Source organism: Sphingobacterium sp. IITKGP-BTPF85, assembly GCF_001006065.1.
Lineage (GTDB): Bacteria > Bacteroidota > Bacteroidia > Sphingobacteriales > Sphingobacteriaceae > Sphingobacterium > Sphingobacterium anhuiense.
Genome location: NZ_ASZT02000019.1, coordinates 1 through 57,671 on the forward strand (window position 1 = coordinate 1; position 57,671 = coordinate 57,671).

Genomic DNA, 57,671 nt, shown 5'->3' on the forward strand with positions numbered 1-57,671 from the left:
TCTTATAATTTGAACGAAGCAGTTATTCAGAAAGAAGACGATTTTGTAGTTGACTGGCAGAAATTTATGATTGCCAAAGGAAGCCCGAATCCCATCACTTCCTATACAATGGATTTCGATCAAGAAAATCAAGTGATTCGGGTTACTTGGGAATATGATGTTTATCTGGAGAAGAAGTTTAACACCAGGTCTTACGATTCCTTTTTAATCCTGTATGATGCAGAAGATAATGGGGGGGAATATCCACTTTTGATGAACGACTCGAAAGACAGCTTAATATCTGGCAAACAAAATGTTAAAATTCCGAAACATAAAAAGGAAGTGACGTATGAAGTGTTTATCTTTTTTGTAGAGAGCTATGGTGGTAATAATACAGACAGTATGCATTTGGGTAAGATAAAGGTTTGAGCGGTATCAGGTGTCATTATTCCAGGGTGAATGTATACTGGAGGTACGACCTTTGAAACAGATTTAATAAATTAAAGAAACCCGTTGTGCATTATGATTTAGGGCTATAAAGAAGTTATTCATTACTCTGATAATCAGTAAATTGCTTTTACGACAAAACGATTTAGAATGAACAACCTATTCGCAAATTACGAAAGAATATTGGGAGTTTTAAGAGTAATATCAATAATTTAAAAATTAGCACTATTTAAAATGCAGAACGGGTTATCTCTAATAATATTTCATTAGGATAATCTAGACCTAAGTCTTGTTGTGGAGCTCATGCTATTTTTATGATTTTTTCCGGGGAATTGTCATTTCAAATTCAATTGTAATAAAATTTGTTACAATATAAAAAATATTCCTAACTTTGTTGATGATATGAATAATACAAGATTTTCAACAGCTATACATATATTAACATTGCTGGCTGATAGTGGAGAAAATTGGGTGAACTCGGATTGGATTGCAGGTAGTATTAACACGAATGCTGCGATGGTGCGGAAAGAACTAAGTGCATTGCAAGATGCAGGGTTTGTCATAGGACGTAAGGGCAAAGAGGGAGGTTCTCGATTAAATAAGCCAAGTAGTCAAATTTCATTGGCAGATATCTATGTGGCAGTGAAGAATACTGAAGTGCTAGGTAAAAAGAATTTAAATACGAATCCGCAATGTCCAGTCGGTAAACAGATTAATAAGGAGTTAGATCAGCTTTATTCTGATACCGATCAATTGGTGATTAATTCGTTAAAAGGGCTGACATTGGAAAATTTCGCGAAGAAATTTCGTTAGTTTTTTTTGCTTTTAAATGTAACAAAATTTATTACAATATAGGATTTATGAAAATAGGAATTACAGGTGCTACTGGACATCTAGGACGTCTGGTAGTGGGAAAATTAAAAGAAAAGACTGCAAGCAACAATTTAGTTGCATTAGCGCGTGACACTCAAAAAGCTGGTGACTTAGGTGTCGAAGCACGCTTATTTGATTATAATAAACCGGATACTTTGGTCGAGTCATTGAAAGGAATTAATCATTTATTATTGATATCAGGAAATGAAATTGGACAACGTCAGGCGCAACATGAAAACGTTATCAAGGCGGCCAAAGAGACGGGAGTAGAATGGATTGTATATACGAGCCTGTTACATGCTGATAAATCTTCATTGGTGTTGGCAAATGAACATCTACTAACTGAGGAAATCCTAAAATCATCGGGTGTGCCTTTTACTATTTTGCGCAATGGTTGGTATACTGAAAATTATACCGCTTCTGTTCCTACAGCCTTACAAATGGTGCATTATTTGGTAGTGCAGGAGAGGGGAAAATATCATCTGCAACGAGAGCTGATTATGCTGAAGCGGCAGCGGTTATTTTAACCAGTGCAGATCAACAAAATAAGATATACGAGTTAGCAGGTGACTATGCTTACACCTTAGCGGAGTTAGCTGAAGAGATTTCAAGTCAAACAGGAAAAGTTATTCCATATAAAAATTTAAGTGAGTCCGATTATGCGAAAGCTTTAATAGAAGCAGGTTTACCTGAAGAATTAGCAACTGCTATCGCAAGTTTTGATAAAGGAGCTGCAAATGGTGATTTGTATGATGATGAAAAACAGTTATCTACTTTGATCGGTCGTCCAACAACTTCGCTGACTACTGCTGTCAAAGCAGCTTTAGCAGGATAAAATTTAACATATTTCTTTAAAAGGAGTATCATTATTGATACTCCTTTTTTTGAGAACTACTTCCTATATCATATTCATATCGTACCCTATTTGAGAATATTTTATAAATTGCATAAAAAGATTCTAGAATGAGTACAAAACAAGATCAGATTAAGCATTGGTCCCGTGTTGAATATTTGCACGAAACTCATACCAATCCCAATATTCATATTAAGGGCAACACAAGTTATTACAGTAACGCCTGGACTGGAAATTTTGAAGAATGTGTAGTTCGTTATTTGTATGGAGATGTGTACAGTCTAAATCAATGGGAACCTGCCTGGGTAATAGATCAGTTATATATTGGTTCGTATGTGTGTATTGCAGCTGAAGCTGTAATATTGATGGGGGGAAATAATACGCATCGTTCTGATTGGTTTAGTTTATATCCTTTTGTTGAATCTATCGTAGAATCGTATCAAAGTAAAGGAGATACTGTAATTGGTGATGGTGTTTGGATAGGGATGCGTGCTATGATTCTTCCGGGTATTCAGATTGGAGAGGGTGCTATTATTGCTTCAGGAGCTGTTGTTACAAAAGATGTTGCGCCCTATAGTGTGGTTGCTGGAAATCCGGCAAAGCATATTAAGTTTAGGTTTCAATCGGATACGATTATTGCATTGCGTGATTTAAAAATTTATGATTGGGATGAGGTGAAATTTAAACATTTACAGTCATTTATATGTGGAAACGATATAGAACGATTGATAGAGGAAGCATGCAAATATGAAGCCTCCCTATAATATTTAGTTTGAAATTGTTGAAGTTATTCTCTTGTAGCGTTAACATAATTTGTAAAAATTCATTTTTCTTAAAAAAATGATTCTCTTCCAACAAGTGGTTATAGTTGGTGATAGCATTAAATAAAACTTCTGGGTTCTCATCTTGATATTGCTCAAAATTGAAGTATAGAACTTATTGGATATATTTTAAGAATGGAAAAATGTTTATAATTACGAATATGAGCTAGCAGTATGCAACTTGCAATAAATTACGGAGATCAATCTGAGTAAAGAAATAGTACGAAACATATTATTGGACCTATTTTTTTGTATATTTATTCTAATAAAATGAGCGATAATTTCTAGCATTTTATCACTAATTGAAATCCTAAATATGAAAAAAGTAACTGGGCTTGGAGGTGTGTTTTTTAAATGCAAGGATCCTCAAAAGATGAACGACTGGTATGCCAAAAATCTAGGTTTGGAAGCTGGTGAATATGGAGCAACTTTTAAATGGCGCGACCTTGATGATCCATCGGTTAAGGGGTCAACAGCATGGTGTACATTTCCTCATGAATCTGAATATTTTAATCCTTCTGTAAAGCCCTTTATGATCAATTACCGTGTCGAAAACCTTGTTGCGCTGGTTGAGGAATTAAAAAAAGATAATGTCACTATCGTAGATGAAATTTCGGAGTATGATTATGGAAAATTTATTCATGTATTGGATCCTGAAGGTAATATCATTGAACTCTGGGAACCAATTGGGGATCTGGAATAGCATCGTCAAATAAAATAATAGTATGAAAAGTACCGCTGGACATGATGAACGAATAGCAAAAATGATATTTGCATCGGTTTATCCTCATTATCTCGAAAAAGTTGAAAAGAAAGGCAGGACAAAAGAGGAGCTGCATCAGGTTATAAAATGGTTAACCGGTTTTGATGAACAACAATTGCAGGATCAAATTGATCAGAAAGTAAATTTTGAAACATTCTTTGAAAATGCACATCTTAACGTTAATGCCAGTCTTATTACTGGTGTAATCTGTGGTTATCGTGTAGAGGAAATTATAAATCCTCTAACACAGAAAGCTAGATATCTCGATAAGATCATAGATGAATTAGCAAAAGGAAAAAAAATGGAGAAAATTTTGCGATGAGTTTGTTAATTATTTGTATATTAGATTGTTGTAAATGATGATTGTTTCTTTATTTTATTGAAGCTAACTCAATATATAATAAGTAAAGCCGTTTGCATTCGTGTAGACGGCTTATTTTTAATAACCTGACTTGATGTTAACAGTGATTAATAAAAAATAATTTTAACTTTACAGTTGGTCGACGACTGTGATTGCTTGCTATTATCAATAGTAAGCAATCAAAATGAATGAGGATATATAGATAGGTTAACTGTTATCTATTCTTCCTAAAATATCAGAACATAAATGATTTAAATCTCATGGGAAAACTCTTACAAATTGCATTCTTTTCATTACTATTTACTATAACTGCCCATGCACAAAGTATAGAGGGGTTAAGAAAAAATATTCAGCAGATCATGCAGAACAAAGATGCTGTTGTTGGTGTAGCAATAAACGGCATTAATCATAGTGATACATTAGGTGTAAATGCCGATAGACGACTTCCTATGCAAAGTGTTTTTAAATTTCCATTGGCGATTGTCATGTTAACAGAAATCGATAAGGGTAATTTTAAACTTGATCAAAAGATAGAAATTACAAAGCGTGATCTTACACCAGAAATTTGGAGTCCAATTCGGGAAAAATATCCTACCGGAACAACGCTTACGATAAAGGAAATTCTGGAATATACAATCACTTTAAGTGACAATGTAGGGTGTGATGTTCTTTTAAAACTTCTCGGCGGACCTCAGGTTGTAGAAAGCTATTTCGCAAAAAAAGGATTTAAGGATATATCGATTAAAATTAATGAAAAGACGATGCAAAGTAATTGGGATAAACAGTTTTTGAACTGGTCAACACCCAAAGAAATGAATCGAATTTTACAGACCTATTATGTGAATAAGAATAATTTGCTTTCGATGCCGATGTATGATTTTTTGTGGACAACTATGAAGTCTACTAATACAGGTCTTAAACAATTGAAAGGACAACTTCCTGATCAAACAGTTGTAGCACACAAGACTGGCTCATCTGGAACTAATAAGAAAACTGGAATAACGGCTGCACTCAATGATGTTGGAGTTGTTTTACTTCCAAACGGTGAGTACTTTGTGATCAGTGTCTTTGTAACCCATTCGAAAGAAAATCAGGAAACGAACGAACGTATTATTTCAGATATAGCTAAAGCGGCTTGGGATTTTTTTACAGGAGCTAATCAATTATAGTAATACTTCTGGATCAGTTGTTCCTTTTTTTATCAAATCATCAATACTTTTCAGTGTTCTTTGAGATATTTGTTCTAATGCTTCCTCTGTGAAAAAAGCCTGATGGGCAGTAACCAAAACATTAGGGAAGCTCAACAATAACTGAATGGTGTCATCGTCAATAATTGTTGCCGATAAATCTTTAAAGAAAAGTTTCTCTTCCTGCTCATATACATCAATACCAAGAAGGCCTATCTTTTTAGTTTTTAATGCTTGTATTGCATCATTGGTATTAATCAGATTACCTCTGCTAGTATTGATTATTGTGACACCATATTTCATTTTATCAATAGATTCTTTGTTAATTAGATAATGGTTGTCTGCTGTAAGAGGGCAGTGCAGCGATATGATATCAGATTCCATAAAGAGTGTTTCCAATGCGACATATTTTACACCTAGGTTAATCAACGTTTCATCAGGGTATAAATCATACGCAATAACCTCTGCTCCGAATCCCAGCGCTATTTTAACAAATGCTTTTCCTATTTTACCGGTTCCAACCACACCAATTTTCTTTTGGTAGAGATTGAATCCCAATAAACCGTTTAATGCAAAGTTTTGTTCACGCACACGATTATAAGCCTTATGAGTTTTTCTGTTTAAGGTCAATAGCATAGCCATTGCGTGTTCTGCTACAGCTTCTGGTGAATAAGCAGGGACACGGCAAACTTGAATATCAAAATCTTTAGCAGCTTGTAAATCAACATTATTGAATCCCGCGCATCTCAAAGCAATGTACTTAACTCCTTTTTTTGCAAGAGTTTCAATGACATTTCTATTTAGTTTGTCATTTACAAAAACGCATACTGCATCTTCATTTTCAATTGCATTTACGATATGAGGTCCTAGATGTGTTTCAAAAAAATGAAGTTCAAAACCATATTTTTCATTTTCTTTTTCGAAGAATTCTCGATCGTATGGCTTGGTTGAAAAGAAGGCTATTTTCATAACATATATTTTATATAAACTTAAGTAAATTTGCCAGTATCTACAATGATTTCATTAAGTTAAATGTCACTACTACCATCAATTTCCTTTTCAATCGATACTTTTTAAAAATTCGTAAGTATATGTTTACGTTTCTTTGTTATTGAAAATGTAATTTGAATATTTTTTTCTATGGATACATATATATTCAATTATTGATCTTTATTTTATTCTAAAAGGCGATTAAATTGATTCATTTAGATGTTTTATGGTTTTAAATTCTTTAAATAATGGTTTAAATAAAATTTACTATCCCTTATAACTCTGTTTAGTGTTTGATTTTATTTGTTTTTAATCAATTGTAACATAATTATGAATAATTGGTATTAATAGCTATCTTAGTTTCGGCACTAACCTAAGATATGTCTAACCAAACCTTGATCTCTACCGCAGAATTTGAGCATATTTATGAAAAATGGAACCGAAAAGTCTATCAATATGCTTTAAGCAAGACTTCTTCCACTTATATTGCCGAAGAAACTGTACAACGTGTATTTATCAAGCTTTGGAATAATATTTTTCAAAAGAAAGTGCATGTAGAAATAGAAGCTCAACTATTTTGCATCGCTCGTACCACACTTTTGGATATTGTGAAAGAAGAAAGGAAGAGGCAAGATCTATTGCATATAAAAGTTGAAACTGATCAAGTTCCCACACCGTCAGAGTTATATCGCTTAAAGGAACTGAATGAACGGTATGAGGACATCGTGTCAAGAATGCCAGAATCTAGAAGAAAGGTGTTCATGATGAGCAGGTTCGAAAATTTGACTTATAAAGAGATCGCAGAAAGATTGTCGATTACACCCAAAACCGTTGAAAATCATATCGCTTTGGCATTAAAAGTTTTGAAAAAGATGTTTGTGTTTATCGTTCATCTATTTTTTTAAAAATCGGCTTGGGGGTAAGTGACGTTTCTACCGTATTCTTATTATATGAAGATTACGAGAGAACTTATCAATCGATACCTAAAGAATCAATGTTCGGCTGAAGAGGCTGCTTATCTGGAAGATTACATAGCACATTGGGAGAATCTCTTGATCAGCTATTGTCTAAAGAAGAATGGGATCTTACCGACGAAAATTTAGATTATCCCAATCAGCAGGAAATCAAAGATAAAATATTCGCTTTTGCTAAAAAGCAAAATGTTTTAAAATATAACAGGAAATTAGTTCGCATTGTATCTGCTGCGGCTGCTGTAATTGTTTTTATTCTTGGGTTTTATATGAGCTTAAATCCATTTTTAAATCAACCTGCGCCAGAGGTTAGGAAAATAGCTGCTATTAAGGATCAGACTGAAGAGATAAGTAATCTATATTACATAAATTCAGGCAATGACAATATGTTATTAACGGCTAGTGACGGATCTGTTATTACACTTTATCCGCAGTCTGAAATCAAATATGCTGAAGATTTTAGTACCCAGCAGGAGAGAGTGCTGTACCTGAAGGGGAAAGCAAAATTTGAGGTTGCCAAAGATAAATCCAAGCCATTTCGTGTACATTCCAACGGTGTAGTCACTACAGCTTTAGGAACGGTTTTTAGTGTTGATGAATTGCGATCTACTCAAACGCAGATCAAATTGATGGAAGGTAAAATAGAGGTGAAAGCTGTGGATCATCAGAGAGGGAAAGAATTAGTGCGGACCTTTTTGCCACACGAAGAGATTACCTTGGATCATCGTGAATTAAAGGTTGTCGAAGAGATAAAGACTCATACAATAGGAACAGATCGAGGTGGTCATTTTCTTCAAAATAACCAGATCATCCAGTTTAAAAATATAGCCCTAGAGGATGTTTTGACAATTCTGATGCAAAACTATGACATCAAGTTGCAATACGATAAATCATTGATCAGTAATAAATTTTACAGCGGAACTTTTACGAATAAAACGAATGTCTTTGAAGAAATTATCAGAGAAATTAACTACTTACATCATGCCGGTATAAACTACAACAATCCACAATAATAAACAATTAAACCAAACAAATTATGAGCAACTTTTTATCTAAAAAGCATCAGTTTCAAACTGTGCTGCTACTTCGATTTAAAAGTCCACGTACTAACTGGCCCCTTCGACTCGGAATGTTGGGATTACTGAGTATGGGATTTCATGTGGGGTACGGGCAGTCAACAGCTTCTGTAAGTGGAGTTGTCAGGGATGGAAGTAATAATCCCATCAGTGGCGCTACTGTAAGTATTGAAAATCTGTCTACGAAGTATAAACAGATGAATACGACGAATGCAGCAGGAACTTTTTCGTTTGACCGTATTCCAGAGGGGCAGGGATACGAAATTAAAATCAGTTTTGTAGGTTTCAAGACCAAAGTACTTAGTAACTATAATATTGATTCAAAAGATAAAGTTGCTATTACTGTTGCTCTAGAGCAAGAACAGGAAAGTTTAGAAGAGGTTGTAGTAGTTGGTTATGGAAAGCAAAAAAAAGCAAATATTACAGGTTCAGTGGCTTCGGTCAATGCCGAACAATTAAAGAATATTTCGCCTTCTAACCTTTCTAATGCCTTAGCTGGACGTGCCGCAGGTATAAATGTTACGAATACTTCGGGTATGGCGGGAGCTTCCTCAAGTCTACGCATTCGTGGTAGTTTTGCCGAACCTTTGTATGTGATTGACGGAATTGTACGGGATAAAGCGGCATTCGATGCTTTGGAAGCCAATGAAGTGGATCAGATGAGTTTTTTGAAAGATGCCGCAACAGCTGCGGTCTACGGGACAAGAGCGGGTAACGGTGTTGTGGTTGTCACAACTAAAAAGGGATCAGCTCAGGAGCCTGTATTTAATGTGCAAAGTAATTATAGTTTTGGTGCTCCTACTCAAACGCTTTTAGCAGATATTACGACTGCGGCTGATGAACTGACTTATCAAAATCGGGTATCTCAATTTCTTTGGGAAAATGGCTCTAGAACAGAACCATGGGTAGCACCTAATGGACAGGCTGAGTTTGATTATTTCAAGGATAAGGACTATAGTGTTAATGATAATATCTGGAGAAACCCTTTTAGTCACCGACAATCGATCTCAGTGTCGGGTGGTGGAGACCGAATTACCTATTATAATTTAGTCAGTTATCGTAAAGAAAATGGATCTTACAAATCATTGGATCATGAAAAATTCAATTTAAGGAGTAATGTCAGTGCCAAGATTACGGATGATTTTACGATTGATGTTAATATCTCGGCCAATCAAATCAATTCCAAACGTTTTTATTGGCCATTTAGTACTTCCGCTAATGATGATGATTTTGATGTGTCAGATTTTTATCGCGTAACATTCAATTGGCCTAAAATGTATCCGTTTTATTTAAACGCAGATGGATCTCCAAGTAATTCTCCAACAGCATATCCTGTTCAGACACCCATGGGGAGCTGGCAAGCCTGGAATGTGATTGACCAAGTAGTTGGGAATCGATATATCGATCGTAAGTTCGTCAGGTAAACCCAATCATGACGTTGAATTATAAGTTGGATAAACTCATAGAGGGCTTGTCTACAAAGTTGTAGGTAGCTATCTCGCTGAAGATTATATGCGTAAAAGATTTATGACCTTCCAAAAGAACTATACATTTACTTCTCTGAATCCGGATGGAAATAGGTTTATACCTGCACCACCTTCCGAAGACAAAGTGAATATTTTTACTTTTAGTCAGGCACAGCCTTTTATGGATTATTCTCCTCAGCGGGATTGGGAATATCAGGTCAACTGGTTTTTGAATTATAACCGTAAATTTAATAAACATGCCATTGATGCGTTGTTGGTCTATGAACAATTTAAAGCTGGTGGAACCTATGTAACATCCCGTGCTGAAAATCCAATTGTTAGTATTGATCAAATGTTTATTTACCCGACAGATCGTAATTTTAGAGCTACTGATGCGTATGAAACTATTAATTCTAGAAGGGGATTTATCGGACGTGCAAATTATAACTACGCAGATAAATATATCGCTGAATTTTCATTTAGATATGATGGTTCGCCCTTATTCCCCGGCGATAAACGGTGGGGATTTTTTCCATCCATGTCAGCTGCTTGGCGTGTGTCGGAAGAACAGTTTTTCTTAGATATTAAAAATACGGTGAGTGATCTAAAGTTAAGAGCTTCATATGGAACAACAGGGAATGATCTTGATGTTAATGCGCAAAGGATCGGGCAATTTTTGTATCAGGAAAAATATAGGCCTGCGGGTGGCTACATGTTTGGTGATCGTTACTATAATGGTATTGCCTATGGTGATACACCTACACAGAACCTGACTTGGACGACATCCAAAAGTGTTAATATCGGTTTGGATTTTGGTTTTGTAAATAATAAACTAAGTGGCTCAATAGATGTGTTTAATCGTAAGGAAACAGATATTTTAGGACGGCGTACTTTGAAAATTCCTGATAATTATGGACGGTCATTGGCTCCGGAAAACTATGCTGCTCGAAGTTATAAAGGTGGAGAGGTATCTGTTAATTGGAATGATCGTGTGGGTGAAGTAGGTTATGGAATCACAGCTAATATGGGGTATGCAAAAGATCGTTGGGATGTCTATGATGAAGAGCCTGCATTTGCTGTGGGGGGAACGCGCAATTTCGAATCTCGAATAGGAAGACCTGAAAATCGAATCATCGGCTTTGAAGCTGTGGATCTTGTTAGAACACAGGAGCAATTAGATGCACTGAAGAGCAGTGGGTTTAAAACATATGGTCGTGATCCATACTTAGGTATGATTTTGTACAAAGATATTCGTGGAGCTAATTATTCTGAAAGCCCAGATGGTAAGATCGATGATAATGATCTGACGTTGCTTTCCGAAAATAATACTCCACGCATCAATTACGGTTTTGGGCTAAATGCAAACTGGAAAGGTTTTTCTGTTTCAGCTTTATTGCAGGGAGTACTGGCATATGATCGTGTTATAAGTAATTTGGAAGGTGGGGGAATTCGTCAGCATGGCGGTACTTTTCGACCGTATTATCCTATCTGGGCAGGCGATGTTTGGACAGCAGATAATCCACAGGCAGATTATCCGAGAGTAGTAGGTTCCAACTGGCAGGAGTCGGGAACAGGTGCTTCGAGTTTTTGGATTCGTAATGGTGCATATTTGCGCCTAAGAGATTTAAATATATCCTATAGTTTACCGCAGTCAATTACAAAGTCGATGAAAATAAACAGTGTGAATGTATTCTTTAATGGAACAAACTTATTTGTGCTTTCTCCTATGACCGAGTTTCATGATCCGGAACAGAAAATGTATGATTCCTATCCTGTTATGAAAACATTTACCTTGGGTTTGGATGTTAAATTTTAATTGAAAAAACTATGAAAACGATATTTTATACCCTAATAGCACTTTTAGTTACAGTAGCCTCTTGTAAAAATGTGTTAGATATTGAAGATCTTAATTCACTTGACGAAAGCAAGGTATGGAACGATCCGAATCTTGTGAATGCCTATATAACGAATCTTTATCCCATGTTTGGAAATTGGAATGCTTCAGCGGATGCCAATTCAGAGCAGTTAATGGGCATATCTTTTCCTTTGGATGCTATCACTGTTAACAATGCCGCTTATAAATCTTGGGATTATACAACTATCCGTAGAATTAATACTGCAATTCAAAAAGTAACCGAAAGTGCAGGATTAAATGCAGATGTAAAAAATGCTGTTCTTGGGCAAGCTTTATTTATGAGAGCATATATGTATTTTAATATGGTTCGATATCATGGTGGTGTACCCTATATTACTGTACCGCAGGATTTGGAGAAAGATGATTTAGAAACACCTCGTAACACAACGAAGGAATGTTTTGATTTAATGATAAAAGATCTAGATCAGGCAATTGCCTTATTGCCGCCTATGATTGCCAAAAGTTCAGGAGATTATGGTAGAATCGATGGGAATTTTGCACTATCTTTTAAAGCTAAGGTTTTATTGTACAAGGCTTCCCCTCAATTTAATCCAACTAACCCTTATAATAATGTGTATTGGGCAGAAGCGCATGCTGCAAATAAAGCTGCCTATGATAAGTTAAAGGCTGATGGATATAATTTGACTCCAGACTATGCTAACATTGCTTTGCAGGAGAAGGGATCTGAAGTGGTTTTTGCTGTAATCAATTCGTATCCGAATAAAGTGGCGAGTTGGGATAATGGAGTGCGCCCGGGTTCTGAAAGTAGAGGCGCAGCAGGTGCAGTTCCAACATGGGATTTTGTCAAGTCATTTCCCATGAAAGATGGTAAGGTTTTCTCAGATCCGACAGGTAAGTATTTTAAAACGAATGAGCAGTTTTTACAATCTTATTGGGAAAATAGAGATCCTCGGTTCGACAAATCTATTGTATGGAATGGCAAGATTTACGAAGTTTCTGGGAAATCAGGGAAACGTCAATATACCTCTGTGGGTATAGCCGCAGATCTGGATAACTTTGGTATTAATCCTAAGGCTAAAACACCATCAGAAAATCTGAATCGATATAGTGGATTTTTTATACTTAAAAATTCAAAGTTATCGCTGAAGCAAACAGAAGTAGAAACTCAATATGATGTGGATTTTGTACTGATGAGATTTGCGGAGGTTATGATCAACTATGCTGAAACTGCAAACGAAACCGGGGATTTTAATACCGCATTAACAATTCTAAAACAGATCAGGATGCGTGCAGGTATTGAAGCAGGAAGTGACGGAAATTACGGTATTACCGCTATTGACCGTACTCAGATGAGAGATGCAATTTTGGCAGAACGGAATATTGAGTTTTGTTTTGAAGGACATCGTTTCTGGGATCTGAGAAGAACTCGAAAATTGAATATACTTAATAATACGACCAAATATGGTGTAGAGGCTATTGCTATTCTTAGTAATGGAGCTGAAATGGATTTGGATGAGGCCGCAAATCTTGCCAAAACTTATCAGCTTAAGGAAAATCAGTTTAAATACAGTGTTTTACAAGTTCCAAATACGGGAAATAAAGTAAATCTTGTACCCGATACTTATTACTTTTTTCCATTAGCTCAATCTGTGATTGATAAAAATCCTAAAATATCACAGAATAAAGATTGGGGTGGAACTTTTAATCCTACTCTAGAATAATATGAAGTCTTATCATATGCTTGGCGATAGTAAAAATAAATATTCATTATAGTACTTTAAAAAAAGTAATTACTGTCGAGAACTCGAATTTATTAATGTACGATCTCAAAGGTCTTCTGTATAAATACAGAAGACCTTTCGTATTTTTTATTGAATTCATGCTATTTAAGAAATTGTTATAGATATTGAAACATACTTGGAACTCAAAAATACTTATATTTACTTGTTAGGTATTTTTAGATTTTTTTAAAAAACCACAAAACATCTATCTTTTGTAAAAGTGCTTCATGTAATGGTGTTTTTATTGATCAATTATTTGATCATGAAAGATATTAGGGTATGAGAAATTATGGAAAGTCAAACAATTATTACAATTCTGATAACCGGGATTATTGTGAGTAAAATTATTATCGGATTTTTACTCTATGAATTGATTCGGAAAAATCGCATTTTAAAGCGGGAAAAAGTCAAACTTTTAGGTACTAATATAGCACTTGAAGAGCAGGCTGATCAAATTAAAAAGTATAATGAAGAATTGAAGGCTTCCGAACTTTTTAAGATCAAGGTATTGTCAATTGCTTCACACGATTTAAGAACTCCTTTTATTTCAATGAGTATGTTGTTGAATGCCGTTGACTTATCGCTTATGTCAAAACTTGATATGGAACAAGTTTTAATGCAATTAGGATCAGAACTCTCTCATTCACAAAATATGTTGGATGAGGTGCTTTTATGGGCAGAATCTCAGCTCCGTGATAACTTAGAAAACAAGGAAACGTTTAATATTTCTCAACAGATTCAGCATGTCTTGTTGTTATTTCAAAAAGATTTAATGTCAAATAATATTTCTTTAGAAGAGAGTCTTCCTAAAGATGTTTATTTGTATATGAGCAGGGATATATTTTCTTTTGTCATTAGGAACATTGTTAGTAATGCCGTCAAGTTTTGTAAATATGCCGGTAAAATTACTTTAGGGGTTTCGGAGATCAAAGGAGATGAATTGTTGTTATATATAGAAAATGAAGGAATAAATATGCCAGAATCGACTGTTGAAAAGCTTAATAATAGAAACAGTTGGGATCATAGAAAAGCTGTTAATGGTACAGGGGCAGGACTTGGGGTTTCATTATGTAAGGATCTTCTGCAACGGGTAGGAGGTAAAATTTATTTTGAAAACATCAGTAATGTTGGGACGATTGTTTTTATTTCTTTTCCAATACATACGATTACTGCTCTTGATGATGAAATTATAAATAAAGAAAATAGCAACTTTATGAATGGTTTTAAAGAACAAAATTAGGTTTGATTCTTTCCTGTTTTTATTCGTTTAATTTATTTTTTGTGATCCAATAATTATTTTTAGTTCAGAAATAGAGTCATTTATTTTTTGTACTCCAGCAGTAATGTAATTATTCTTGCTGTAGGCTTCATACAAATCTATGCTGTTTAATAAAGAATCTTTGACGAAAATTCGATCACGTTCCTTTGATGGAAATTTTGGTAATAGGCCATTTGCAAATTTAACTTTTGAAAAATTTGAAATTTCATATTTTTCGAAAGTATGATTAGCGTTCTGCTTATCCTCACCTTCATTTTGTTGAGAGAAAATAAATTTTAAACCAAGCTGTTCATTTGTAAAACAAATTTTCTGTTCATAATCGTCATCTTTAGAAAATTCTATACTATCGTATTCACTATAAGAGAATAAAGAATCTCTTTCAAATTCTATGTTTTTGATGATGCAAATACAATAAAATCTTCAATTGTGGATTTCTCAAATTCAAGGTCTAATACAGACCAATCTTTTTTAATGGTTATTATCTTAGATGCGGTAGTTTCCTTTGAACAACTGTATAAAAAAATAGATACTATAAAAAGGATAACTGCTTGTTGCATATTTGCTTTTATTGTTAAAATTGTCTGTTTTATATTTTATAAAGATCGTGCTAATTTATAATTTTCAAAATCCCTGATTTCAGTTATATATGCTATCTATTTCTTAAAGAATTTATAAATAATAGCAAGTAAAATAATGCAATATGAATTTGATCATATCGATCAATTTAAAAAGTTGGGAGAATTATCTTTAATCGGATAATTTTTTAAATTACTATATCGTGTTCTATGGGCTGGGATGTCTGCAAAAGTATATTTGGCACGTTATTAGTCTTTTATAATAAAACGTAATTATTATGAGAAAGATTTGTTTAGTATTGCCCCTTATTTGTATGGTATTTTTGACTTCTTGTTACACGACAAGAACCGCTGGAAATAGCGGTAAAGTACCTCCTGGACAAGCCAAGAAAGCTGTTGGAGCAAAATCTGCGAAACCATTTGCACCTGGTCAAAGAAATAAGTAAATAGGATATAATTAAATAATGGTGTTCAGTACGTTTACAGTGAATAGCAATGACTGTGTTAGTCTAATAGAACAAAAAATGCGCAGTTTTTGGCTGCGCATCTAAGAAATACTGTTAATACTATTAACCTAAATAAGATTTTAAGATCTTGCTACGAGATGTATGACGTAAGCGTTGTAAAGCTTTGTCTTTGATCTGGCGGACACGTTCGCGGGTAAGATTGAATTTTTCACCGATTTCTTCTAAGGATAACTGGTGGTTTGATCCAAGTCCGAAAAATAATACAATTATTTCTCTTTCACGCTCTGTCAGCGTTGACAGTGAACGTCTGATTTCCTCAGATAAAGATTCATCGATAAGGGAACTATCTGTATCTGGATCATGATTCTCTAATACGTCTAATAGGGTATTTTCTTCCCCTTGCACGAATGGTGCGTCCATAGAGACATGTCTTCCAGAGTTACTTAATGTATCCGAAACTTTATCGACTGTTGTTTCAAGGATGTCTGCTAATTCTTCTGGTGAAGGCTCGCGTTCATACTCTTGTTCTAATTTAGAGAATGCTTTACTAATTTTACTTAATGAACCGACCTGGTTCAAAGGTAAACGCACAATACGAGATTGCTCTGCAATAGCTTGAAGGATTGATTGACGAATCCACCATACCGCATACGAGATAAATTTAAAACCTTTTGTTTCGTCAAAACGCTTAGCTGCTTTTATTAAGCCCAAGTTACCTTCGTTGATTAAATCACCTAAGGTTAATCCTTGATTCTGATATTGTTTTGCTACAGATACGACGAAACGCAAGTTGGTTTTAGTCAATTTCTCCAAGGCAACTTGGTCACCTTCGCGAATACGTTGTGCTAATTCAACTTCTTCTTCTGCTGTAATTAAGTCTACTTTACCAATTTCGTGTAAGTACTTGTCTAACGACTGTGACTCACGATTGGTAATCGATTGTGTAATTTTGAGCTGTCTCATTAATTATATTAATACCTTTCTTCTCTGAAATGTTTGCAAAAATACAAAATAAAAACGAATTATTTTAATATTTGTTGTTGATATGTGATTATATCTTGTTGATTATGAGGAATTTTATTTACTTTATAACGCAACAAAAATTATTCCAAAATGACTGAATTCGGTCATAATAGTGTTTGAACTTCTAAATAAATATGTAATCATTTGGTAATGAATGCGCTTTGCTTGTGTAACGGAATTGCGACTAAGAATAGTATTGAAAAACTAAATTTCTAAAAAAAATGATACATTTGATTCTACAAGAAATTAAATTTTCGATGACCAAAACTTTTTTATGAAATACATGTTTTTCAATAAACATATAATTTTGATTATGCCAATTATTATACATTTAGACAAAGTAATGCGCGATCGCAAAATGTCATTGAATGAGCTTAGTGCTAGGGTAGGCATCACACTGTCAAACCTTTCGATTATTAAAAATCAAAAAGCCAAAGCATTGCGTTTGGATACTTTGGCTTCTATCTGTCATGCATTGCATTGCCAGCCAGCAGATATCATGGAATATGTCGCGGATACGGCTGAGGTAACGAAAGAGGAGGAGCAAAGCGACTAAAAGCGGTACCCTCTTAAGAAGTCAATGATTTCCATTTTTTCTTACCTTCAATCTGTAATTGCTTTACGCTGATATAGCCGTTATTGCCTGCAAATTTAAGATAAGTTTTTCCATCCGTTTTATAATCTCCCTGTGCAATATCTGGGGTTGCATATTCTTTGGATACTGCATATAGTTTTAATACTTTATTATCTAGGCTGGTAAAGGCTGCTGGATAGGGGCTTAGGCCACGAATCAAGTTATAAATGCTGTCGACATCTTTTTTCCAGTCAATTTGGCAGTTTTCTTTAAATATTTTAGGCGCATGTTTTAATTCACTTTCCGCTAATAAGTTGCTCTGTGCTTTTGGTGTAAGTGTATTATTTTTTAAACCTGCTATAGTTTTGAGCAGTATTTCAGCTCCTGTATGCATCAGTTTATCATGCAAAATTCCGGCATTGTCATCTGGTGCAATTGTAACTTCTTTAGATAGTAAAATACTTCCTGTATCAATTTCATGTTGCAATAAAAATGTGGATACTCCAGTAACTTCTTCCCCGTTGATGATCGCATGGTTAATTGGTGCCGCGCCACGATACTGAGGTAATAACGATGCATGGACATTGATCGTGCCGTAAGGAGGCATTTTCCAGACAGCTTCTGGTAGCATTCGGAATGCTACGACTACTTGTAAATCTGCTTGGTAAGATCGCAATTCTTCTAGAAAATCAGCATCCTTTAATTTGACAGGTTGTAATACGGGTATATTATGAGCTTCAGCATATACTTTAACTGCAGATTGATGAAGTTTTTGTCCTCGACCTGCTGGTTTGTCAGGTGCTGTTATGACAGCTACAATATTTCATCAGATTGCACAAGTGCATCTAATGAAGCGACGGCAAAGTCCGGGGTTCCCATGAATATGATGCGCATAATAGACTATGTTTTTGTTGTTTTAATACTGAGATGATGGAAACAACAGGAATAAAATAGGCTGCTTCACATTTTTTTTTAACTTTGCGAAGTTACATAAATAATTTAAAAGCTTGAATTTTCCATACTTTTTAGCCAAGAGAATCACTTTTTTAGGAAAAAGAACTTTTTCCAAATTGATTGTGCGCATTACTATAGGAGCAATAGCTCTGGCAATTGCTGCAATTATTCTCTCTGTTGGTGTATTGCGAGGATTCAAATCGGAAATTACAGCTAAACAGCGTGGTTTTTTTGGTGATATCATGGTCTTGCGATACGATCTGAACAATTCCTTTGAAAACTCACCCATTGCTTTAGATTCTATTCAGTGGGATTCGGTTAAAAATCATCCAAATGTAGTTAGTGTAAATTCTTTTGCTACAAAACCTGGGATTATCAATGTTAACGATGAGGTGGAGGGAGTTTTATTAAAGGGTGTTGATATCAGCTATGATCAAAATTATTTAAAAAAGATATTGGTCGAGGGTGATACTTTAAATCTAAAACAAAAAGATGGAGCTGGAGAACAAATTTTGATATCTAAGTATCTTGCCAATAGGTTGATGCTAAAGGTTGGTGATGATTTTATTATGTATTTCGTTCAACAGCCTATTCGTAAGCGAAAATTTGAGATTAAAGGAATTTATAACTCAGGTTCTGAAGAATTGGATAAGGTTTATGTAATAGGGTCTTTAGATTTAATTCGTAAACTTAATAATTTAGATAGTACAGCTGTGGGGGGGTATGAGGTTCGTATTCAAGATTTTTCAAAGCTACAACAAACAACTGATGAGCTTGATGATCTGGTCCCAATGGATATGCATGCTATAAGCATCCGTGAACAGGTGCCAGATATCTTTCAATGGCTAGATCTTCTAGACATGAATACTACTATTATTTTTATATTAGTGACTTTAGTTGCTATCATCAATATGGTCTCGGCTTTGCTGATTACTATTTTAGAGCGTACCTCAATGATCGGTATTTTAAAAGCACTTGGTTTTCATAATAATGGAGTTCGTCGTGTTTTTATGTATAATGCGCTCTATTTAATTGGTTTAGGTTTATTGTTGGGTAACTTTATAGGATTGGGTTTATATTTCTTTCAAGATTATACTCATTTTTTCAAATTAGATGAGCAAACTTATTACATCTCTTATGTAGCTGTCAAGTTGTTTTGGACGGATATCATTTTAATCAATGTTTCGCTACTAATTATTGGAATGTTAGCTTTGTTTATCCCTTCTCTATTGATCACTAAAATCAGCCCAATTCGCGCGATTTCTTTCAAATAAATAAGTGCTTTAATTGTAGTTCCGAAATAAATATTTTACTTTTAGAAGTTTGATAAGGGGATTTCTGCCAGAAATCTTACTCAAATGTATACTAGATTTAGCTTATATATTTATGAATAGAAACGTATTAGATCACTTATCGCATGCTTTCGAAGCACCTTTAAAAAGTCCAGTACTCATTTTCGCGCTCGTCTTATTTATCATTTTATTATCGCCCATTTTATTACGTTCAATTAAAGTTCCGGGCATTATAGGTTTGATTATTTCTGGTGTTGTCATTGGTCCGCATGGACTGAACTGGTTGGAGAAAAACTCTGCAGTGGACCTTTTCTCTACGATAGGTTTGCTTTATATTATGTTTATAGCTGGTCTGGAACTGGATATGAATGAGTTTAAAAAAACCAAGCATAAGAGTTTATGGTTCGGTTTTTTCACGTTTATTATTCCTATTGCTATCGGTTTCCCGGTCTGTTTTTATCTTTTGGATTATGGTATTTTAGCCAGCATTTTGATTTCCAGTATGTTTGCTACTCATACATTGGTTTCTTATCCGATTGTAAATAGTTATGGTATTTCTAAAAATGAAGCTGTAGCTATTACTATAGGTGGAACTATATTAACGGACACTGCTGTTCTGATTATTTTGGCAGTAATCACCGGAGCTTCTCAAGGGAATATCGGACAGGAATTTTGGGTTACTTTAGGTGTATCTTTCGCAATTTTCCTTTTTATCATGTTTGGTGTCATTCCTCGCATTGCGAAATGGTTTTTCGAACGTATTGAAAGTGAAAAAACTTCGCATTATATTTTTATTTTATCAATTGTTTTCTTTGCCGCATTCTTGTCTGAAATCGCGGGGCTTGAACCAATTATTGGTGCTTTCGTTGCAGGATTAGCGTTGAATAAGTTAATTCCGCATTCGTCCGCCCTGATGAATCGTATTGAGTTTATTGGAAACGCGATCTTTATTCCGTTTTTCTTAATAAGCGTAGGTATGATCGTGGATGTCAGTGTGCTGCTACGCGGACCGGAGGCTTTAATTGTTGCGGCAACACTAACAGTTGTTGCATCTTGGGTAAATGGGGAGCCGCATGGATGACCCAATTGGTTTTTAAGTATAGCTCAGGACAGCGAAATGTTATTTTTGGTTTGAGTAGTTCACACGCCGCAGCAACTCTTGCTGTGATCATGGTCGGGTATAAAAATGAGATTATCGATGAAAATGTGTTGAATGGTACAATCTTATTGATTTTGGTAACCTGTATTGTTGCAACTATTGTGACAGAAGGGGCATCGAAAAAAATAGTAATGGATGGAGATCAGGACGAAAGCCATATCAATATTGTGAAGGAACATGATGAACATATTCTGATACCATTAGCAAATATGGAGAACATGAAACCGCTTTTGGATTTTGCTACATTGATGCGAAGCAAAAAATCACATTATCCAATAAGTATTGTTTCCGTCGTTAAAGATAATGAGCAAGCGGAAAAGAATATGGCAATAGCGCGTAAAAATTTGGATAATATTGTAAAATATGCCTCTGGTAGTGAAACCGAAGTAAGTATTGCTACTACGATTGATTATAATATTCCTAGTGGAATTAGCCGTAGTGCAAAAGAGGTGATGGCTGACTGTATTCTATTAGGATGGCCAAGTGCAAGTAATTTTGTAGATAAAATTGTTGGTGAGAAGTCTGAAAGTATTTTAAACCGTACTTCTGCAAATGTTATGATGTGCCAATTTAAGAAGCCTTTTATTACACATAATAAAATTATTGTATTCGTACCACCTTTGGCCCAATCCGAATTCGGATTCGAATATTGGGTAGAGAAAGTTCTTAAATTAGGACAGGAGCTTACAATTTCGGTCACTTTTGTGTGTGATAAACGTACTGAAGAGGCCACTAAAATATTTCTGGAAGAAATTAAAAATTCAGTTCCTGTTAATTTTAAGATCTATGATGATTGGGATCATATGCAGGGGTTAAAGTCATTTAGAGAGGATAATGCATTTTTATTTTATGTTTCATCGCGTTATGGTGAGGTATCTTACCGTGATTCTTTAGACGGTTTGGCAAAGAAATTGGAACGTATTCATCAGAATGAAAATGTGGTCCTTGTATTTCCGAGTCGGGTGGACAATCAACATATTGATGAATATGAAGATGTGCAAGCGGCTCCGATCTTCAGAAAGATTAGTAAAGAAATTGGAAACATGTTCAATAAAGATAAATAAACTGAACTATGGCAAGTAAAATAACAAAGTCACTGGATGGACCGCTACAGGTGCCTGATCAGCCTATCATTCCATTTATTATTGGCGACGGTATAGGCCCTGACATTTGGCGTGCTTCGGTTCGGGTTTTTGATCGTGCGGTAGAAGTTGCGTATGGTGGTAAAAGGAAAATTGAATGGAAAGAGGTACTGGCTGGAGAGAAGGCATTTGATGAAACTGGAGCATGGTTGCCAGAAGAGACACTTGATGTTCTGAAAGAATATCTAGTTGGTATTAAAGGACCGTTAACAACGCCGATAGGGGGTGGTATCCGTTCTCTAAATGTGGCCTTGCGTAAGGAATTAGACTTGTTTGTTTGCCAACGTCCTACAAAGTGGTATGAGGGTGTTCCATCACCTGTTAAGCATCCGGAATATGTTAATATGGTTATTTTTCGTGAAAACACGGAAGATATTTATGCCGGTATTGAATTTGCGTCGGGTACAGCAGATGCGACTAAAATTCAAGATTTTCTTCGTACTCAACTTCATGTCGATTATAATTTTTCGAATGATACGGGGGTGGGAATTAAATTGGTTTCGGAAAGAGGTTCTAAACGGCTTGTACGTGCAGCTATTGAGCATGCTTTAGCGCATAAATTACCTTCCGTGACTTTGGTTCATAAAGGCAATATTATGAAGTTTACAGAGGGGGCTTTTAAAAATTGGGGTTATGAATTAGCCGAGACAGAATTTGCTAAGGAAACATATACCTGGGGTCAATGGGAACGGACTAAAGCGGAGAAAGGGGATGCTGCAGCTAATGCTGAGCAACAGGAAGCTCTGGCTGCTGGTAAACTGTTGATCAAAGATGTCATTGCAGATAATTTTTTGCAACAGATTTTACTAAATCCGCGTGATTATTCTGTCATTGCTACATTGAATTTGAATGGCGATTATATTTCAGATGCCCTTGCTGCTATTGTTGGGGGTATTGGTATTGCTCCTGGGGCAAATATCAATTATAATACTGGGCATGCTGTTTTTGAGGCGACGCATGGAACCGCACCCCGTTTTGCAAATACCGATACAATGAATCCTTCTTCGGTAATTTTAAGTGGTGTGATGATGTTCGAATATATGGGATGGCAAGAAGTGGCGGATGCTATAGTTAAAGCATTGAGCGAAACAATTAAAGCCAAAACTGTAACAGTTGATTTTTATAATTTAATGGAAGATGCAACGCTCGTGAAAACAAGTGAATTTGCGGATCGTATGATCGAAAAGTTATAATAGCTATTTTGAATATGCTAGATAAAGCTGACCTTTGAATTTTATTTAAAGGTCAGCTTTTTTTATATGCAATTTTCAGATTTACCACCGTTTGTTAAAGTTTCTTCTGTATTTACAGAGGAAGAATTACAGCAGTTACTTCGTGTTGAACAATTACCAGATGATATTGAGATTGATACTATCCGTGACGAACCAGAGATTTTCGATCTCCTTAATGCATTTATTGGTGATGAAAATAGTCGTTTGATACATTTACAGCTTTATGCACAGATGTTATTAAAAAGAGGAGAGGTTGAGCAAGCGTGGAAAGTGATCTTATTATAGGTTAGACATAATATCATTTTTAATGTTTTTTCAAGTATTTTATGTTATCTTTTTATCATTTCGGTGTTACTTTTTTCTAAATTTCATTAATATTGATTTTTTGTTGAAATTTAAGTAAGAAAACTTGTACCTTTGATCTTCGGAAAGCAAACGATTGCTTAGTCGAACCGTAGAAAAGTATAAAAAAAACAAACTATATATCGATGAAACATAATTTTGGAGCAGGTCCTTGCATTCTGCCAAAGGAAGTTTTTCAAGAAGCTTCACAAGCTGTAATTGATTTTAATAATACTGGTTTATCCATCTTAGAAATTTCGCATCGATCCAAAGAATTCGAAGCAGTTTTGGATGAAGCAACTAAATTGGTTCGCGAATTGTTAAATGTGCCGCAAGGATATTCTATTTTGTTCCTACAGGGAGGTGCAAGTTTACAATTTGCAATGGTAGCGTTAAACTTGTTGCCTGAAAATGGTAAAGCAGCTTACTTGGATACGGGTGTATGGGCTTCAAAAGCAATTAAAGAAGCAAAGAAGATTGGAAATGTAGAGGTAGTTGCATCATCGAGCGATAAAAATTACACCTATATTCCAAAGCAATATACTGTTCCTGCTGATGCAGCTTATTTTCATTATACGTCAAATAATACAATTTACGGAACTGAAGTATTTGATGTTCCAGCATCAAGTGCTCCAATTGTCGTTGATATGTCTTCGGATATTTTGAGCCGTGAGATTAATGTGAGTGATTTTGATCTTATCTATGCGGGAGCACAAAAAATATGGGTCCTGCAGGCGCTACTTTAGTAATCGTTAAAGATGAGATTTTAGGTAAAACGGGACGTGTTATTCCATCTATTTTGGATTACACTGCACATATTTCGGCAGATTCAATGTACAATACGCCGCCTGTTTTCTCCATCTTTGTATCTCTTCTTAACCTACGCTGGTTGAAAGCAAAAGGTGGTGTAGCGGTTATTGAACAAGAGAATATTATTAAGGCACGTACGTTGTATGATGAAATTGATCGTAACCCATTCTTCAAAGGAACTGCTGCCGTAGAAGATCGTTCTCGTATGAATGTTACTTTTGTCATGGATTCTGCAGAATTAGAGGCTGAGTTCTTGGCTTTAGCTAAAGAACGTGAACTGATCGGTATTAAAGGTCATCGTTCAGTTGGTGGTTTTAGAGCATCAATCTATAATGCATTGTCGATAACAAGCATCAATGCTATGGTAGATGCAATGAAAGAGTTTGAAGAATTGAAAAAATAAAATCGAAATTATATCATGAGAATATTAGCAAATGATGGTATCGATCCAGCTGGAAAACAACTTTTGGAGGATGCCGGATTTGAAGTAGATACAAATCATATTCCGCAGGAAGAATTAGCGGAAAAATTACAAGCTTACGATGCCATTACGGTACGTAGTGCAACGAAAGTTAGACAGGCCTTAATTGATGTTTGTCCAAACCTAAAAGTGATCGGACGTGGTGGCGTCGGCATGGATAATATTGATGTCGACTACGCACGCTCCAAAGGAATAGCGGTGTTGAATACACCAGCTGCTTCTTCCTTATCAGTTGCAGAATTGGTATTTGCTCATTTATTAAATGGAGTACGTTTCCTTTATGATTCAAACCGTCAAATGCCTTTATCTGGGGAGAGTAAGTTTGGTGCTTTGAAAAAAGCGTATGCAGGCGGAACTGAACTGAGAGGGAAAACATTGGGTGTGGTTGGTTTTGGACGTATTGGACGTGAGACAGCGAAGATTGGATTAGGTCTTGGGATGGATATTGTGTATTATGATCTAGCTGATGGGCCTAAAACTTTAACTTTATCCCTGACTCAAGGATTTGAGGTGGAATTACCAGTAGATCAAGTATCAATGGAAGATTTATTGAAAACTTCTGACTTTATTACTTTACATGTTCCTTTCTTAGATAAGCCAGCAATAGGTAAAGCTGAATTTGCATTGTTGAAAGATCAAGTTGGTTTAGTTAATGCTGCCCGTGGTGGTGTAATTGATGAACTTGCTTTAATTGAAGCCTTGGATTCTGGTAAGGTAGCTTTTGCGGGATTAGATGTCTTTGACAATGAGCCTACTCCGAGATTGGAGATTTTGAAACATCCAAAAATTTCTTTGACACCACATATTGGTGCCGCAACAAATGAAGCGCAAGAACGTATCGGTGTTGAATTGGCACAATTGATTATCGAGAATCTTAAGAAGTAATCTTCCGCATAATAAAATGATGCGGCACAAAAACATTATGTATTTGTGCCGCATTTTTTGCAAAAAACTAAGTAATTGCCTATATTCACGGCAAAATTTAAATATAATGTAATTCAGTATGAAAATTTTAAAATTTGGTGGTACATCTGTCGGTAGTGCAGAGCGCATCAAAGGGTTGTTAGATATTGTAAACCCTTCTGAGCGTCAAGTTGTGGTGTTGTCAGCTGTGTCTGGGACAACAAATGCTTTAGTAGAAATTGGTCAAGCATATCTTGCAGATGATAAGAACTTGGCGAAGGAATTAATAAAGAAGCATAAAGACAAGTACGAAGACCTCATTAAGGAATTGTTCAAAACTGAAGCTGGATATAAAAACGGCAAGAGCTTAATCGATTCGCATTTTAATTTTATTGAAAGTTTTGCACATGAGATTTTTACTCCTGTAGAAGATAAGATCATTCTAGCACAGGGGGAATTGATGTCAACTGCTTTATTCCATTTTCATCTAACAGAAATAAATGTTCCATCCGTATTATTACCGGCATTAGATTTTATGAAGATTGACGAGGATAATGAGCCTGTGGTAGACTATATAACAGAGAAATTGACTCCTTTGCTTGATAATTATCCTGATAATACGCTGTTTATAACGCAGGGCTTTATTTGCCGTAATTCTTTTGGTGAGGTAGATAATCTACGTCGTGGAGGATCGGATTATACTGCATCATTAATCGGTGCTGCGATTGGAGCTGAAGAGGTTCAGATCTGGACCGATATCGATGGAATGCATAATAATGATCCGAGAATCGTAAAAAATACAACCCCAATTGCGCATTTGAGTTTTGACGAAGCGGCAGAATTAGCTTATTTCGGTGCAAAAATTTTACATCCGCAATCGGTATTTCCTGCTCAAAAATATAATGTACCCGTTCGCTTGTTGAATACGATGGATCCTCAGGCTAAAGGTACGCTTATTAGTAAAGAAGGTGGTCAAAAGGGTAGTATTCGTGCAATAGCCGCTAAAGATGGAATCACAGCTATTCATATTCATTCTTCACGTATGCTTTTGGCTTATGGTTTTTACGTCGTGTATTTGAAATATTTGAACGTTATAAGACACCAATTGATATGATTACAACATCGGAGGTTGCTGTTTCTGTAACGATAGACGATACTAAAAATCTACAGGATATTATTAAAGAAGTCGAAGATTTTGGGACTGTGTCGGTGGATGAACATCAAACCATCGTGTGTGTGGTAGGGGATTTTGACTTGAATACACATGGGTATGCGGCCCGAGTATTGGATGCTGTAAAACACTTACCGGTCCGAATGATTTCATATGGAGGTTCGGATTATAATGTATCAGTTCTGTTGGACACGGATCATAAAGTGGAAGCATTACGCTCGTTACACAACCGTTTATTTTAATTGAAATAACCAAAATGAAAAACGAAAATATAGAGAGTCAGTTCGTAGGAAAGGAAACTCCTTTTTATTACTACGACCTGAACGTTTTGGAAGAAACGTTGGATGCGGCTTATGCCGCTTCCAGTAAGCGTGGATTCCATGTGCATTTTGCTTTGAAATCAAATTTCAACAGCCGTTTGCTTGAAATGATCCAAAGTAAAGGTTTTGGAGCAGATTGTGTAAGTGGAAATGAGGTGCAACAGGCTATTAATGCGGGGTTTGATGCAAAAATGATCACTTTTGCTGGTGTAGGTAAGTCTGATAAGGAAATTAATCTTGCTTTAGCGCACGATATTTTTGCTTTCAATGTCGAGTCTATTCAGGAATTGGAGGTGATCAATGAGTTGGCTGCTGTTCAGGGAAGAAAAGCTAAAGTAGCATTACGTATTAATCCTAATGTAGATGCACATACCCATCATTATATCACAACGGGATTAGATGAGAATAAATTTGGTGTTACAAATGCGGAACTTGAAAGAGCTGCAGCTGTGATACGGAAGTGTGAGAATATCGAACTTATTGGTTTACATTTTCATATCGGTTCTCAAATAACAGATATGAATGTATTCAAGAGCCTATGTGTGAAAGTGAATGAATGGAAAAATTGGTTTGAAGAACGTGGTGTCATCATCAAAGTTTTAAATGTTGGAGGTGGACTGGGAGTGGATTATCATAACCCAGATACGAATGCAATTCCTGATTTTGAAGCATATTTTGATATTTTTGATAAATTCTTAGAAAGAACTCCACAACAGGAAGTCCATTTTGAGTTAGGGCGTGCATTAGTTGCGCAATGTGGTTCTTTAATCAGTAAAGTACTTTATGTAAAGAATGGTGTTAAGAAGAACTTTTTAATATTAGATGCAGGTATGACTGAATTGATGCGACCTGCATTATATCAGGCTTTTCATAAAATAGAAAAGCTTGGAGATGCAAATGCAACAGAACTTATCAATTATGATGTTGTAGGACCTATCTGCGAAAGCTCCGATTGCTTTGGAAAAGAGGTCACATTGCCATTGTCGAAAAGAGGAGATCTTGTTGCTATACGTACCGCTGGTGCATATGGTGAAGTAATGTCTTCACGCTATAATCTCAGAGAGGAGATTCGCTATGTATATAGTGACGAATTAGTCTAAAACTACCCTATGAAAATAGAACTGGCTTAAACTACTGATAGTTTAAGCCTTTTCGTTTTGTAGGAATATTTGTTTTTCATTTGCAGAATAAATGGAATAGCGAAATATATTTCTGTTTTGCTATACATCCTTGTACCTTTGTATATGCAACAGATTCAACATATACTTCGAAAATTATTTAGTGAGGAGCGAATTAGAGTAGATTTTAGTGTAAAGGGAGGGACTACTACTTTACTCGCTAGTTTTGCATATTTACCGATCCGGGAGCTTTTAAATTTTAATATTAACATAAAAGAAGAGTATCGAGATATTTTGAGTGAATTGGACGTTGCTAAGGGATTGGAACCTGTTGCGTCACTTTTGTTAAAAGGTATGCTAAGTATGCAAGCCGGTCATGATGATGCAACAAAATATCTTTATGAAGCTCAAAAAGTCCAGGTAACAGCATTAGGATATAGTTATTTGGCATTATGCTATTTTATGAAAGGAGATTTTGATAAGTCTATTCAGATTTATTCAAATGCGATTACTGATTTCCCCAAAGAACCTTATTTTTATGCCTGTCGCTGTGTACTGAATCGATGTTTAGATGATGATGAGGGAGCTTTTTATGATTATCAAGTCGCAAAACGTCTCGATTTCAATTATCACAGTCTGCTAGAGTGGCATGAGCATCTTTCCTATTTAGAAACCCTTAAAATGGATCAGCTGGAACTTCAGGAATTGGAAAGCACTTGGGAACAAGATCCAGAACGATTAGATGTCTTAACGAAGCTCGCTTTGGAGTATGTACACATTTATGATTATCAAAAAGCTATTCGTTTATATTCTCAAGGAATCAATATGGCGGATAATCAAGCAGAATGGTATGTTTACCGTGCGGCAATCTACAGCAAATTAACGTTGTATATAGAAGCCCTTGAGGATTGTAATCAAGCTTTATCAATTGATGAAAATTGTGTTTCTGCTTATATTTTACGAGCAAAGTTATTGGAATGTCTACACGAACATGACGCCGCACTTGAGGATTATAGAAAAGCAGCCTCTCTAAATCCTGAACATACGGCCATATATGAGGAGCGGGCTTCGCTTTTTGAAAGATTAGGGAAATTTGAAGATGCTATCGTCGATTATTCTAAATTGATCGCCTTAATGAAGGATGACTTTTATCCGTATGTACTTCGCGCAGATATGTTCGAACGTATAGGAAAGCAGGAAGAGGCTTTGTTGGATTATAATCGTGCTATAGACTTGAATCCTTACTATTCAGATCTTTATCAGTATCGTGCTGCAATACGGGAATCTTTAGGTGATAAAGTAGGCGCTGAATCTGATTTACAAAAATTCGAAGAGTTGGATGAAGAATAATAAAAGATAAAAAAGGTTCAGCTGTTTAAAACTGAACCTTTTTTATCTTTAAATTCCTAACTCAACCTGAAATAGAAACCCCCAGGAGTTCTTTTGATCGGCATTGTCAAATTGACCATCTTTAAAAGTATAATTACCACTCAAATTGAATTTTAAGCGATGTGCTTTCATATATTTGTTAATACCAGCTTCAATAATTTCTGTTTGTTTTTCATATGCCCGAATATCTTTGTGAGGTTGGACAAAGGTATAGCGGCTTACGACCTCGTATCCATGATTCATCAGGTAAGACATCTGTTGATTAACTCCAAAACCTTTATAAGCATAGGCGGTATTTCCCTGTAAATCAATATTCATTGGATTGTCGACATCACGACGCATATACTCGGCTTGATAAGCAAAACCCTGATATTTAAAAATTGCATCTATAAAGCTGGTCTTTAAAGTAAAAGGATTTTCAACATATTTACCTGTTTGACCACCTATACGGGTTGTTCTGTCGTTAAAGCTGTAACCTCCACCAATAGATAGTTTTGGTGTTTCTTCACGCTCTATGTCTCCTTCGGAATAATCGCCTCCATTTTCAAAATTGCCGAATGGTAAAAATTCTACCCTACCTGTGTAAGATAAGCCTCCATCTGTTCCGCTTGCAGCTCTGCCTTCACCTGTTGATATAGCAACTTTTGCATTAATAGGTACTTCGCCAATTTTTTTACTCAGATTGGCACTCATACCGAAATCACGATCTAAAGTAAACCTGGTATTCACTAGGGAACGATCTGCAAACTGGAGCTGTCCAGATGAATTGACGCGTTGCCTATTTCCTGGTAATTTGTTTTGACCGAAACTGATGTAGAAATCGTCAGTAAAGTTATAGAATACAACGGCATCACGTACAATATTTGGAATACCAGTTTCATCGAAATCTTGATCACTTCTTGTAAAAGCTAATTGTAATGAGTAGCTAATCTTAGGCGTGTAGATGTAACCATCGACCCGCATTCTAAGTCTACGTACACGCGCATCCCATTCGCCGTTCTTTTCTCCGTCTAATTTTTCTGTGAAACCGGCACGGTTTTGCATTCTAAATCTGAAGTTTGTGTAGAAAAGGGAATCTTTGCTATGGAATTGAATTCCTTTGAAATTTAAGATAGTAGCTCTATCATCTCGTTCTTGCGCTTTTGTGGCACAGGCTAAGGTCGCTAGTAAGGCTGTAAGGGTAACAATTTTTGTTGCTCTCATTCGTCTTTTAAAAAAATATTATAGTAAGGGTTGTGTGTACTTAAATTATAACAGTTTAATTTGCTTGTAAAAAATAGCGTATTAATAAAATAATATTTTTAGCATCTATCTATAAAAGATACGGATTAATCATGATTCTTACGGATAGAACTTTATATATTATATGTGTGCGACAGTCATTTTAGCTAAATCCAATGTCAGTGATTCTATTCTTGACAAGAAACTAAGTATAAAACAAAGTGATTTGCTACTGTTTTTTTATTTTCAAACACAAAGATAATAATCTAATTGAATAGAGGAGAAAAATGAGATGAAATGATAAGTAAAAGGCCACTTTATAGGTGGCCTTTTACTTATTATAATTCTTTACGTAAACGTGCAACAGGTATATTGAGTGCTTCGCGATATTTTGCAACGGTACGTCTAGCGATATTGTAACCTTTATCTTTTAAGATTTCGGTCAGCTTTTCATCAGCAAGAGGTTTGCGTTTATCTTCATTTGCGATGCATTCTTCTAAGATCTTTTTAACTTCTTTATTGGATACTTCTTCTCCAGATTCTGTTTGAATAGCTTCGGAGAAAAATGATTTAAGAAGAAATGTCCCAAATTCTGTTTGTACATATTTTGAGTTGGCAACACGGGATACAGTCGAGATATCCATACCTATGCGATCGGCAATATCTTTTAATATCATCGGTCTAAGCTTAACATCATCACCTGTTAAAAAGTAGTCATACTGATACTCCATGATGGCATTCATTGTTTTTAGCAATGTCTGCTGTCTTTGTTTTATCGCATCAATAAACCATTTCGCAGAATCGAGTTTCTGTTTTACAAACTGAACAGCTTCTTTCATTTTTTTATCCTTTTGATCGGATTTCTCATAATGTTCGAACATGTTCTGGTAAGAACGACTCACACGTAGTTCTGGTGCATTTCGTCCGTTTAATGTTAGATGAAGTACTCCATCGTTGTTAATGATGTGAAAATCGGGAATGACATGTAACTGTTTACCTGCAACAGCTCCTGAATCACCTGGTTTTGGATTTAACTTTAGAATTTCATTTACAATATTTTTAAGATCATCTGAGGTTAACCCTAGCGATTTTTCAAGTTTATCATAATGCTTCTTGGTAAATTCATCCAAATAATTTTTTACAACTTTAGTTGCCTGAATGATGGTTGGATTATTTTGATCTTTCTTTTGTAATTGTATCAGCAAGCATTCCTGTAAATCACGAGCTCCGATACCTGCCGGTTCAAAATCTTGAATAACCTTTAACATTTCTAATACTTCGCTTTCAGTAGCGATAACATTTTGAGAAAACGCAAGGTCATCAATGAGACTTAATATGGGACGACGTAAGTATCCGTCATCATCTAAACTTCCAATAATTTGCTGACCGATTAAGAAATCACGGTCATCTAAGGCTAGTAAATCGAGCTGTTGTTGTAATTTCTCAAAAAATGAATCTTGTACAGCAATGGGAATCTCTTTTTTATCATCATCTTCGTCAGTATAATTATAGTTGTTGGAGTAATCAGTATAATCATCTTCCTGGATATATTCATCTACGTTGAACTCATCGCTGTCGAAGCTTTCTTCACTATCAAAACTCTCATCTGGATCGCGATCTGGGTATTCTTCGTTCGGTTCGGCCATGTTTGCTAAACTGCCGTCCTCAAGTGCTGGATTCTCCTCTAATTCTTCTTTAATGCGTGCGTCCAAAGAGACTGTAGGAACCTGTAAAAGTTTAATAAACTGAATCTGCTGTGGAGATAGTTTTTGTAATAACTTTTGTTGTAAGGTTTGCTTTAACATGTTTTTCTATGACTAATTCGAATATAAATTTATATAAATTATATTGATTTAAGAAACAAAAATACATGGAAAAGGTATTTGGGTATAATTTTTGTAGCTATCTATAATCTTATACTCCTAATTATCAGAATTGGAATAATGAAATGTTAAATTTCGTTAATTCTTCTTTATGACATGTAAAAGCTATTTTTTTTGCTTGTTTTCACAAAACATTTTTAGACCTTTACCATATGTTTAAACGTATTAAGAATAAATATATACGCTATATAGCAATTGCTATATATTTTTAATCGTCCTTGTTTGTGCTATACAGCTTAACTTTTTGGGGCTATTTGGCTACTCGCCTACAAAAAAGGATATTACGATGCCCAGTGTTAATATCTCGACCGAATTGTATACTGCAGATAGTGTTTTGATAGGTCGTTATTTTGATGAAGACCGTAATCCAGTGGCTTTTGACAGCATATCTAAAAATGTGATCAATGCGCTGGTGGCTACAGAGGATGTTCGCTTTTATAAACATAGCGGAGTTGATTTTTTAGGTCTCGGATCTGGTATTGTTTCTACTTTATCTGGAGATAGAAGAGGGGCTAGTACAATTACGCAACAATTGGCAAAAAACTTATATCGTACACGCTATAATAAATCGGGTGGTCTTCTTGGTAAAATACCTGGTGTTGGTTTAATTGTAACCAAGTTTAAGGAATGGATGACCGCTTATAAATTGGAGTCACGATATGAAAAAAATGAAATTATAACGATGTATTTAAATACCGTTTCATTCAGTAATAATTCATATGGTATCCAAACGGCTGCACGACGTTATTTTAGTAAAAATGCAAGTGAACTTAGCATCAATGAAGCTGCGGTATTAGTGGGTATGCTGAAGGGAACAACAATTTATAATCCTATGCGTAATCTAGACAAATCGCGTGAGCGCCGAAATGTCGTTTTAACTCAAATGGAGAAGGCAAAGTATATTGATCAAACTCAGGTTGATCAGTTGTCAAAGGAGCCATTGGTATTACGTACGGAGAACAAAGATATACATGCGGGTGAAGATTCTTATTTACGGGCAGCGGTAGAGCGTTGGCTGGAGAAGTGGGCTGATGAAAATGATATGGATATCTATAAGGATGGTCTAAAGATTTATACTACAATCAATTCAAAGCTTCAAAAACATGCCGAGGAAGCTGTTGCGAAGCAGATGCAGGTATTGCAACGGAGATTGAAGAATGCATGGGGTAGTGAAGAGCCGTGGCGTGATTTGTCTGGTAAGGTAATTCCTGGATTTATTGAAAACTTGGTTAAAAAGACAGACTATTATAAATTTTTGGTAAAAAAATATGATCAACGTACTGACAGTATTGATTTCTACTTGAACCGTAAAAAAGAAATGGAAGTATTTTCTTGGAAAGGAGAGCGGATGCGTGAAAAAGTAGAGATGTCCACTGTTGATTCGATCAAATACTATGTAACTATGTTAAATACGGGTGTGATGAGTATGGATCCATATTCTGCTGAAATTAAAGTGTGGGTAGGAGGTATCGATCATCAGTTTTTTAAATATGATCATGTTAATCAATCTAAAAGACAGGCAGGTTCTACATTCAAACCTTTTGTTTATTTAGCAGCATTGGAATCCGGTATGACACCTTGTGATCAGATTCAAGATAAGCCCGTAACCATCAAGATTGATAAAGGAGATTCAATTGAAGTCTGGGAGCCTAAAAATGCTGACTGGAATTTTAGCTATCGGGATATGTCATTGCGTTGGGCCATGGCGCGTTCGGTAAATTCGATTACAGTTCAACTGACAGAGAAAGTAGGGGCTGATAAAATTGTTGAAGCTGCACATCGAGTTGGAATTGAAAGTAAATTGAGTCCTGTGGCGTCGATCGGTTTGGGACCAAATGATGTTTCAGTTTTTGAAATGGTAAATGGTTATGCTACAATGATGAATCACGGTGAACGTGTAACACCTATTCTTGTTTCTCGAATAGAAGATTATGACGGAAAAGTGATTGCAACTTTTAAACCTGAACGTAAGCAGGTAGTTGATAAACAAGATGCATGGTTGATGACCTATATGCTTCGTGGAGGAATGGAAGAGCCGGGAGGAACTTCACAGGCATTATGGGAGTATGATCTTTTTGATAAGGAAAATGAGATTGGTGGAAAAACGGGTACTTCTTCGGAGTATGTAGATGGGTGGTACATGGGTGTTACCAAAGATCTGGTAACTGCGGTGTGGGTCGGTTGTGACGATCGAAATATCCATTTTAAAAATTCGCAGACCGGTGAGGGCTCTAAAACCGCGCTACCAATTTTTGGTTTATTTATGGAATCTGTTTATAAGGATAAGCAGTTAGGCTATACGCAGGGTAAGTTTCCTGCTCCAACTGTGGAAATTACAAAGAAGTATAAGTGTGAAACTCCTCGTCCGCCTCGTGAAGAGGTTGTCTCAGATTCAACCGCTGTAGATGATGAGATGTTAATTGATGGTCTGGAAGATGTGCAAAATGGTGGTACAACTCAAGAAGAAGGGTTATCAACTTCTGGAGATGATGATGCTTCTGATGTCTTATCTACCCATAATGATGCAGCGGCAATAAGACCGCGTGATTCACTAGGTTTTGGTGATTAATACGTTCTCTTAAAAATTTTAAATCGGTTGTTTATGAAGTATAAACAACCGATTTTTTTTGGAAGTATCCATATTAGTTGGACATAGGTTGTTCCAATTCGCATTTTGTTTTCTGATGAGCTTCTCCTTCTGCATCCGTGTAAAGTGATTTAATTCAAATTGTCTTTTTTCAGCGTGTTCCTGACAATCAAATTTTTCCATATAAACGACACGAGTTAAGTGTGGGCCATTGGGAAAGAAAATGTTGCAGCTGCTTTTTATTTCGTTCATTGCCCGGTTAAAGTCTGATGTGATATCTACATTTAAGAACTGTCTATTGCTGTCCGTAATGATGTATAATGTGTGTGATTTCATGTTTTGAGCTAATAAATTTGGTTATTTGTATAATTTTTACTAATTTTATTGGCACAATAATACTAATATTTTTAGATATTAAAAATTAAAATTAAAAAAATATGCCAAACATAGCTTCCAATCTTAAGTTTTTAAGAAAAACGAAAAGGCTTACACAACAGCAGTTTGCTGACATAATGGAGATAAAACGTGCTTCTGTAGGGGCGTATGAAGAAGATCGGGCAGAGCCAAAATATGAGTTACTAAAAAAATAGCAGAGTTTTATGACCTTTCAATGGATGAGCTTGCTAATGATGAGATAAATGAAAAATGGAAACGGGCTCCTAAAAGTAATGCTTCTAATTTGCGGGTACTTAGTGTTACCGTTGACGGGCTTGACCGCGAAAATATCGAGTTGGTTCCAGTAAAAGCGAGCGCTGGCTATATGAATGGATATGCTGATCCGGAATATGTTGCAACGTTACCGAAATTTTCGTTACCTATGTTCAATCAAGGAACCTATCGGGCTTTTGAAATCAAGGGTGATTCGATGCGTCCTTTGGCTAGTGGTTCTATTGTCGTCGCAGAATATGTGGAGAACTGGAATGATATTAAGCCAGGGCAGACCTATATTGTCGTTTCAAAAGATGAGGGGGTTGTCTACAAGCGAATAGCATTTAAATTTAAAGAAGATAAAGGCCTGAAGTTAGTTTCTGATAATAAGAGCTACGATCCATATTGGGTAGAAGCGAGTGATATTATGGAAGTTTGGAAAGCAAAAGCGTTTATTAGTACAACGCTTCCGGAACCTAGTAATGAACCTTCTATGGAGACTTTGACAAGCATGATGGCAGAAATGCAAAAAACAATTAATTCGGTTGTAGATAAGGGTTAGAGGATCATTTTGATGGATCTTTTTTATCTATATTTTGATAGTTGAAAAAAATATTTACCTTTGTCTTATCTGAGAGGAAGGGGGCAACGTATGCCCCCTTTTTTAATTCATTGATTTCAGTATTTTTATTCGTTTTCGAAAGAATATGCAAAATGTAGAGAAAAGAGTTATCGAACTCGTCCAAGAAAAATTAGCAGATCGCGATGATTTGTTTATTGTAAGTGTTAAATTTCATCCGAACAGCGTGTTGGAAGTTTTGCTAGATGGTGATCAGGGAATTAGTATCGATGATTGTGTACAGGTTAGTAAATTTGTCGGATTTCAGTTGGAAGAAGAGGGGACAGTAGAGAAAGCTTATCGTCTTGAAGTTTCTTCTCCGGGGCTAGATGCTAATTTTGTTAATCAAAGGCAATATGAGAAAAATATTGGACGCAATGTGCAAGTGAAGTTAAATGATGGTACAAAAACGGAAGGTACATTGTTAGCCGTTGAGGATGCACAGATAACAATTGAAGAAACAATAAAAGAAAAAGGTAAAAAAGCGGAGCAGGTTGCTCGCATTATACCTTTTGAACAAATAAAAGCAACTAAGGTGTTAATTTCATTTAAATAAAAATGAGCAGCAATATCAATTTGATTGACTCTTTCCAAGAGTTTAAAGAGTTTAAAAACATTGACCGACCTACGGTTATTTCTGTCTTAGAAGAAGTATTTCGTAGTATGATCCGTAGACGTTTTGGTACAGATGAAAACTGTGATGTTATCGTAAATCCTGATAATGGAGATTTAGAGATATGGAGAACTCGCGTTGTTGTTGAAGATGAATTTTCGGAAGATGATGATCTTGAAATTGAATTAACAGAAGCGAAGAAGTTTGATGCTGATTTAGAAGTTGGCGATGATTATATTGAACAGATAACGTTAGAGAGTTTTGGTCGTCGTGCTATTTTAGCAGCCCGTCAAACTTTGGTTTCAAAAGTTTTGGAATTGGAGAAAGACGAAGTTTTCAAAAAATATAAAGACCGTGAAGGGGAGTTGGTGATCGGCGAGGTTTATCAAATCTGGAAAAAAGAATTGCTTGTGTTAGATGATGACGGTAATGAATTAATTTTACCGAAGACAGAACAAATTCCTGCAGATTATTTTAAGAAAGGTGATAGCATTCGTGCAGTCGTTTATAAAGTGGATATGATGAATAATAATCCTAAGATTCTTATTTCTCGTACTGCTCCAGAATTTTTACAACGTTTATTTGAACTGGAAGTTCCTGAGATTTTTGATGGTTTGATTACGATTAAGAAAATCGTTCGCGAACCAGGAGAGCGTGCTAAAGTGGCAGTAGAATCTTATGATGATCGTATTGATCCTGTTGGTGCTTGTGTGGGTATGAAAGGATCTCGTATTCATGGTATCGTTCGTGAATTGCGTAATGAAAATATCGATGTAATCAACTTTACAACGAATCATTCACTTTACATTACACGTGCATTAAGCCCAGCTCGTATTAGCTCAATCAAGATTGATGAAGAAAATAAGACGGCTGCAGTGTATTTAAAATCTGATCAAGTTTCTTTGGCAATTGGTCGTGGTGGACACAATATCAAATTGGCAGGTAAATTGACAGGTTATGAGATCGATGTTTATCGTGAGAATGACGAGTTTGATGAAGATGTGGATATCGAAGAATTCAGCGATGAAATCGAAAGCTGGGTAATTGATGCATTGAAACGTGTAGGTTTAGATTCAGCACGTTCAGTATTGGCATTGACAGAAGAAGAGTTGTCTAGAAGGACTGACTTGGAAGAAGATACGGTAAAAGACATTTTACGTATTTTACAGGCTGAATTTGAATAAAATGAAGCCACATAATTTATTTTCATCTCTATTTCGAATTTAATTGTTATAGAGATGTAAAAAAACATATTTTGTATTAAATATTTAATTAGTTAAAATAATAGATGACTGAAGGAAAAGGTACAAACCTGCTTAAAGCAGCAAAGGAACTCAATATTGGCATATCTACTGCCGTAGATTGTTTAGTGAAAAAAGGGTATGACGTCGACGCCAAACCTGGTACTAAGCTATCCGGAGAGATGTACAATGTGCTGTTGAAAGAGTTTCAAGGTGACAAGATCGTGAAAGATGAAGCTAAACAAATTGTGATTGGCAAAATTCGTCGTGATGAGTCGCCAGTCGCTTCTCCTAAAGAATCATCTAAAAATGACGATTATGAAGAAACTGTAGCTTCAAAAGATATTTTGATAAAAAATGCTGCGGTAAATACAAGAGAAGAATCTAATGCAGATAAAAAAGAGAATCCAGTTGAAAAGGTAACGGGTTCTGAGGCAAAGGAAAATTCATCAAATACACACACTGGAGGTATGAAGGTTGTGGGTAAAATTGATTTAGATGCTTTGAAAAGAGGATCTAAACCTAAGAAAGAGGAAACTCCAGAAGTGAAAGCTGAAACTCCAAAGGAAGTGGAGAAGAAGCCTGAGGTAGTTAAAGAAGCAACTCCTACAGCTCCAAAACCTATCGTAAAAGAAGAGCCTAAAGTAGAAGTTCCTAAAGCTCCGATAGTGGAAGCACAAAAAATAGTAGAGAAAGCGCCAGAAGCACCTAAGGTTGTCATTGCTGCACCTCAAAAAGTTGAAGTTAAAACTGAAGCTCCTAAAGTTCAAGAGAAGAAAGTGGTAGAAGAAAAGCCAAAAAATGAAAAACCTGCTGTGAAAGCACCGGTTGAAACTCCTGTAAAGGAAGTGAAAAAAGTTAATCCTGCAGATGAGGTTATTAGTGCTAAAGCAGAGAGATTAACAGGTCCAAAAGTAATTGGTAAGATTGAATTGCCTACGGCAAGACCTTCTCATCGCGATAAGCCTGTAGCATCTTCTTCAAGTGCTACTGGTAATGATCATAAGCGTAAACGTAAACGTACGAATAATACAGGAACTCCGCCTCAGGGTGGTGGTGCCCATCCAAATCGTACTGGAGGTCCAAACCAAGGTGGTGGAAATCATCCAAATCGTACTGGTGGAAATCATCCAGCAGGGAATAATCAAAACCGCCCAGCAGGAGGTCCAGGAGGAAATAATCAAAACCGTCCAGCGGGAGGTCCAGGAGGACATCATAACCGTCCAGGAGGTCCAGGTGCAAATAAAGGTCGTCCAGCCTTCAACAATAGAAGTAATGGACCTAATGTACCAAAAGAGGAGCCTACTGAAAAGGAAATCCAAGATCAAATCAAGGCTACATTAGCGCGCTTAAGTGGTGCTGGTAAGTCAGGTAAATTTGCTCAACGTGCGAAGTTGAGACGTCAAAAACGTGACGATGTCGCAACTAACGCGGAGGAGGAAGCATTAGAAAGAGAAATGCAAGCAAAAGTGTTGCGTGTTACAGAATTTGTAACGGCAAACGAACTTGCTAACTTAATGGATGTGGCTGTTACACAAATTATCGCGACTTGTATGAGTTTAGGTATGTTTGTTTCAATTAACCAACGTCTAGATGCAGAAACTTTAACCATTGTTGCTGATGAATTTGGTTACCAAATTGAATTTATCAAACCTGAAGATGAAGAGATTGCTGATCTTGAAGAAGCTGACAATGAAGATGCATTGATTTCTCGTGCTCCGATTGTTACGGTAATGGGTCACGTCGATCACGGTAAAACATCTTTGTTAGATTACGTGCGTAAAGCAAATGTAACAGGTGGTGAAGCAGGTGGTATCACGCAGCATATTGGTGCTTATGCGGTACAATTAGACGGTGGACGTAAGATCACTTTCTTAGATACTCCAGGTCACGAAGCCTTTACAGCGATGCGTGCTCGTGGTGCAAAAGTAACAGATATCGTAATTATCGTTATTGCAGCGGATGATGCTGTCATGCCACAAACGAAAGAAGCAATCAACCACGCACAAGCTGCTGGTGTGCCAATCGTATTTGCATTTACAAAAATTGACAAGCCAGGTGCCAATACAGATCGTATTAAAGAGCAGTTGTCTCAAATGAATATATTAGTAGAGGATTGGGGTGGTAAATACCAAGCACAGGAGATTTCAGCAAAAACTGGATTGAATGTAGATCTTTTATTAGAAAAAGTATTATTAGAAGCAGAGATGCTTGACTTAAAAGCTGATCCGAACAAACGTGCTGTTGGTTCTGTAATTGAAGCTGCTTTGGATAAAGGTAGAGGTATTGTGACAACAGTGCTGATATTAGGAGGTACTTTACGTGTGGGAGATCCTATTTTAGCAGGTTCTCATAGTGGTAAAGTGAAAGCTTTAACAAATGAACGTGGTGAACGTGTGAAAGAAGCAGGTCCTTCTGTACCGGTTCAAATCTTAGGTATGGCAGGGGCACCTACTGCAGGTGATAAGTTCTATACTATGGAGAGTGAATCTGAAGCTCGTAATGTGGCGAATAAACGTCTTCAATTACAACGTGAGCAAGGTATGCGTGCTACGAAACATATTACTTTGGATGAGATCGGTCGTCGTTTGGCAATCGGTAACTTTAAAGAGTTGAACGTGATCGTAAAAGGTGACGTGGATGGTTCGATCGAGGCATTATCTGATTCATTATTGAAATTATCAACACAAGAGATTCAAGTGAATGTAATTCACAAATCTGTGGGTGCTATCTCAGAGTCAGATGTTTTATTAGCTTCTGCTTCTGATGCAATTATCATCGGTTTCCAAGTTCGTCCATCTATAGGTGCACGTAAATTGGCTGAACAAGAACAAATTGATATTCGCCTTTACTCAATCATTTACGATGCTATTGCAGAACTTAAATCGGCAATGGAAGGTATGTTGGCTCCGAAATTTGAAGAAAAAATCGTTGCTAACGTTGAGATCCGTGAGACATTTAAAATCTCTAAGGTCGGTACAATTGCAGGTTGTATGGTCTTGGATGGTAAAATTAACCGCAATAATGATATTCGTATCGTCCGTGATGGTGTTGTTGTTTTCACAGGTAAATTAGCTTCATTGAAACGTTTCAAAGACGATGTGAAAGAAGTTTCATTCGGTTATGAGTGTGGTTTGAATATTCAAGGATATAATGATATTCAAGAAGGTGATATCGTTGAAGCATATGAACAAGTTGAAGTAAAACGTAAGTTGTAATTAAACAATTTATCATACATAAAAGGAGCGTTTTTTATTAAAAACGCTCCTTTTTTTTGTATGAGTTTAAAACAAACAGATAGTTCTTGATAGGAATTGGGAGTTAATTATAAGATCTTATCCATATTCCTAAAGTAAGATCATTCCATTAAAATCGTGCAAATAGAACGGATGATCTGAAATGAGTATTTTCTACCGTACTATTTTTTATATTAAAGCGACTTACAGTAACTGTTTCTACTTTATAAGTTTCTTACTATCCAAAAACCAATTACAATGATAAAAACAATTACAATTGCTTTATAACCAAATAATATCTTTCGCCATTTAAGCACTTTTGGCGTAGGTGATTTTTGATATTCAAAGATTAATCCTGTGATGATATAGGGGATAGCGATGATCAGTAAAAATTGCTCCATGCGTTCTGGAGGTCAAAATTTAAAAGATAATGTATGGCGCGTTGTGATCCACATCCGGGACATTTGTAGCCTGTAATGGCATAAAATGGGCATTTAGGGAAAATGTCGTACTGTATCGGATTGAAAAACTTATATGTAAGAATTAAGATGAATAGAAGTATAATCCCTATGGACCATAGATAATATTTCTTAATTACCATAATTAAATATAGATCCAACTACACCTAAGATCATCAATAGTACATACAATACTGTCATCACAATGGAAACAATAAAACCAATTTTAGTCCATTTTTTAGCTTCATCTGATGCTCTTTGTGCACCTTGTAGATCTCCTGCATAGAATCTGGATTCAACTTTTGCTGCATTTATTATTCCCGCTATTCCAAAAGGAAGACAGCATAAAATTGTAACTAAAATAGATTCAACTAACCATGTTTTAGGTACGATATTTAAAAATGGGTCGTAGGCTTTATTTTGAGGATCGGCTGACTGGTTGAAGGGAGATTGTCCAGTTGCTTGAAATGGATTAGGAGGATTAGGAGGGGAGGCTATGTTTGAAGAAAATAAAGCAGCAAGCTCAGGAACTTCACTGGCTTTTCTCCAATCACCCATTCCTTCATACCATACATTTGTTTCTGGTGTAATGTTTTTATATTTGAGCTCTTCGAGAGTAAAGGGACCAAAGTTTGTGTAGCCATCTGTATAAAAGTACTTTTCATATTTTAGAGTTTTATAATTTATTTAAATATAGAAAAAAAGGGGTTAGTTGATGTTTTTTGTAAAATATTTTTATGTTTTACCGTATACCAACTTTATCTTTTTGTCAGTTTTATGTGTATAAAATCGCTCCAGATATTATGATCAGTTAGCTGTTTCCAAATACCTGAAAATTCATTGTTCTCCTTACTGAACCCACCGTTAAACTTTAAGTTAGTTCCGGTAAATGTCCAAAGGTGATTGTCTAATATAGCATTCATAAAGCCAGATTGACCTTGATTGTTATAATATTGCATGCTGTAATGTTGACGTACGACTCATATCCTATAATTTCATGGGTAAGGCTATTTGACGTTCCTATCATGACATTGCCTGGTGCAAAAGAAAAGAATTGTCTAGAATCCAACAATATGTATCAGTCCCTTTGATTTTAACTTCTGGAGCATTATTGGTTTCTAGAATAATACCGTCGGTATCCCAGGTTCCTATAAAATGATTTAAATGCTGTTTTGCTATTTGATCCATTTTCGATTCTTAAGGTCAATTTTTTTATTAACTGTAGTTCAGAATATTGGTATTTGAATTTACAATCTTTATTTTTTTAATAGATGTGCTCGATTATATTCATAATTCATTCGTGCAATATTGAGTACTGAAATACCTTGTGGACATTCAACTTCACAGGCTTCTGTATTGGAGCAATGGCCAAAGAGTTCTTCATCCATTTGATTTACCATATCAATGACCCTAGTAAGTCTTTCTTCTTTACCTTGTGGGAGTAATACCATATGGTTGATTTTTGCTGATGTAAAAAGGGCCGCGCTTCCATTTTACAGGTGGCAACACAGGCTCCGCATCCGATACAGGCAGCAGCATCAAATGCCGCTTCTGTCACTTGATGTGTTACGGGAATGGTCAGTGCTTCCGGTGCTTGTCCTGTATTGATTGATACAAATCCACCTGAAGAGATAATGCGGTCAAATGCCGAACGATCTACTTTTAAATCTTTTTTTACAGGAAACGCTTCAGATCTAAATGGTTCGATAAATACCACCTCCCCATCTTTGAAGGACCTTAAATGTAATTGACAGGTAGTCGTATTTTTCAGCGGTCCATGCGCAATACCATTTATCATCATACCACATTGTCCACAGATTCCTTCACGACAGTCGTGATCAAATTCAACAGGTGTGTCATTGGCCAATATGAGCTTTTCATTTAATGTATCTAGCATCTCTAAAAAGGACATATGCGGATTGAGGTTTTCCAAAGTATAGTCTACAAGTTTGCCATCAGCATTTTTATTCTCTTGTCTCCATATTTTTAGATGTAATTTCATAGCTTGAATTTTAATTATTTATAACTACGTACAATAGGTTGAATGACTTCAAATGATAGTGGTTCTTTATGAAGAATAGGAACAGATCTGTTGTTCCATTCCCATGCCGAAATGAATTGATATTCGGCATCATTTCTTTTTGCTTCGCCTTCAGCTGTCTGATATTCTTCACGGAAATGTGCACCACAAGATTCATTTCTAGTCAGGGCGTCATAGCACATTAATTCTCCGATTTCGAGGTAATCAGCGACTCTTCCAGCTTTCTCTATTTCTGTATTCATTGTTTCCTCATTTCCCGGAATATGAACATTTCTATAAAACTCTTCCCGTAATTTCTGAATCTCCAAGATTGCGAATTTTAATCCGGCTTCATTTCGTGCAAGGCCACAGTAATCATATAGTATTTTACCAAGAGTTTTATGGTAATAATCCACAGTTTTGGTTCCTTTGCTTTTGCTGAATTGTTGCAATTGTGTTCTGACTTCTTGCTCTGCTTTCTCAAATTCCGTATGATCCGTTGATATTTTTCCCGTGTGGATATCATCTGAGAGATAATTTGCTATGGTATAGGGAGCAATAAAATAGCCATCCACGGAGGCTTGAAGGAGAGAATTTGCTCCTAATCGATTAGCTCCGTGGTCTGCAAAATTAGCTTCTCCTAAAGCAAATAACCCAGGAATTGTCGTCATTAATTCATAATCTACCCAAAGTCCTCCCATTGAAAAGTGGGCCGATGGAGAAATCATCATTGGTACTTGATAAGCATTATAACCGGTAATTTTTTCATACATGTCGAATAAATTACCATACTTTTCTTTTATTTTGTCTATTCCTTGTTCTTTAATGGCTTTAGAAAAATCCAGATAAACGGCATTTTTTAGGGGACCGATTCCAAATCCGGCATCAATTCTTTCTTTTGCAGCGCGTGAAGAAATATCTCTAGGGGCTAGATTTCCAAATGCGGGGTATCTTCTTTCCAGATAGTAATCTCTTTCTTGTTCTGGAATGTCATTAGCAGAGCGCTGTTCATTTTCTTTAAGTGGTACCCATATGCGTCCATCATTTCTTAAAGACTCGGACATGAGTGTTAATTTAGATTGATAATCTCCAGACTGCGGTAATGATGTCGGATGAATCTGAATCCAGCTTGGGCTGGCCATTAATGCACCTTTTTTATGCGCTCTCCATATAGCAGAACCATTGCAACCCATCGCTAAAGTCGAAAGATAATAGATTTTCCCATAGCCTCCAGTAGCCAGTACAACAGCATGTGCGGCATGGCGTTCAATCTCGCCGGTATCTAGATTTCTGATAATTACACCACGCGCTTTTCCTTCTATAATCACTAAATCTAACATTTCATGACGGGCATGTAATTTGACTGTTTTTTTTCCGACTTGACGCATAAGTGCTTGATAAGATCCAAGTAGCAATTGCTGTCCAGTCTGTCCTCTTGAATAAAATGTTCGGCTTACTTGAACACCACCGAAAGAACGATTGTTGAGATAGCTCCATATTCTCGACCAAACGGGACACCTTGAGCAACGGCTTGATCGATGAGATTGAGGGAACATTCAGCCATTCTGTATACATTAGCCTCTCGCGAACGAAAATCTCCTCCTTTTAAAGTATCAACAAACATCCGGTAGATGCTATCGCCATCATTCTTATAATTTTTTGCGGCATTGACACCGCCCTGCGCCGCGACAGAATGGGCGCGTCTTGGACTGTCTTGAAAACAAAATGATTTTACATTATAACCCATTTCACCCAATGATGCAGCAAGAGAGCTTCCCGCTAGCCCAGTTCCTATTACGATGACATCTAGTTTTTTACGGTTTGCCGGATTGACTAATTTTGCAGTTTTTTTATAGTTTTCCCATTTTTTCTCTAAAGAACCTTCGGGGATTTTTGCATCTAAATTCATATTCTTAAAATATAAAGGTTTAGCTATTGTGTCAAATAAATGTAGATGGGCATCATAGCAAACCCTACACTAATAATAATGGAGTAGGCTATGCCACAGGTTTTGATCCACTTTACATATTTTGGATGAAAGAGCCCTAAAGTACGAATGGCACTATGTACACCATGAATGAGGTGGTAGCATAATGCAACCATAGATAAGACGTAAATGAGCACATACCACCATTCTTTAAATGTGGTTACTACCAAAATATAAAGATCTTTATTACCATTGCTATCTATTGGTGGACTCCCGAATTTATAGACGTACCAAAAATTTTGAAAATGAATGACTAGAAATATTAAAATAATGGTACCTAGAATACCCATGTTGCGACTATACCATTTACTCGCCCTTTGTCTTTGATCACGTTGATACTGTTTTCCGGATTTTCTATTTTTAAGGGTAATGACCAAAGCATCCAGGGCATGTATCAGAATGCTTGAATAAAGTACATATGAAACTATTTTTATTAAAATATTACCAGATAGAAATTGAGAATAGGCATTGAACTGTGTATGGGCCTGTTCGGAAGGTAAAAACAGTTGCAAATTTCCTAAAAAGTGAATGATAAGGAAAAAACATAGGAATAAACCTGTCAAACACATTACTAATTTTCGAGATAGGGTTGATAACATAAGCAAAGAATTAATAATAACCGATTATTTTCATCCACAGACCACCAACTGCCATGTAGATCACGAGTAACAGCACTCCAATTTCAAAACCCTTTACCCACCATGACTTGAGATCTACATAGCCACTACCGAAATAAACAGGAGCAGGACCATGTCCATAATGTGTAAGGACACCATATATAGATCCTACGAAACCAAGCATCATCGCCAATAGCATACCTGGTATACCTAAGGAAACTCCTACTCCGAGCATAGCGGCGTACATTGCCGCAACATGTGCAGTGGCACTGGCAAAAATATAATGGCTGTAGAAATAGACTAAAATGATTACAGGAAAGGCAACAATCCAATTTAATCCGCCGATCTCCGTTTTGATCAAATCACTGAACCAGCCAATAAAACCAAGTTCATTTAAAGAGCTGGCCATCATGACAAGTACTGCAAACCACACAATGGTGTCCCATGCTCCTTTCTCTGATTTTACATCTTCCCAAGTCAGGACAGATGTGAGCAATAACAGTGTCAGTCCAATAAATGCTGTAGTTGTGGCATCTATGGATAGTGATCCTCCGAAAATCCATAATCCCAACAATATAAAAAAAGCAAGTAGCATCAGCCATTCATTTGTTTTAATAGCACCCATTTCTTTTAATTTTTCAGTAGCCATCTTAGGTGCATCAGCAGTTTTTTTTAGTTCTGGTGGGTATAATTTGTATAAAACTAACGGAACAATAAAAAATGCAACAATTCCGGGTACAAATCCAGCTGCAGCCCACGACATCCAAGTGATATTTATTCCCAAATCTGCAGCGAATTTCTGACACATGGGATTACTCGCTGTTCCGGTAAGAAACATTGATGAGGCAATGAGGTTCATGTAATAACTATTAAGCGTTAGATATGAACCGATTTTTTATGAGTGCTCGGATCTTCTGGCAGAGATCCAAAACTAATAGCCATTGATTTCATAATGGGGTAGATGATACCTCCACCACGGGCAGTATTACTAGGAATAGCAGGAGCAAGACAAACGTCTGCAAGCCCCAATCCATAAGCTAATCCCAAAGAACTTTTTCCGAATATTTTGATAAATATAAATGCTATTCTATTTCCTAAGCCGGTTTTAATAAAACCTCTTGCTATAAAAAATGAGATTCCTATAAGCCAGATTACTTTATCACCAAAGCCACTTAATGATTTGGTAATGGATAGAGAGGCATTACCAGGAGCCAGAACCTGTGTAAAAGCGGTGAACCCAATGGCCAACATACACATGGTACCCATAGGGGCAGCTTTTAGGATGATACCCAGGATTGTTGCCGCAAATATAGCAAATAGGTGCCAAGCCTCGGGTAACACACCCTTTGGTATAGGTATAAACCAAATAATCAATGCGAAAGCAAAGGTTATACCCATCTTTTTAATGTCCACTTCTTTCATATTTTTTGTTTAAGGTTATAATCGACTTTGTACTTGTAAAATGAACAAATTACCATTGTATTTGTTTGTACTTTCAATTTGATGTTTATAATAATCCATCTGCATACCCATTTGTATTCTAGCCCCGTAGTTTTTGAGAAATTCCAAGCTTACCATAGGGACTAAAGACTGTCTGGGATTAGATTTTTGTCTGAAATCAGTATCTAAGTATTCATATCTACAAGAAAACTCAATAGCTTTCAGGTTTTTATAATCAATTTCATAACGCATATTCGGTAAGAAGTAAGCTCCTCGCATTTGGTATTGATAAATATCTTGTAGTCGCTCTGTTTCTTCGAGACTGAAGTATAGATTGTGATTAATCGCCTGCTTAGCTTCGATCTGAAAATCTATATTCCATTTATGCGCAAGCTGAAATTTAGACGATACATCAAATGCTAAAGCATGTACATTTCTTTTAAACACGGTACCTGTACCTCCGTTTAAACCAATACTGAAATCATATTTTTTTGCCAGATCAAATACGATCCTTGTTAAAAATTGTTTTCCATTATCTTTATCCGAAACCTGATTTTTTCCATTTCCATTCACAACAGAAACGGCATAACGCATTGGTATGGTCCCTAAAGGTAATGTACCGCCTACGGAAGCCCCAATTTGAAAACTTGTCCAACCATTTTTTCCAAATTCGGTATATTGGTTAGACCATTCCAATGATTTGATGATATCCACGGGATAGGTTTCTTCTAGTCCAAACCAAGGTCTGAACTGACCAACAGTAATGGCAACTTTGGGATTAAAACTGTACCGTAGATAAGCGTTCTCTAAAACTCGGGTCTTGGGATCATTTTTAAAATCAGCAAAATTTGCTAAAGCAACAACTTCTACTCTTCTGCTAATTTGTCCTTTGAGTTGCGCGCGCATGTATTTGAGCGAAAAGGAATTATTTGTGCCCTTATCATCTGTATGGTGAAGGCCTTCTACATCAACATTTTTTTAAGACTTGTTGTAAACCTTCCTTGAAAAAGCCCCTTGAACTGAAATTTGGGGTAACTTTCTAAAATTTCTCCTTGCGTACTATCGGGCACTTGGGCGCGAGCCGATATACTGTATAAAAGTAAAAATCCAATTAAAGTGCATGTTGCAAAAGGTAAGTTTTTTTTCATATAAAATAGTTAATGTAAAAGAACAGGGAATTATGAGCTATAGATTTTAATCTATATCGCGTATTTTATAGTCTATTTGGTTACTAATGAGCACAACTTGCTTTGCTCATATATAAAAATAAGGAGATAAATCTATATAATGAAGGAAAAAATATAATAATTCAATATTTTTTTAAGTTCAAAGATTATTTCATGCTGTTTTGTAAAAAAGTCTAGTAAAAGTGCTTTCTTATTGTTTAATATAGAAGTAACATTTCTTTGCAGTGCTTGAGCATTGGATTCTTTTGATTGCTCACTTCGGGAGAAGTAAATTAATGAGTATAAAAAAAGCCTTCATCGTGGACAGATGAAGCTTTTGGTCTCACTATATTAATAATGAGCTACATTTTTTACAATAAGGTATTAATTGCTTTGAATAAGCTCATTCAAAGATTTTGCTATTTCAGGATCTGCGTAATCACGCCCACCTTCCATACGATCTACCATCTCTCCCTTTTTGTTAATGATTACCGTAGTTGGTATTGCATTTCCTAAGAAATCTTGCGGAATATCGCCATTTGGAATATACACTTGTAAATCATATTTATTTTCGGTCATAAATGCTTTTGATTTTTCCATCGTGCCATCTACATCTACCATTAAAAATACGATGTCATCATTACCTTTAAAGGATTGTTTTAAAGTGTTGATAGAAGGCATTTCATGAATACAGGGAGGGCACCACGTCGCCCAAAAGTTAATGAATACCACTTTACCTTTTAGTGAGCTTAGGGTGATATCTTTTCCATCTTCATCTTTAAAGCTTACCTCGTTTGCTTGGATAGCTTTAGTAGCCACTGTACTATCCTCTGCTGTTTCGTCCGACTTCGAATTTTGCGTGTCTTTAGTTTTTGAATTGCAGGATATAGCTGTAATGCTGCATGCAATCAAAAGCATGCCGATCATTTTCCTATTGAATTGGATTTTCATATTTATTTCTATTTGTTTATTTTTCCTTCTTTAATTTCTTCTGATGGCTTTAATATGATTTGACTTTCTGTCGAAATTTGGCCAAATACTTCCGTTAACGTATCCAAATGTACGCCTTCCTTGACAGGAATGCGTTTAATTTCTTGATCGTCTAATATAAGTATAAAAGTGCCAGCCTGTGTCGTTAGAACACTTTTTTTAGGTACCCAACTAGATGGAGTCTTACGTTTTAGTTTTAATTTAACTTGTGCATAGTCGCCTCCTTGTAATTCGCGTGATGGATTGTTGACATCAAATTCTAGTGTTAGTGACCGATCTTGCTGATTCAGTAACCCTGAAGTACGGGATAATGTTGTCTCAAATGTTTTTCCAGGCTGTGAACTTACGGTGAAATTCGCTTGGACACCTTGCTGAACAGAAGCCGCATGTTTTTCTGGAAGTGACAAAGTTAAGCGTAATTTATTACCTTGTGCCATCATGAACAGCGACTGGTTGGATGAAGTTCCTGCCAATGCTCCTACGGAAACATTTCGCTCTGTAATCACGCCATCGAAAGGGGCAGTGATACGCAGATATTGCTGTAATTGTGATGTATGGGTCGTACCTGCTTTAGAAGCTTCGTAAGCTGCACGTGCACTTTCAACAGAACTTTTTGCTCTGTCTAATTCAATTGCCGCTACAGCACCGGCTGTCGCTGATGCATCTTTCAAACGATCGTATGCTTGTTGTGCAAAGAGGTAATCGTTATATATCTTTTGCTCAGTAGCTTTGTCAGAAAGATATCGTTGATTCATTTCAGGGGCCTCTAGTATCGCCAACAGCTGTCCTTTACGTACATGATCACCACGGTCTACATATAACTGTTTTACAAATCCTGATACTTTTGCAAAAACAGCCACCTGTTCATAAGGTTTCAGTTCTGCTGGAACTGAAATCTCATATTCCGGATTTATGAACTGTACCGCCACGGTACTATAATTTATTTGTTTGTCCACCTTTTTATTCTCTTTTTTAGTTTTTTGTTCTTGCTGAGCGCATGACATACATGTAATTAGGAGCAAAGCAAAGCCAGTTAAACTTGATATTTTATATTTAGAGATTGTCGTATTCATGATGTGATATTTTATAGGGATGATGTTTTTTTATTAGAATAATACTGACTTGTTTCATCATCAGGATCTAGAGATGGGCTACTAACTGATGTTCTGGACATGAGTGAAGAAAAGAAATGCGGTAGAAGCAGTAAAATAACAATTGTAGATGCAATAAGACCGCCGATAACAGCTCTACCGAGAGGTGCTACTTGTTCGGCGCCATCTCCAATACCTATCGCCATAGGCAACATACCGGCAAGCATGGCCGCGGCAGTCATTAATATTGGACGCAATCTTGACGAAGCAGCTAATCTTGCCGCGTTTGTAGGTTTTAAGGCCATGTTTCTTCTGTAATATTCAGCTTGATTTATGAGCAATACGGCATTGGATACCGATACACCAATGGACATGATAATACCCATATATGATTGTAAATTAAGAGTACTGTTCGTAAGAAATAATATAATTAAGCTCCCCGTAATCACAGCAGGAATGACTGATAGGATAATTAAAGGAACTTTAAAAGACTGGTAGTACGCAGATAACATCAAGAAAATAGCAATAATAGCTACAGCTAATCCTGTCAAAAGATTGCCTAATGTGTCGTCAAGAAGTTGCATTGTACCTTCAGTCCATATACTAACACCACGTGGAGGTTCGCCCGCATCTTTTATAGCTTTTTTTACGGCTGTAGAAGCTGTTCCCAAATCTTGATTGTAGACATTTGCTATGATCGTGACATATCGGTTAGGACCTTTGCGGTTTACTTGTGCCGGAGCGGTTACTCGGCGAACAGTAGCAATATCTTCAAGTACCGGACGGAGGTTTCCTTTCTTTAAAGGAAGCGATTTAAGCCTTTCTTCTGATGACATGATATGCTCGGGGATCTGAACCTGAACTTGAAAAACAAGCCCCGATTTCGGATCTACCCAAAGATTTTTATCTGTAAAACGGGTAGAAGAGGTGGCGGTCACTAAGCTCTTCGTAATTTCCTGCATGGTCAATCCAAACTGTCCGGCTAGGTCACGGTTAACTTCAATTTCAAGAGTAGGGTAGGCGATTGGTTCGGCAATTCGTACATCTCGTAAATAAGTTATTTCTTTCAAATTCGATTCAATTTTCGAAGCATGTGTATTTGCTGCTTTAAGCTGTCCGGCACCAACTTTAATTTCAATGGGCGTCATAGCTCCCTGTCCCATTATTTTTTCTGTCAGTTCCATCGGTTCAAAATTGAACTTTATCTGTGGATGATTCTGAGTTATTGAAGTTCTTATTTTTTCTTTCAGGTCCTCCATAGATCCAGTATACAAATTTTGATCTACGGATACTTGCAGTACCGCTTCATGTGAAGAACTTGTGAACAGAAAAATAGGATTGATCGGGGATGTTGCAGGTTGCATGCCCACGAAAGCAGAAGTTATCGCTATGCCATCTTCAGGAAGCTGTGTTTTGATATCATCAGTAATGGAGTTGACGATCTGTTCTGTTTTTTCGATTCTGCTTCCTTGTGGGGTTTGTATTCGTAATTGGAAGTCACCGCTATTTGATACAGGCATGACATCGGTTCCGACGAAATTTAATAACAAACCGATTGTTCCCCCCGAAAGTACGATATAGAGTAAAAAAAGACCAAGTGATTTTGCGGACCACTTACGCATTCTGTAAGAATAATTTACTCTGAATTTCTCAAAAAAGCTTTTTTTCTGTTCGTTTTACTTACAATTTCCTGTTTATTTTTCATTAACCAATTCGCCAAAATAGGTACGAATGTTTGAGAGGCAATAAAGGATGCTATCATTGCAAATGCTACTGCCATTGATAAAGGAATAAACATGTCCTTAGGAATACCGGTCATAATGAAAGCAGGAGTTAACACTGCTAGAATGCAAAGTAGAATTAAAAGCTTTGGAACAGATATTTCAAGCAACGCATCTAAAATAGCGCGCTGTTTTCCTTTTTTCATTTCCATATGTTGATGGATGTTTTCGATCGTCACTGTAGCTTCATCGACAAGAATACCGATCGATAGGGCTAAGCCGCTTAGTGTCATGATGTTGATGGTTTGTCCAAATAGGTAAAGAACCATAACAGCCGAGAGTATAGCGATCGGTATTGTCAGTACTACGATAAAAGCCCCCCGCGTATCTCCTAGAAATAAGAAAATCATCAATCCCGTAAAAACAGCACCGAGTATGCCTTCATGTATCAGATTAGAAAGTGAGCGCTCAATGTATTTGGATTGATCAAACTCGTAACGGACATCCACATCTTCCGGAAGTTGATTCTTTAATTTATCCATGGAGGACTTTAAATTATTTACAGCATCTAGTGTAGAAGCATCTGCTTTTTTGATGATAGGAAGGTATACGGAGCGTTTCCCGTTGACCAATGCATATCCCACTGTTTGATCTGCGCCATCTGACACAGAAGCGACATCTCTGACATAGATGGTACGGTTGTCAGTGGTCTTGATCGGTGTATTTAAAAACTCCTCCGGATTTTTAGCGATTGAGTTAATTGGAGCCATTAAATTTTCATCGCCTATACGGATATTTCCGGCAGGAGAAGGAATACTGCTTTTGGTGATGGCAATTGTAATGTCTTCGGCACTTAGTCCGCTGGCCTGCATCGCTTCGGGATCAATATCGACGACAATTGAACGCGCATTACCTCCAAAAGGTGCGGGTGCGGTGATCCCGGGGATTTCGACAAACATCGGTCTGATTTTGGTTAACACAAGTGTCTGTATTTCATTGATCGAGAGTTTGTCACTTTCAAAGACCAACTGACCTACCGGTAATGAACTTCCATCAAAACGGACTACCATCGGCGGTACTGCACCAGCAGGTAGAAAGCCCATCGCTCTTGAAACTGAAGTAGATACTTCTCCGGCTACTTGTGCCATGTTGGTACCTGGATAAAAGGTAAGCTTCATCAGGCTGAGCCCCTGAACACTTTTAAAGTCTATATTTTTAACACCGCTGACAAATAGGAGCACCTTCTGAAATTCATTTGCCATAAATCCGTCCATATAGGCCGGGGATAATCCGCCATAAGGCATAGCGATATACATCGCTGGTAATTCAACTTCAGGAAAGATGTCTACATTGATTTTTTTTATTGTGCTATAAGAAAAAAAGGCAATCGTAATGACCGCTACCATGATAGCAATGGGTTTCCTGAGCGCAAATCTTATTAGATTCATATCTATATATTAAAGGTTATTAAACAGATAATCGAAATTGGCCGTTAGCTCTGACTCATATGCCAGTAACATCCAGTACGAACGGGAGGCTTCGATATGATTATTCTCGGCCTGTTCAAGTAAAATGCGGATTTGTAATAATTCACTAAGCGTGATCAGTCCACTTTTATAACGGGCTAGGTACATACCATAAGCATCTTGTGCCTGTTTAACAGCTATTTGAGATTTTTGTAACTGCTTATATTGCCAGTGGCTTTTTGTTTGAGATGCTGATAGATCTGCTTCCATCGCATCCTGATATTGCGTTTGTAATAATTTAGCGCTGTTGGCTTCTTCAAATAATCCTTTACCTTTTAATCGGTTTGTATATAAACTTGTTATATTCCATGTTATGCCTATACCGACAAGCATATTATTCGTGTTATTTCTAAAACCGTCTTGCCATGCACTTGAACTTTTACCATTGGAGTTAACACCTGTTCCTCGGTAAGCATAGCCACCTAGTAGCTTTAATGATGGCATCGCTGCTCTCTTTTGGGCTTCTCCGCTTTGCGTATAGTATTGCACCTGTTTGCCTAATGCAGCTAATATTGGATGACTGTCGTTGATGCCCTGACTAGCATTTACATCCTGACTTTCCATGGGAGCTGAAAAATGCCGAATGGATGAACTGTACATAACAGTATCTTGACCATATAGTTCTTGGAGTTTGATATAGGAAGCATACTTATTACCGTTCCATTTATCATGCTCACCCATTGCCTGCACATAAGAAGAAGTAGCCAAAAGACTATCTGCAGCAGGTTTAAGACCTGAAGCAGCTAAACCTGAACTGATCTTGCGGATATCATCTAAGCGTTCCGTATTTTTTTTCGACCAATCTAATTTTGCATGATTATAAAGTAATGTGATGTAGCGTTCAGAAAGTACTTTTTTGAGATTTAGGATGTAAGCTTCCTGTTCACTCACTTTTTTCTGAACTAGCGTTTCTGCCACTTCATTTTCTTTTTTAAGTCTACCAAAGGTGAATAATTCCCATTCAACAGTAGCCGAAGCAAAGCTATTTGCCGCTAAATTGCTTCCTTCTAATGCTCCAGGATTACCGCTTACATTAAAAAAACCGGGCTGCGGAAAGAAAGCTCCGGCACTTCCTTCATAAGTGCCATAGGTGTTTTGAAATTGTGTTTTTACTTGTGGAAGATGAGCACTTTTTACAGCTTTGGCATTTAGCTCGGCCGCATTTATAGCACTTTTTTTAACAGCTATTCCAGGGTAGTTTTCTTCCACCTGAGACCATAAACTGCCCAGTGTGTTTTCTTTTTTTTGCTGTCCGTATAAGGGTAGTACGGATGCAAGGGCAAGCCACATACATATAGCTGCCACTATGTCTTTTATCATAATGATATTACGTTTTGAAAAGCCGTTGAAATAACAACAAGCTGTCTAGAATAAAATAGAAGTTTTGCCTATTGAAAAGTTATGATCAATAGGATTATAGGAAGGTAAAAAGAAGTACTAAATTTGGAGATTGCGATCTCTTATAAAAATAGGAATGGAGCCTGATAGTTTCAGATGACCATAATTGGGGTGTACTTGTTGACTGCGGATAACAATGTTAAGCAGCAACATAAACGCAAGGGTAAATAATACAAGTGGAGCAAAATCACCAACATGAAAAGAAACAGCTTGTGATATCTGTGTATCTGTGCTTTCACTATTGATACATTTTTCAGCTCCGTTGCTGGAAAATAGATTTCCATTTTTTATCGGAGCTTTTGCTGTATTACTTGTTATATCTGCCCAGCTTTTGATGCTACTTTTTATTGCACAGGAAGTCAACAGTACACAAAAAACCGTTGCAACGACAAATAAGATGCGTTGCGATTTTCTTGCGATATGTAGTCTAAAGCGGTTCATATTGAGGTAAAGCTAGGGCTTTTTATGTGAGCCAGCAAATATTGGCTGTTGTTTTTTTCCTATCTAACAGTTTTGTTGCTGAAGCAGGTTTTTTTTAAAAAATAGAAAATTTAAATTTTATACTTCATTCAAGCTTATGAATAATACTTGAATTGCCTGTGAAAGTTCAAAATCACTCCTTCATGCTTTTTATTTTGCAAGAAGTGATAGTGCCTCCTCTAGTGTTTTTACAAAATTAACCTGTCTTCCTTTATTACTTTCATATATGAAATCAATCATGCTTTTGGAAGTGAATTTTGAAAAATCACCTATAATAATGATTTGCATGCGGTAATTAGAAAACTTTTGCAATACTTCTCCTGCGATTTTATTTTTAAGATCAAAAAAATCTGATATCAAATTTTTTTCGTGTACGATTACTTTAGAGAGATCCTCATAATAAAGATTTCCTATTAAATCTACGGCATCATCTGCCGTTTTTATGACTAGACCATCGGAAATTAATTCTGCTACTTTAATGTTATTGATCTGGTGGAACGTGAAATTCATTATTTATTGTTTTAGTATTGGTATTCAAAATATGGTTTACAACTCTTCAATAATAGACTGCCCCGAAGATAGGTCTCCCGAAGTCCATTGCCAGCTTTCATGTAATCTTATTTTTCCATTCGGTAAGATTTCGGGTTTAGATTTACACATTCCTGTCATTAATTTTCCTTCTCTATTCACCTGTTGATAGCGCATATCAATTTCCCCCTGCTCATTCACGAGACCAATCAATTGACCATGGATGATTTTACCTCCGTTATATTGAGCTGTTACAATAGAGTCAACCTGTTTATAATGAAAAACAGTTTCATGGGATGTTTCTCCATTATTGCTATTGTTTACAGCAGAAAAACGTTTGTTATTATAATTTATCATATTTTTTGAGGTAAATCTTCGTAATGAAAAACTTGAGGAAAGGGATCATAATAGTCGTGAAGCAACTCTTTCCATTTTAAATATTGCGGAGACTGGCGGAATCCAATTTCATGTGCTTCTACAGAACTCCACTCCACAAGAAGTACATACTGGTTTTCTACCTCGATAC

General features: G+C 36.3%; 49 protein-coding genes and 6 pseudogenes (1 of these 55 running past the window's edge). 30 read left to right on the top strand and 25 right to left on the bottom strand.

The genetic code is table 11. The features are described from left to right. The 3 genes from L950_RS05830 to L950_RS32140 form a co-directional block, all read left to right on the top strand. Nucleotides 1-408: DUF6266 family protein (locus tag L950_RS05830; protein ID WP_037525983.1), on the top strand; the 408-nt coding region annotated here is incomplete at its 5' end. 420 nt (nucleotides 409-828) lie between these two features. Beyond that, a complete protein-coding gene (locus L950_RS05835) occupies nucleotides 829-1,239 on the top strand; it encodes an Rrf2 family transcriptional regulator (RefSeq protein ID WP_021189475.1) in 411 nt (136 codons plus the stop codon). Nucleotides 1,240-1,286: 47 nt separating this feature from the next. After that, nucleotides 1,287-1,826 carry an NAD(P)H-binding protein gene (locus tag L950_RS32140; protein ID WP_231576912.1) on the top strand — a complete coding sequence of 180 codons (540 nt, stop codon included), beginning with the start codon at nucleotides 1,287-1,289 and terminating at the stop codon, nucleotides 1,824-1,826. Between the two features lie 130 nt (nucleotides 1,827-1,956). On the opposite strand, the gene L950_RS32145 is transcribed toward L950_RS32140, so the two are convergent. Further along, the gene (locus tag L950_RS32145; RefSeq protein ID WP_021189476.1) at nucleotides 1,957-2,166 is read right to left on the bottom strand and encodes a hypothetical protein; all 210 of its coding nucleotides are present in this window, start codon (nucleotides 2,164-2,166) and stop codon (nucleotides 1,957-1,959) included. Nucleotides 2,167-2,262: 96 nt separating this feature from the next. Here L950_RS32145 and L950_RS05845 point away from each other — a divergent pair, with 96 nt between their 5' ends. The 4 genes from L950_RS05845 (at nucleotide 2,263) to bla (ending at nucleotide 5,266) form a co-directional block, all read left to right on the top strand. Continuing rightward, nucleotides 2,263-2,916, top strand: coding sequence for a CatB-related O-acetyltransferase (locus L950_RS05845; protein ID WP_021189477.1), 654 nt, complete (start codon nucleotides 2,263-2,265; stop codon nucleotides 2,914-2,916). A 373-nt stretch (nucleotides 2,917-3,289) separates the two neighbouring features. Beyond that, a complete protein-coding gene (locus L950_RS05850) occupies nucleotides 3,290-3,676 on the top strand; it encodes a VOC family protein (RefSeq protein WP_021189478.1) in 387 nt (128 codons plus the stop codon). 22 nt (nucleotides 3,677-3,698) lie between these two features. Then, the gene (locus L950_RS05855; protein ID WP_021189479.1) at nucleotides 3,699-4,058 is read left to right on the top strand and encodes a DUF2200 domain-containing protein; all 360 of its coding nucleotides are present in this window, start codon (nucleotides 3,699-3,701) and stop codon (nucleotides 4,056-4,058) included. A 299-nt stretch (nucleotides 4,059-4,357) separates the two neighbouring features. Further along, a complete protein-coding gene (gene bla / locus L950_RS05860; protein WP_021189480.1) occupies nucleotides 4,358-5,266 on the top strand; it encodes a class A beta-lactamase, subclass A2 in 909 nt (302 codons plus the stop codon). Here bla and L950_RS05865 read toward each other — a convergent pair. Beyond that, a complete protein-coding gene (locus L950_RS05865; RefSeq protein ID WP_021189481.1) occupies nucleotides 5,261-6,253 on the bottom strand; it encodes a 2-hydroxyacid dehydrogenase in 993 nt (330 codons plus the stop codon). The genes bla and L950_RS05865 overlap by 6 nt on opposite strands. A gap of 401 nt (nucleotides 6,254-6,654) precedes the next feature. On the opposite strand from L950_RS05865, the gene L950_RS05870 reads away from it, so the two are divergent. The 7 genes from L950_RS05870 to L950_RS28470 all read left to right on the top strand — a co-directional run bounded on the left by L950_RS05870 (nucleotide 6,655) and on the right by L950_RS28470 (nucleotide 15,744). Further along, nucleotides 6,655-7,179, top strand: coding sequence for a sigma-70 family RNA polymerase sigma factor (locus tag L950_RS05870; protein WP_021189482.1), 525 nt, complete (start codon nucleotides 6,655-6,657; stop codon nucleotides 7,177-7,179). 134 nt (nucleotides 7,180-7,313) lie between these two features. Beyond that, nucleotides 7,314-8,258 carry a FecR family protein gene (locus L950_RS05875; protein WP_021189483.1) on the top strand — a complete coding sequence of 315 codons (945 nt, stop codon included), beginning with the start codon at nucleotides 7,314-7,316 and terminating at the stop codon, nucleotides 8,256-8,258. A 23-nt stretch (nucleotides 8,259-8,281) separates the two neighbouring features. Next, a complete protein-coding gene (locus L950_RS32150; RefSeq protein WP_231576913.1) occupies nucleotides 8,282-9,745 on the top strand; it encodes a carboxypeptidase regulatory-like domain-containing protein in 1,464 nt (487 codons plus the stop codon). An 88-nt stretch (nucleotides 9,746-9,833) separates the two neighbouring features. Next, nucleotides 9,834-11,603 carry a SusC/RagA family TonB-linked outer membrane protein gene (locus L950_RS32155; protein WP_231576914.1) on the top strand — a complete coding sequence of 590 codons (1,770 nt, stop codon included), beginning with the start codon at nucleotides 9,834-9,836 and terminating at the stop codon, nucleotides 11,601-11,603. Nucleotides 11,604-11,614: 11 nt separating this feature from the next. Continuing rightward, nucleotides 11,615-13,384, top strand: a complete 1,770-nt coding sequence (locus L950_RS05885; protein ID WP_021189484.1) for a RagB/SusD family nutrient uptake outer membrane protein — start codon at nucleotides 11,615-11,617, stop codon at nucleotides 13,382-13,384. Between the two features lie 349 nt (nucleotides 13,385-13,733). After that, on the top strand, nucleotides 13,734-14,684 hold the full coding sequence (locus tag L950_RS05890; protein ID WP_021189485.1) for a sensor histidine kinase: 951 nt from the start codon (nucleotides 13,734-13,736) through the stop codon (nucleotides 14,682-14,684). Nucleotides 14,685-15,576: 892 nt separating this feature from the next. After that, complete coding sequence (locus L950_RS28470) at nucleotides 15,577-15,744, top strand: hypothetical protein (protein ID WP_156169556.1); 168 nt, start codon at nucleotides 15,577-15,579, stop codon at nucleotides 15,742-15,744. Nucleotides 15,745-15,867: 123 nt separating this feature from the next. Here L950_RS28470 and L950_RS05895 read toward each other — a convergent pair whose 3' ends face one another. After that, the gene (locus L950_RS05895; RefSeq protein WP_021189489.1) at nucleotides 15,868-16,728 is read right to left on the bottom strand and encodes an RNA polymerase sigma factor RpoD/SigA; all 861 of its coding nucleotides are present in this window, start codon (nucleotides 16,726-16,728) and stop codon (nucleotides 15,868-15,870) included. Between the two features lie 373 nt (nucleotides 16,729-17,101). Between L950_RS05895 and L950_RS05900 the strand changes: the two genes are divergently transcribed. Beyond that, nucleotides 17,102-17,344: a helix-turn-helix domain-containing protein gene (locus L950_RS05900; protein ID WP_021189490.1), complete on the top strand. Its 243-nt coding sequence runs from the start codon at nucleotides 17,102-17,104 to the stop codon at nucleotides 17,342-17,344. Between the two features lie 13 nt (nucleotides 17,345-17,357). Here L950_RS05900 and fmt read toward each other — a convergent pair whose 3' ends face one another. Continuing rightward, a complete protein-coding gene (gene fmt, locus L950_RS05905) occupies nucleotides 17,358-18,182 on the bottom strand; it encodes a methionyl-tRNA formyltransferase (RefSeq protein ID WP_316930549.1) in 825 nt (274 codons plus the stop codon). A 187-nt stretch (nucleotides 18,183-18,369) separates the two neighbouring features. Between fmt and L950_RS05910 the strand changes: the two genes are divergently transcribed. The 10 genes and pseudogenes from L950_RS05910 to L950_RS05950 all read left to right on the top strand — a co-directional run bounded on the left by L950_RS05910 (nucleotide 18,370) and on the right by L950_RS05950 (nucleotide 29,636). After that, nucleotides 18,370-19,590: an ABC transporter permease gene (locus tag L950_RS05910; protein WP_021189492.1), complete on the top strand. Its 1,221-nt coding sequence runs from the start codon at nucleotides 18,370-18,372 to the stop codon at nucleotides 19,588-19,590. Nucleotides 19,591-19,702: 112 nt separating this feature from the next. Beyond that, nucleotides 19,703-20,689 carry a cation:proton antiporter gene (locus L950_RS32160; RefSeq protein WP_231576915.1) on the top strand — a complete coding sequence of 329 codons (987 nt, stop codon included), beginning with the start codon at nucleotides 19,703-19,705 and terminating at the stop codon, nucleotides 20,687-20,689. Further along, nucleotides 20,662-21,831 (top strand): hypothetical protein, encoded by a 1,170-nt coding sequence (locus L950_RS32165; protein WP_231576916.1) that lies wholly within the window; start codon nucleotides 20,662-20,664, stop codon nucleotides 21,829-21,831. Before L950_RS32160 ends, L950_RS32165 begins: the two co-directional genes overlap by 28 nt. An 8-nt stretch (nucleotides 21,832-21,839) precedes the next feature. Next, entirely contained in the window at nucleotides 21,840-23,102 is a 1,263-nt protein-coding gene (icd, locus tag L950_RS05920) for an NADP-dependent isocitrate dehydrogenase (RefSeq protein ID WP_021189493.1), read from the top strand. A gap of 66 nt (nucleotides 23,103-23,168) precedes the next feature. Beyond that, nucleotides 23,169-23,426, top strand: coding sequence for a hypothetical protein (locus tag L950_RS05925; protein ID WP_021189494.1), 258 nt, complete (start codon nucleotides 23,169-23,171; stop codon nucleotides 23,424-23,426). 203 nt (nucleotides 23,427-23,629) lie between these two features. After that, nucleotides 23,630-24,696 (top strand): annotated as a pseudogene (gene serC / locus L950_RS05930) (3-phosphoserine/phosphohydroxythreonine transaminase). A gap of 15 nt (nucleotides 24,697-24,711) precedes the next feature. Beyond that, the gene (locus L950_RS05935) at nucleotides 24,712-25,659 is read left to right on the top strand and encodes a D-2-hydroxyacid dehydrogenase (RefSeq protein WP_021189495.1); all 948 of its coding nucleotides are present in this window, start codon (nucleotides 24,712-24,714) and stop codon (nucleotides 25,657-25,659) included. A 118-nt stretch (nucleotides 25,660-25,777) separates the two neighbouring features. Continuing rightward, a pseudogene (locus tag L950_RS05940) lies at nucleotides 25,778-27,090 on the top strand (aspartate kinase). 14 nt (nucleotides 27,091-27,104) lie between these two features. After that, the gene (gene lysA, locus L950_RS05945) at nucleotides 27,105-28,268 is read left to right on the top strand and encodes a diaminopimelate decarboxylase (RefSeq protein ID WP_021189496.1); all 1,164 of its coding nucleotides are present in this window, start codon (nucleotides 27,105-27,107) and stop codon (nucleotides 28,266-28,268) included. A 144-nt stretch (nucleotides 28,269-28,412) separates the two neighbouring features. Beyond that, nucleotides 28,413-29,636 (top strand): tetratricopeptide repeat protein, encoded by a 1,224-nt coding sequence (locus L950_RS05950; RefSeq protein ID WP_021189497.1) that lies wholly within the window; start codon nucleotides 28,413-28,415, stop codon nucleotides 29,634-29,636. A gap of 48 nt (nucleotides 29,637-29,684) precedes the next feature. On the opposite strand, the gene L950_RS05955 is transcribed toward L950_RS05950, so the two are convergent. Together L950_RS05955 and rpoN are read right to left on the bottom strand one after the other, a co-directional pair. After that, nucleotides 29,685-30,878: a porin gene (locus L950_RS05955; RefSeq protein WP_021189498.1), complete on the bottom strand. Its 1,194-nt coding sequence runs from the start codon at nucleotides 30,876-30,878 to the stop codon at nucleotides 29,685-29,687. A gap of 356 nt (nucleotides 30,879-31,234) precedes the next feature. Continuing rightward, nucleotides 31,235-32,701 (bottom strand): RNA polymerase factor sigma-54, encoded by a 1,467-nt coding sequence (gene rpoN / locus L950_RS05960; RefSeq protein ID WP_021189499.1) that lies wholly within the window; start codon nucleotides 32,699-32,701, stop codon nucleotides 31,235-31,237. A gap of 364 nt (nucleotides 32,702-33,065) precedes the next feature. Here rpoN and L950_RS05965 point away from each other — a divergent pair, with 364 nt between their 5' ends. Next, nucleotides 33,066-35,348, top strand: a complete 2,283-nt coding sequence (locus L950_RS05965) for a transglycosylase domain-containing protein (protein WP_316930547.1) — start codon at nucleotides 33,066-33,068, stop codon at nucleotides 35,346-35,348. A gap of 18 nt (nucleotides 35,349-35,366) precedes the next feature. Here the strand turns inward: L950_RS05965 and L950_RS05970 are convergent, their stop codons facing one another. Continuing rightward, nucleotides 35,367-35,702: a hypothetical protein gene (locus L950_RS05970; protein ID WP_021189501.1), complete on the bottom strand. Its 336-nt coding sequence runs from the start codon at nucleotides 35,700-35,702 to the stop codon at nucleotides 35,367-35,369. Nucleotides 35,703-35,803: 101 nt separating this feature from the next. Between L950_RS05970 and L950_RS05975 the strand changes: the two are divergent. The 4 genes and pseudogenes from L950_RS05975 to infB all read left to right on the top strand — a co-directional run bounded on the left by L950_RS05975 (nucleotide 35,804) and on the right by infB (nucleotide 41,705). Next, a pseudogene (locus tag L950_RS05975) lies at nucleotides 35,804-36,576 on the top strand (XRE family transcriptional regulator). Nucleotides 36,577-36,721: 145 nt separating this feature from the next. Beyond that, nucleotides 36,722-37,189, top strand: coding sequence for a ribosome assembly cofactor RimP (rimP, locus tag L950_RS05980; RefSeq protein WP_021189503.1), 468 nt, complete (start codon nucleotides 36,722-36,724; stop codon nucleotides 37,187-37,189). A gap of 2 nt (nucleotides 37,190-37,191) precedes the next feature. Then, the gene (gene nusA / locus L950_RS05985) at nucleotides 37,192-38,430 is read left to right on the top strand and encodes a transcription termination factor NusA (protein ID WP_021189504.1); all 1,239 of its coding nucleotides are present in this window, start codon (nucleotides 37,192-37,194) and stop codon (nucleotides 38,428-38,430) included. Nucleotides 38,431-38,534: 104 nt separating this feature from the next. Next, nucleotides 38,535-41,705, top strand: a complete 3,171-nt coding sequence (infB, locus tag L950_RS05990; protein WP_021189505.1) for a translation initiation factor IF-2 — start codon at nucleotides 38,535-38,537, stop codon at nucleotides 41,703-41,705. A 242-nt stretch (nucleotides 41,706-41,947) separates the two neighbouring features. Here infB and L950_RS29545 read toward each other — a convergent pair whose 3' ends face one another. From L950_RS29545 to L950_RS06070, 18 genes and pseudogenes are all read right to left on the bottom strand, one after another. Then, nucleotides 41,948-42,124: a hypothetical protein gene (locus L950_RS29545; RefSeq protein WP_021189506.1), complete on the bottom strand. Its 177-nt coding sequence runs from the start codon at nucleotides 42,122-42,124 to the stop codon at nucleotides 41,948-41,950. Further along, nucleotides 42,106-42,324, bottom strand: coding sequence for a DUF2752 domain-containing protein (locus tag L950_RS37115; RefSeq protein ID WP_197086272.1), 219 nt, complete (start codon nucleotides 42,322-42,324; stop codon nucleotides 42,106-42,108). Before L950_RS37115 ends, L950_RS29545 begins: the two co-directional genes overlap by 19 nt. Next, on the bottom strand, nucleotides 42,314-42,868 hold the full coding sequence (locus L950_RS27620) for a CD225/dispanin family protein (RefSeq protein ID WP_046791986.1): 555 nt from the start codon (nucleotides 42,866-42,868) through the stop codon (nucleotides 42,314-42,316). Before L950_RS27620 ends, L950_RS37115 begins: the two co-directional genes overlap by 11 nt. Nucleotides 42,869-43,437: 569 nt before the next feature. Then, nucleotides 43,438-44,183, bottom strand: a pseudogene (locus L950_RS06010) (succinate dehydrogenase/fumarate reductase iron-sulfur subunit). Nucleotides 44,184-44,197: 14 nt separating this feature from the next. Continuing rightward, a pseudogene (locus tag L950_RS06015) lies at nucleotides 44,198-46,110 on the bottom strand (fumarate reductase/succinate dehydrogenase flavoprotein subunit). A 23-nt stretch (nucleotides 46,111-46,133) separates the two neighbouring features. Continuing rightward, nucleotides 46,134-46,787: a succinate dehydrogenase cytochrome b subunit gene (locus tag L950_RS06020; RefSeq protein WP_031287985.1), complete on the bottom strand. Its 654-nt coding sequence runs from the start codon at nucleotides 46,785-46,787 to the stop codon at nucleotides 46,134-46,136. Nucleotides 46,788-46,797: 10 nt separating this feature from the next. After that, nucleotides 46,798-47,664: a DASS family sodium-coupled anion symporter gene (locus L950_RS35055; protein ID WP_316930548.1), complete on the bottom strand. Its 867-nt coding sequence runs from the start codon at nucleotides 47,662-47,664 to the stop codon at nucleotides 46,798-46,800. Between the two features lie 17 nt (nucleotides 47,665-47,681). Next, a complete protein-coding gene (locus tag L950_RS35060; protein ID WP_262507003.1) occupies nucleotides 47,682-48,227 on the bottom strand; it encodes an anion permease in 546 nt (181 codons plus the stop codon). A 15-nt stretch (nucleotides 48,228-48,242) separates the two neighbouring features. Further along, a pseudogene (locus tag L950_RS06030) lies at nucleotides 48,243-49,154 on the bottom strand (porin); the annotation flags it as partial. Between the two features lie 641 nt (nucleotides 49,155-49,795). Then, nucleotides 49,796-50,362 (bottom strand): TlpA family protein disulfide reductase, encoded by a 567-nt coding sequence (locus tag L950_RS06035; protein WP_021189513.1) that lies wholly within the window; start codon nucleotides 50,360-50,362, stop codon nucleotides 49,796-49,798. Nucleotides 50,363-50,370: 8 nt separating this feature from the next. Beyond that, nucleotides 50,371-51,357, bottom strand: coding sequence for an efflux RND transporter periplasmic adaptor subunit (locus L950_RS06040; protein WP_231576917.1), 987 nt, complete (start codon nucleotides 51,355-51,357; stop codon nucleotides 50,371-50,373). A 128-nt stretch (nucleotides 51,358-51,485) separates the two neighbouring features. Beyond that, a complete protein-coding gene (locus L950_RS35065) occupies nucleotides 51,486-53,114 on the bottom strand; it encodes an efflux RND transporter permease subunit (protein ID WP_262507004.1) in 1,629 nt (542 codons plus the stop codon). Nucleotides 53,115-53,128: 14 nt separating this feature from the next. After that, entirely contained in the window at nucleotides 53,129-54,661 is a 1,533-nt protein-coding gene (locus L950_RS35070; RefSeq protein WP_262507005.1) for an efflux RND transporter permease subunit, read from the bottom strand. Nucleotides 54,662-54,670: 9 nt separating this feature from the next. Continuing rightward, nucleotides 54,671-56,059 carry a TolC family protein gene (locus tag L950_RS06050; RefSeq protein WP_031287990.1) on the bottom strand — a complete coding sequence of 463 codons (1,389 nt, stop codon included), beginning with the start codon at nucleotides 56,057-56,059 and terminating at the stop codon, nucleotides 54,671-54,673. Between the two features lie 117 nt (nucleotides 56,060-56,176). After that, complete coding sequence (locus tag L950_RS06055; protein WP_021189516.1) at nucleotides 56,177-56,578, bottom strand: hypothetical protein; 402 nt, start codon at nucleotides 56,576-56,578, stop codon at nucleotides 56,177-56,179. Between the two features lie 189 nt (nucleotides 56,579-56,767). Beyond that, nucleotides 56,768-57,127 carry a DUF4180 domain-containing protein gene (locus L950_RS06060; RefSeq protein WP_021189517.1) on the bottom strand — a complete coding sequence of 120 codons (360 nt, stop codon included), beginning with the start codon at nucleotides 57,125-57,127 and terminating at the stop codon, nucleotides 56,768-56,770. Between the two features lie 36 nt (nucleotides 57,128-57,163). Further along, a complete protein-coding gene (locus L950_RS06065) occupies nucleotides 57,164-57,502 on the bottom strand; it encodes a hypothetical protein (RefSeq protein ID WP_021189518.1) in 339 nt (112 codons plus the stop codon). Then, a protein-coding gene (locus L950_RS06070; protein WP_021189519.1) for an antibiotic biosynthesis monooxygenase family protein crosses the window boundary here: on the bottom strand, nucleotides 57,499-57,671 show its 3' portion. Its footprint extends 127 nt past the window's final position; only the last 173 of its 300 coding nucleotides appear in the window; the start codon falls outside the window, past its right edge; the stop codon is at nucleotides 57,499-57,501. The genes L950_RS06065 and L950_RS06070 overlap by 4 nt, the downstream gene beginning before the upstream one ends.

Excerpts from the sequence above, each read along its gene's own strand:
- L950_RS05835 (WP_021189475.1), top strand. The coding sequence starts at position 829 with ATGAATAATACAAGATTTTCAACAGCTATACATATATTAACATTGCTG.
- L950_RS32140 (WP_231576912.1), top strand. The coding sequence starts at position 1,287 with ATGAAAATAGGAATTACAGGTGCTACTGGACATCTAGGACGTCTGGTA.
- L950_RS32145 (WP_021189476.1), bottom strand. The coding sequence starts at position 2,166 with ATGATACTCCTTTTAAAGAAATATGTTAAATTTTATCCTGCTAAAGCT.
- L950_RS05845 (WP_021189477.1), top strand. The coding sequence starts at position 2,263 with ATGAGTACAAAACAAGATCAGATTAAGCATTGGTCCCGTGTTGAATAT.
- L950_RS05850 (WP_021189478.1), top strand. The coding sequence starts at position 3,290 with ATGAAAAAAGTAACTGGGCTTGGAGGTGTGTTTTTTAAATGCAAGGAT.
- L950_RS05855 (WP_021189479.1), top strand. The coding sequence starts at position 3,699 with ATGAAAAGTACCGCTGGACATGATGAACGAATAGCAAAAATGATATTT.
- bla (WP_021189480.1), top strand. The coding sequence starts at position 4,358 with ATGGGAAAACTCTTACAAATTGCATTCTTTTCATTACTATTTACTATA.
- L950_RS05865 (WP_021189481.1), bottom strand. The coding sequence starts at position 6,253 with ATGAAAATAGCCTTCTTTTCAACCAAGCCATACGATCGAGAATTCTTC.
- L950_RS05870 (WP_021189482.1), top strand. The coding sequence starts at position 6,655 with ATGTCTAACCAAACCTTGATCTCTACCGCAGAATTTGAGCATATTTAT.
- L950_RS32150 (WP_231576913.1), top strand. The coding sequence starts at position 8,282 with ATGAGCAACTTTTTATCTAAAAAGCATCAGTTTCAAACTGTGCTGCTA.
- L950_RS32155 (WP_231576914.1), top strand. The coding sequence starts at position 9,834 with ATGCGTAAAAGATTTATGACCTTCCAAAAGAACTATACATTTACTTCT.
- L950_RS05885 (WP_021189484.1), top strand. The coding sequence starts at position 11,615 with ATGAAAACGATATTTTATACCCTAATAGCACTTTTAGTTACAGTAGCC.
- L950_RS05890 (WP_021189485.1), top strand. The coding sequence starts at position 13,734 with ATGGAAAGTCAAACAATTATTACAATTCTGATAACCGGGATTATTGTG.
- L950_RS28470 (WP_156169556.1), top strand. The coding sequence starts at position 15,577 with ATGAGAAAGATTTGTTTAGTATTGCCCCTTATTTGTATGGTATTTTTG.
- L950_RS05895 (WP_021189489.1), bottom strand. The coding sequence starts at position 16,728 with ATGAGACAGCTCAAAATTACACAATCGATTACCAATCGTGAGTCACAG.
- L950_RS05900 (WP_021189490.1), top strand. The coding sequence starts at position 17,102 with ATGCCAATTATTATACATTTAGACAAAGTAATGCGCGATCGCAAAATG.
- L950_RS32160 (WP_231576915.1), top strand. The coding sequence starts at position 19,703 with ATGAATAGAAACGTATTAGATCACTTATCGCATGCTTTCGAAGCACCT.
- icd (WP_021189493.1), top strand. The coding sequence starts at position 21,840 with ATGGCAAGTAAAATAACAAAGTCACTGGATGGACCGCTACAGGTGCCT.
- L950_RS05925 (WP_021189494.1), top strand. The coding sequence starts at position 23,169 with ATGCAATTTTCAGATTTACCACCGTTTGTTAAAGTTTCTTCTGTATTT.
- L950_RS05935 (WP_021189495.1), top strand. The coding sequence starts at position 24,712 with ATGAGAATATTAGCAAATGATGGTATCGATCCAGCTGGAAAACAACTT.
- lysA (WP_021189496.1), top strand. The coding sequence starts at position 27,105 with ATGAAAAACGAAAATATAGAGAGTCAGTTCGTAGGAAAGGAAACTCCT.
- L950_RS05950 (WP_021189497.1), top strand. The coding sequence starts at position 28,413 with ATGCAACAGATTCAACATATACTTCGAAAATTATTTAGTGAGGAGCGA.
- L950_RS05955 (WP_021189498.1), bottom strand. The coding sequence starts at position 30,878 with ATGAGAGCAACAAAAATTGTTACCCTTACAGCCTTACTAGCGACCTTA.
- rpoN (WP_021189499.1), bottom strand. The coding sequence starts at position 32,701 with ATGTTAAAGCAAACCTTACAACAAAAGTTATTACAAAAACTATCTCCA.
- L950_RS05965 (WP_316930547.1), top strand. The coding sequence starts at position 33,066 with ATGCCCAGTGTTAATATCTCGACCGAATTGTATACTGCAGATAGTGTT.
- L950_RS05970 (WP_021189501.1), bottom strand. The coding sequence starts at position 35,702 with ATGAAATCACACACATTATACATCATTACGGACAGCAATAGACAGTTC.
- rimP (WP_021189503.1), top strand. The coding sequence starts at position 36,722 with ATGCAAAATGTAGAGAAAAGAGTTATCGAACTCGTCCAAGAAAAATTA.
- nusA (WP_021189504.1), top strand. The coding sequence starts at position 37,192 with ATGAGCAGCAATATCAATTTGATTGACTCTTTCCAAGAGTTTAAAGAG.
- infB (WP_021189505.1), top strand. The coding sequence starts at position 38,535 with ATGACTGAAGGAAAAGGTACAAACCTGCTTAAAGCAGCAAAGGAACTC.
- L950_RS29545 (WP_021189506.1), bottom strand. The coding sequence starts at position 42,124 with ATGGAGCAATTTTTACTGATCATCGCTATCCCCTATATCATCACAGGA.
- L950_RS37115 (WP_197086272.1), bottom strand. The coding sequence starts at position 42,324 with ATGGTAATTAAGAAATATTATCTATGGTCCATAGGGATTATACTTCTA.
- L950_RS06020 (WP_031287985.1), bottom strand. The coding sequence starts at position 46,787 with ATGTTATCAACCCTATCTCGAAAATTAGTAATGTGTTTGACAGGTTTA.
- L950_RS35055 (WP_316930548.1), bottom strand. The coding sequence starts at position 47,664 with ATGAACCTCATTGCCTCATCAATGTTTCTTACCGGAACAGCGAGTAAT.
- L950_RS35060 (WP_262507003.1), bottom strand. The coding sequence starts at position 48,227 with ATGAAAGAAGTGGACATTAAAAAGATGGGTATAACCTTTGCTTTCGCA.
- L950_RS06035 (WP_021189513.1), bottom strand. The coding sequence starts at position 50,362 with ATGAAAATCCAATTCAATAGGAAAATGATCGGCATGCTTTTGATTGCA.
- L950_RS35065 (WP_262507004.1), bottom strand. The coding sequence starts at position 53,114 with ATGCGTAAGTGGTCCGCAAAATCACTTGGTCTTTTTTTACTCTATATC.
- L950_RS35070 (WP_262507005.1), bottom strand. The coding sequence starts at position 54,661 with ATGAATCTAATAAGATTTGCGCTCAGGAAACCCATTGCTATCATGGTA.
- L950_RS06050 (WP_031287990.1), bottom strand. The coding sequence starts at position 56,059 with ATGATAAAAGACATAGTGGCAGCTATATGTATGTGGCTTGCCCTTGCA.
- L950_RS06055 (WP_021189516.1), bottom strand. The coding sequence starts at position 56,578 with ATGAACCGCTTTAGACTACATATCGCAAGAAAATCGCAACGCATCTTA.
- L950_RS06060 (WP_021189517.1), bottom strand. The coding sequence starts at position 57,127 with ATGAATTTCACGTTCCACCAGATCAATAACATTAAAGTAGCAGAATTA.
- L950_RS06065 (WP_021189518.1), bottom strand. The coding sequence starts at position 57,502 with ATGATAAATTATAATAACAAACGTTTTTCTGCTGTAAACAATAGCAAT.